Annotated in this window: 52 protein-coding genes (1 of these 52 running past the window's edge); 27 read left to right on the forward strand and 25 right to left on the reverse strand. The window is 67.9% G+C overall.

From position 1 onward, the window contains the following. Positions 1–112 precede the first annotated feature (112 nt). Positions 113–1,444, reverse strand: coding sequence for a glycoside hydrolase family 27 protein (locus ACFVWG_RS18665; RefSeq protein WP_391544548.1), 1,332 nt, complete (start codon positions 1,442–1,444; stop codon positions 113–115). Positions 1,445–2,589: 1,145 nt separating this feature from the next. On the opposite strand from ACFVWG_RS18665, the gene ACFVWG_RS18670 reads away from it, so the two are divergent. Next, positions 2,590–2,763: a CsbD family protein gene (locus ACFVWG_RS18670; RefSeq protein WP_391544549.1), complete on the forward strand. Its 174-nt coding sequence runs from the start codon at positions 2,590–2,592 to the stop codon at positions 2,761–2,763. Between the two features lie 3 nt (positions 2,764–2,766). On the opposite strand, the gene ACFVWG_RS18675 is transcribed toward ACFVWG_RS18670, so the two are convergent. Further along, positions 2,767–3,867, reverse strand: coding sequence for a hypothetical protein (locus tag ACFVWG_RS18675; protein WP_391544550.1), 1,101 nt, complete (start codon positions 3,865–3,867; stop codon positions 2,767–2,769). A 32-nt stretch (positions 3,868–3,899) separates the two neighbouring features. Next, positions 3,900–4,466 (reverse strand): TetR/AcrR family transcriptional regulator, encoded by a 567-nt coding sequence (locus tag ACFVWG_RS18680; RefSeq protein WP_391544551.1) that lies wholly within the window; start codon positions 4,464–4,466, stop codon positions 3,900–3,902. Between the two features lie 44 nt (positions 4,467–4,510). Between ACFVWG_RS18680 and ACFVWG_RS18685 the strand changes: the two genes are divergently transcribed. The 5 genes from ACFVWG_RS18685 (at position 4,511) to ACFVWG_RS18705 (ending at position 8,442) form a co-directional block, all read left to right on the forward strand. Then, the gene (locus tag ACFVWG_RS18685; RefSeq protein WP_391544552.1) at positions 4,511–5,293 is read left to right on the forward strand and encodes a deoxyribonuclease IV; all 783 of its coding nucleotides are present in this window, start codon (positions 4,511–4,513) and stop codon (positions 5,291–5,293) included. Positions 5,294–5,382: 89 nt separating this feature from the next. Further along, positions 5,383–5,862, forward strand: a complete 480-nt coding sequence (locus ACFVWG_RS18690; RefSeq protein WP_391544553.1) for a MarR family winged helix-turn-helix transcriptional regulator — start codon at positions 5,383–5,385, stop codon at positions 5,860–5,862. A 29-nt stretch (positions 5,863–5,891) separates the two neighbouring features. After that, complete coding sequence (locus tag ACFVWG_RS18695; RefSeq protein WP_391544554.1) at positions 5,892–7,364, forward strand: carboxylesterase/lipase family protein; 1,473 nt, start codon at positions 5,892–5,894, stop codon at positions 7,362–7,364. Position 7,365: 1 nt separating this feature from the next. Further along, entirely contained in the window at positions 7,366–7,965 is a 600-nt protein-coding gene (locus tag ACFVWG_RS18700) for a DUF1684 domain-containing protein (RefSeq protein ID WP_391544555.1), read from the forward strand. Between the two features lie 87 nt (positions 7,966–8,052). Further along, positions 8,053–8,442 (forward strand): STAS domain-containing protein, encoded by a 390-nt coding sequence (locus ACFVWG_RS18705; protein ID WP_391544556.1) that lies wholly within the window; start codon positions 8,053–8,055, stop codon positions 8,440–8,442. A 40-nt stretch (positions 8,443–8,482) separates the two neighbouring features. Here ACFVWG_RS18705 and ACFVWG_RS18710 read toward each other — a convergent pair whose 3' ends face one another. Beyond that, positions 8,483–10,744, reverse strand: coding sequence for a DEAD/DEAH box helicase (locus tag ACFVWG_RS18710; protein WP_391544557.1), 2,262 nt, complete (start codon positions 10,742–10,744; stop codon positions 8,483–8,485). Between the two features lie 426 nt (positions 10,745–11,170). On the opposite strand from ACFVWG_RS18710, the gene ACFVWG_RS18715 reads away from it, so the two are divergent. From ACFVWG_RS18715 to ACFVWG_RS18725, 3 genes are read left to right on the forward strand one after another with little or no spacing between them, the layout of a single operon-like run. Beyond that, the gene (locus tag ACFVWG_RS18715) at positions 11,171–11,887 is read left to right on the forward strand and encodes a lysophospholipid acyltransferase family protein (RefSeq protein WP_391544558.1); all 717 of its coding nucleotides are present in this window, start codon (positions 11,171–11,173) and stop codon (positions 11,885–11,887) included. Continuing rightward, a complete protein-coding gene (locus ACFVWG_RS18720) occupies positions 11,877–12,821 on the forward strand; it encodes a TIGR03621 family F420-dependent LLM class oxidoreductase (protein WP_391544559.1) in 945 nt (314 codons plus the stop codon). Before ACFVWG_RS18715 ends, ACFVWG_RS18720 begins: the two co-directional genes overlap by 11 nt. Before the next feature lie 22 nt (positions 12,822–12,843). Beyond that, the gene (locus ACFVWG_RS18725) at positions 12,844–14,505 is read left to right on the forward strand and encodes an FAD-binding oxidoreductase (protein ID WP_391544560.1); all 1,662 of its coding nucleotides are present in this window, start codon (positions 12,844–12,846) and stop codon (positions 14,503–14,505) included. Here the strand turns inward: ACFVWG_RS18725 and ACFVWG_RS18730 are convergent, their stop codons facing one another. From ACFVWG_RS18730 to ACFVWG_RS18745, 4 genes are all read right to left on the reverse strand, one after another. After that, positions 14,506–16,182, reverse strand: a complete 1,677-nt coding sequence (locus ACFVWG_RS18730) for a glycoside hydrolase family 9 protein (RefSeq protein ID WP_391544561.1) — start codon at positions 16,180–16,182, stop codon at positions 14,506–14,508. A 1,042-nt stretch (positions 16,183–17,224) separates the two neighbouring features. After that, a complete protein-coding gene (locus ACFVWG_RS18735) occupies positions 17,225–18,058 on the reverse strand; it encodes a hypothetical protein (protein WP_391544562.1) in 834 nt (277 codons plus the stop codon). 120 nt (positions 18,059–18,178) lie between these two features. After that, the gene (locus tag ACFVWG_RS18740; RefSeq protein ID WP_391544563.1) at positions 18,179–19,666 is read right to left on the reverse strand and encodes an FAD-dependent oxidoreductase; all 1,488 of its coding nucleotides are present in this window, start codon (positions 19,664–19,666) and stop codon (positions 18,179–18,181) included. 7 nt (positions 19,667–19,673) lie between these two features. Beyond that, entirely contained in the window at positions 19,674–20,570 is an 897-nt protein-coding gene (locus ACFVWG_RS18745; RefSeq protein ID WP_391544564.1) for a diiron oxygenase, read from the reverse strand. A 100-nt stretch (positions 20,571–20,670) separates the two neighbouring features. On the opposite strand from ACFVWG_RS18745, the gene ACFVWG_RS18750 reads away from it, so the two are divergent. Continuing rightward, positions 20,671–21,357 carry a transglycosylase SLT domain-containing protein gene (locus tag ACFVWG_RS18750; RefSeq protein WP_391544565.1) on the forward strand — a complete coding sequence of 229 codons (687 nt, stop codon included), beginning with the start codon at positions 20,671–20,673 and terminating at the stop codon, positions 21,355–21,357. Here the strand turns inward: ACFVWG_RS18750 and ACFVWG_RS18755 are convergent. Beyond that, on the reverse strand, positions 21,350–22,324 hold the full coding sequence (locus ACFVWG_RS18755) for a cation diffusion facilitator family transporter (RefSeq protein ID WP_391544566.1): 975 nt from the start codon (positions 22,322–22,324) through the stop codon (positions 21,350–21,352). The two genes, ACFVWG_RS18750 and ACFVWG_RS18755, sit on opposite strands and share 8 nt — an antisense overlap. 95 nt (positions 22,325–22,419) lie before the next feature. Here ACFVWG_RS18755 and ACFVWG_RS18760 point away from each other — a divergent pair, with 95 nt between their 5' ends. Beyond that, positions 22,420–23,583: a heavy-metal-associated domain-containing protein gene (locus ACFVWG_RS18760; protein ID WP_391544567.1), complete on the forward strand. Its 1,164-nt coding sequence runs from the start codon at positions 22,420–22,422 to the stop codon at positions 23,581–23,583. Here the strand turns inward: ACFVWG_RS18760 and lexA are convergent. Then, positions 23,580–24,233 (reverse strand): transcriptional repressor LexA, encoded by a 654-nt coding sequence (gene lexA / locus ACFVWG_RS18765; protein WP_391544568.1) that lies wholly within the window; start codon positions 24,231–24,233, stop codon positions 23,580–23,582. The two genes, ACFVWG_RS18760 and lexA, sit on opposite strands and share 4 nt — an antisense overlap. Before the next feature lie 268 nt (positions 24,234–24,501). On the opposite strand from lexA, the gene ACFVWG_RS18770 reads away from it, so the two are divergent. The 5 genes from ACFVWG_RS18770 (at position 24,502) to ACFVWG_RS18790 (ending at position 31,207) form a co-directional block, all read left to right on the forward strand. Beyond that, positions 24,502–27,279, forward strand: coding sequence for a BTAD domain-containing putative transcriptional regulator (locus ACFVWG_RS18770; protein ID WP_391544569.1), 2,778 nt, complete (start codon positions 24,502–24,504; stop codon positions 27,277–27,279). A gap of 180 nt (positions 27,280–27,459) precedes the next feature. Beyond that, the gene (locus ACFVWG_RS18775) at positions 27,460–28,617 is read left to right on the forward strand and encodes a DUF1906 domain-containing protein (protein ID WP_391544570.1); all 1,158 of its coding nucleotides are present in this window, start codon (positions 27,460–27,462) and stop codon (positions 28,615–28,617) included. Next, positions 28,608–29,483, forward strand: coding sequence for a hypothetical protein (locus ACFVWG_RS18780; RefSeq protein ID WP_391544571.1), 876 nt, complete (start codon positions 28,608–28,610; stop codon positions 29,481–29,483). Before ACFVWG_RS18775 ends, ACFVWG_RS18780 begins: the two co-directional genes overlap by 10 nt. Before the next feature lie 87 nt (positions 29,484–29,570). After that, positions 29,571–30,398 (forward strand): alpha/beta fold hydrolase, encoded by an 828-nt coding sequence (locus ACFVWG_RS18785; RefSeq protein WP_391544572.1) that lies wholly within the window; start codon positions 29,571–29,573, stop codon positions 30,396–30,398. Further along, on the forward strand, positions 30,398–31,207 hold the full coding sequence (locus ACFVWG_RS18790; RefSeq protein ID WP_391544573.1) for an LLM class flavin-dependent oxidoreductase: 810 nt from the start codon (positions 30,398–30,400) through the stop codon (positions 31,205–31,207). The genes ACFVWG_RS18785 and ACFVWG_RS18790 overlap by 1 nt, the downstream gene beginning before the upstream one ends. 54 nt (positions 31,208–31,261) lie before the next feature. Here the strand turns inward: ACFVWG_RS18790 and ACFVWG_RS18795 are convergent, their stop codons facing one another. Further along, positions 31,262–32,134 carry a helix-turn-helix domain-containing protein gene (locus tag ACFVWG_RS18795; RefSeq protein ID WP_391544574.1) on the reverse strand — a complete coding sequence of 291 codons (873 nt, stop codon included), beginning with the start codon at positions 32,132–32,134 and terminating at the stop codon, positions 31,262–31,264. 92 nt (positions 32,135–32,226) lie between these two features. Here ACFVWG_RS18795 and ACFVWG_RS18800 point away from each other — a divergent pair, with 92 nt between their 5' ends. Further along, positions 32,227–32,889 carry a Type 1 glutamine amidotransferase-like domain-containing protein gene (locus ACFVWG_RS18800; RefSeq protein ID WP_391544787.1) on the forward strand — a complete coding sequence of 221 codons (663 nt, stop codon included), beginning with the start codon at positions 32,227–32,229 and terminating at the stop codon, positions 32,887–32,889. Here ACFVWG_RS18800 and ACFVWG_RS18805 read toward each other — a convergent pair. The 7 genes from ACFVWG_RS18805 to ACFVWG_RS18835 form a co-directional block, all read right to left on the reverse strand. Further along, a complete protein-coding gene (locus ACFVWG_RS18805) occupies positions 32,886–33,656 on the reverse strand; it encodes a phosphotransferase family protein (protein WP_391544788.1) in 771 nt (256 codons plus the stop codon). The genes ACFVWG_RS18800 and ACFVWG_RS18805 overlap by 4 nt on opposite strands. Positions 33,657–33,688: 32 nt before the next feature. Beyond that, entirely contained in the window at positions 33,689–34,354 is a 666-nt protein-coding gene (locus ACFVWG_RS18810) for an alpha/beta fold hydrolase (RefSeq protein ID WP_391544575.1), read from the reverse strand. A gap of 409 nt (positions 34,355–34,763) precedes the next feature. After that, positions 34,764–35,633, reverse strand: a complete 870-nt coding sequence (locus ACFVWG_RS18815) for a phosphotransferase (protein WP_391544576.1) — start codon at positions 35,631–35,633, stop codon at positions 34,764–34,766. A gap of 9 nt (positions 35,634–35,642) precedes the next feature. Further along, on the reverse strand, positions 35,643–37,094 hold the full coding sequence (locus ACFVWG_RS18820) for a phosphatase PAP2 family protein (RefSeq protein ID WP_391544577.1): 1,452 nt from the start codon (positions 37,092–37,094) through the stop codon (positions 35,643–35,645). A 36-nt stretch (positions 37,095–37,130) separates the two neighbouring features. Next, entirely contained in the window at positions 37,131–37,808 is a 678-nt protein-coding gene (locus tag ACFVWG_RS18825; protein WP_391544578.1) for a class I SAM-dependent methyltransferase, read from the reverse strand. Next, positions 37,801–39,360, reverse strand: a complete 1,560-nt coding sequence (locus ACFVWG_RS18830; protein ID WP_391544579.1) for an ATP-dependent DNA ligase — start codon at positions 39,358–39,360, stop codon at positions 37,801–37,803. The genes ACFVWG_RS18825 and ACFVWG_RS18830 overlap by 8 nt, the downstream gene beginning before the upstream one ends. Positions 39,361–39,391: 31 nt before the next feature. After that, positions 39,392–40,357 carry a Dyp-type peroxidase gene (locus tag ACFVWG_RS18835; RefSeq protein WP_391544580.1) on the reverse strand — a complete coding sequence of 322 codons (966 nt, stop codon included), beginning with the start codon at positions 40,355–40,357 and terminating at the stop codon, positions 39,392–39,394. A gap of 100 nt (positions 40,358–40,457) precedes the next feature. On the opposite strand from ACFVWG_RS18835, the gene ACFVWG_RS18840 reads away from it, so the two are divergent. Beyond that, positions 40,458–41,774, forward strand: a complete 1,317-nt coding sequence (locus ACFVWG_RS18840; protein WP_391544581.1) for a CPBP family intramembrane glutamic endopeptidase — start codon at positions 40,458–40,460, stop codon at positions 41,772–41,774. A 13-nt stretch (positions 41,775–41,787) separates the two neighbouring features. After that, positions 41,788–42,492 carry an HAD family hydrolase gene (locus ACFVWG_RS18845; RefSeq protein ID WP_391544582.1) on the forward strand — a complete coding sequence of 235 codons (705 nt, stop codon included), beginning with the start codon at positions 41,788–41,790 and terminating at the stop codon, positions 42,490–42,492. 81 nt (positions 42,493–42,573) lie between these two features. On the opposite strand, the gene ACFVWG_RS18850 is transcribed toward ACFVWG_RS18845, so the two are convergent. From ACFVWG_RS18850 to ACFVWG_RS18865, 4 genes are all read right to left on the reverse strand, one after another. Further along, a complete protein-coding gene (locus ACFVWG_RS18850; protein WP_391544583.1) occupies positions 42,574–43,533 on the reverse strand; it encodes an RNA polymerase sigma factor RpoD/SigA in 960 nt (319 codons plus the stop codon). A 305-nt stretch (positions 43,534–43,838) separates the two neighbouring features. Next, positions 43,839–45,929, reverse strand: a complete 2,091-nt coding sequence (locus ACFVWG_RS18855; RefSeq protein WP_391544584.1) for a S9 family peptidase — start codon at positions 45,927–45,929, stop codon at positions 43,839–43,841. 41 nt (positions 45,930–45,970) lie between these two features. Next, positions 45,971–46,774: an exodeoxyribonuclease III gene (xth, locus tag ACFVWG_RS18860; RefSeq protein ID WP_391544585.1), complete on the reverse strand. Its 804-nt coding sequence runs from the start codon at positions 46,772–46,774 to the stop codon at positions 45,971–45,973. 471 nt (positions 46,775–47,245) lie between these two features. Beyond that, positions 47,246–47,836, reverse strand: a complete 591-nt coding sequence (locus ACFVWG_RS18865; RefSeq protein ID WP_391544586.1) for a TetR/AcrR family transcriptional regulator — start codon at positions 47,834–47,836, stop codon at positions 47,246–47,248. A gap of 80 nt (positions 47,837–47,916) precedes the next feature. Here ACFVWG_RS18865 and ACFVWG_RS18870 point away from each other — a divergent pair, with 80 nt between their 5' ends. The 5 genes from ACFVWG_RS18870 to ACFVWG_RS18890 are packed head-to-tail and all read left to right on the forward strand — an operon-like array spanning position 47,917 to position 51,912. Continuing rightward, positions 47,917–48,810, forward strand: coding sequence for an SDR family oxidoreductase (locus ACFVWG_RS18870; protein WP_391544587.1), 894 nt, complete (start codon positions 47,917–47,919; stop codon positions 48,808–48,810). Then, a complete protein-coding gene (locus ACFVWG_RS18875; RefSeq protein ID WP_391544588.1) occupies positions 48,807–49,943 on the forward strand; it encodes a saccharopine dehydrogenase family protein in 1,137 nt (378 codons plus the stop codon). Before ACFVWG_RS18870 ends, ACFVWG_RS18875 begins: the two co-directional genes overlap by 4 nt. Next, the gene (locus tag ACFVWG_RS18880; RefSeq protein ID WP_391544589.1) at positions 49,915–50,784 is read left to right on the forward strand and encodes an alpha/beta fold hydrolase; all 870 of its coding nucleotides are present in this window, start codon (positions 49,915–49,917) and stop codon (positions 50,782–50,784) included. Before ACFVWG_RS18875 ends, ACFVWG_RS18880 begins: the two co-directional genes overlap by 29 nt. A gap of 4 nt (positions 50,785–50,788) precedes the next feature. After that, positions 50,789–51,184 (forward strand): YccF domain-containing protein, encoded by a 396-nt coding sequence (locus ACFVWG_RS18885; protein WP_391544590.1) that lies wholly within the window; start codon positions 50,789–50,791, stop codon positions 51,182–51,184. Further along, positions 51,181–51,912: an MBL fold metallo-hydrolase gene (locus tag ACFVWG_RS18890; RefSeq protein WP_391544591.1), complete on the forward strand. Its 732-nt coding sequence runs from the start codon at positions 51,181–51,183 to the stop codon at positions 51,910–51,912. The genes ACFVWG_RS18885 and ACFVWG_RS18890 overlap by 4 nt, the downstream gene beginning before the upstream one ends. A gap of 18 nt (positions 51,913–51,930) precedes the next feature. On the opposite strand, the gene ACFVWG_RS18895 is transcribed toward ACFVWG_RS18890, so the two are convergent. Then, complete coding sequence (locus ACFVWG_RS18895) at positions 51,931–52,449, reverse strand: hemerythrin domain-containing protein (RefSeq protein ID WP_391544592.1); 519 nt, start codon at positions 52,447–52,449, stop codon at positions 51,931–51,933. Between the two features lie 51 nt (positions 52,450–52,500). Here ACFVWG_RS18895 and ddaH point away from each other — a divergent pair, with 51 nt between their 5' ends. Further along, positions 52,501–53,262 carry a dimethylargininase gene (gene ddaH, locus ACFVWG_RS18900; RefSeq protein ID WP_391544593.1) on the forward strand — a complete coding sequence of 254 codons (762 nt, stop codon included), beginning with the start codon at positions 52,501–52,503 and terminating at the stop codon, positions 53,260–53,262. Here ddaH and ACFVWG_RS18905 read toward each other — a convergent pair. Together ACFVWG_RS18905 and ACFVWG_RS18910 are read right to left on the reverse strand one after the other, a co-directional pair. After that, positions 53,231–54,184, reverse strand: coding sequence for a tetratricopeptide repeat protein (locus tag ACFVWG_RS18905; protein WP_391544594.1), 954 nt, complete (start codon positions 54,182–54,184; stop codon positions 53,231–53,233). The genes ddaH and ACFVWG_RS18905 overlap by 32 nt on opposite strands. Next, the gene (locus ACFVWG_RS18910; RefSeq protein WP_391544595.1) at positions 54,177–55,556 is read right to left on the reverse strand and encodes a DNA polymerase IV; all 1,380 of its coding nucleotides are present in this window, start codon (positions 55,554–55,556) and stop codon (positions 54,177–54,179) included. Before ACFVWG_RS18910 ends, ACFVWG_RS18905 begins: the two co-directional genes overlap by 8 nt. 37 nt (positions 55,557–55,593) lie before the next feature. On the opposite strand from ACFVWG_RS18910, the gene ACFVWG_RS18915 reads away from it, so the two are divergent. Both ACFVWG_RS18915 and ACFVWG_RS18920 read left to right on the forward strand, forming a co-directional pair. Next, positions 55,594–56,334 (forward strand): MBL fold metallo-hydrolase, encoded by a 741-nt coding sequence (locus ACFVWG_RS18915; RefSeq protein ID WP_391544596.1) that lies wholly within the window; start codon positions 55,594–55,596, stop codon positions 56,332–56,334. 80 nt (positions 56,335–56,414) lie between these two features. After that, positions 56,415–57,671, forward strand: partial view of a glutamate--cysteine ligase gene (locus ACFVWG_RS18920; protein WP_391544597.1) — the 5' portion only. It continues 222 nt past the right edge of the window; the window shows 1,257 of its 1,479 coding nt (coding positions 1–1,257); its start codon is at positions 56,415–56,417; its stop codon lies beyond the right edge, outside the window.

Raw genomic sequence — 57,671 nt, forward strand, 5'->3', positions numbered from 1 at the left:
AGGGGAAACGCCCCCAGGTTTTCCCCCCCACAGAACGGAAAAAAACCCCCCGCTGGGGGTAGGAGGGGTCCCACCTTGAGGGGGGCGGGGACAGTCCCCCCCCCCAGGGAGGTCAGGAGAGGGTGATCAGGCGCGAGCCGTGGGCCGGGACGGAGACGGCGGTCCACGACTTGTTCGAACGACCAAGGTTGCTCTGGGCAACGAGATCACGGACGTGCTTGCTGCCGTGGATGCCGAGCTGGTCCCAGGTGACGGGGATGTCGGCAGTCTCGGAGCCGAGGTTGTAGACGGCGACTGCGAGCTTGCCGCCGGGCAGGCGCTTCTTCCAGATCTGCAGCGTGCCGCCGGTGACGCGGGTCGGGATGACACCGGCCTGGTCGACCGCGATCACCTCGCGGTTGGTGAGGATCGCGACCGCCTTGCGGTCGATGTTCGCCAGGTCGCCGCCGATGTACAGCGGGGAGGAGGCCATCGACCAGAACGTCATCACGGACTGGCGTTCGGTCTCGTTGATGCCGTCCTGGATGCCGACACCGGAGTTGTTGTTGATCGGCATCGAGTCGAGATCCGGCCAGTAGTTCGGTCGCACCACATCGAGCCAGTTCGGCAGGTCTTCCCAGCGGTTGTCGACCGAGCTCTCCCAGGTCGACACGGTGTTGCAGTAGCACTCGACGTCGGTGTCGACGCGGACGCTGTTCGCCCACGGCTGCAGGCCCTCACCCGCCTCACGCGGGATCGGCCAGGCGCTCGCGGTCAGCCACATCTTGCGGCCGCTCTGGTCGATGGCCTTGGACCACGCCTCGATGTCCGGGATGTTCTCCTTCAGAACGCCGTCGACCTTCAGGAAGTCGACACCCCAGGACGCGAACCGCTTCGCCATCGAGTTGAAGTACGCCTGCGCGCACGGCTTGGTGAAGTCGATCTTCCAGTCGCCGCCCCACATGTTCGTCTTCACCAGCGGGTAGACGGTGATGTCCTGCGTGGTGCAGTTCGTGCCCAGGATCGGCGCGTTCTTGTCGTAGATCGCGGTCTGCAACCCGGCGCCGCCGTACAGGCCGATCTTGAGGCCCTTGCTGTGCACGTAGCGGGCGAGGCTGGCGATCCCGTTCGGGAAGCGCTCCGGGTCGGCCTCGGGGATGCCGTTGGCGTCGGTCCGGAACTCCCAGTTCCAGTTCGCGTTCCAGCCCGCGTCCAGGTTGATGTTGGTGTACCCGGCGTGCCGCAGATTCTTCGCCATCGAGTCGGCGGCCGACTTCACATGCGCCTCGGTCAGCCACTTCGTGCCGTAGTCGGGGTTGTTGGACGACTGCACACTCCAGCTGCTCCAGCCCATGAACGGCTTGATGCTGAAGTCACTCTTCGCCTGCGCAGGAGTGATGGCTGCGGCCAGCAGGACCGGTACGGCGGTCGCCAGCGCGACTGCGCGGCGGAGAAAACGGGACACGGGGGACGCCTTTCGTCACAGGGACTGCGGGAGCATCCCCGGTACCGTACGAGTGTTACTTCACCACGTCAAGAATGTAAGGACCTGATTTCCTGCCTGATTTCTGGCTCTCCTGCTCGATGTGTGGGTGACGCCGCCGTTGCCGGGGCTGCGGCCGCTGCGGCGCCTGAGATGGATTTGCCGGTTGCGTACACACCGACTGTTGGTACGCCTACCCGCCGCCCTTTTCGGTGCCTGCGTCACGATGCAGCGCGCCCGTTCTGTCCGCGTACTAACAGTCGGTCTGTACAGCCCGATCACCGAAGCGCCCCATCTTCGCCGCACCCAAAGCCCGTCACCCCGAGCAACTGCGACCCCGCCCGGCGTCGTTCCCGGACCGCAACCACAACCCGTCAGCCCCAAGCAACGGAGAACGCGGTCGCCGACCGGACCATCCCCCTCAGTCACCGCATCGCCCAGCCACCCCGTCTTTGATCGGCCGACGCCAACCTCAGCCACAGTGCGACGTGGCCGGCCGAGTCGCTCACCTGGCCCGCCGCGCGACCTCGACCGCCTCCGGCGGTCGACTGAGAGGCTTCGCGCGCGCCCAGCAGATGGTTGAGGGGGATGGTGCGGTCGGCTATCGAGGTACACGTTGCCTGAGGCTGACGGGCTGTGGCTGAGGTACGTGATGCCCGGAGCTTGCGCTATGGGCGAGTTTTCGGGTCCAGGCGACGAAAAATCACCCATAACGCGGCCGACCCCACCAGGCGACGCACCTTGAGCACCCGTCAACCGCGTGACGCCCGCCGGGGGTGGCCGGGTCGTGCTCAAGGTCGGGTGGTGGGGCACTTTGGGTATCGGTCGACCATGTGGTGCCGCCTTTGTGGAGTCTGGTGGGCGTTGGGTGGCCCTGAGCATCCACAAAGGTGCTAAGCGCACCCGTCGAGGTGGTTGGGCCGTGCTCAAGGTGGGTGGACGCGACACTTTGTGCACCGCTCGACCGCTTGGGGCCGGTCGGAGTGGTCGGGGCGTGCTCAAGGTCGGGTGGCGGGGGCACTCCATGAGGGGAGAACCAGCAACTTGAGCGGAGATCCCTCTTTTTTGCATGGATCGTTTCGGGGCGGGCACCGGGGCGGCCTAGCGGAAACGCGGAAGGAGTGATCATGGGCGTCGGAGACAAGATCAAGAACGCTGCGGATGCGGCCAAGGGCAAGATCAAGGAAGCCACTGGGGACGCGACCGATGATCGCGACCTGCAGGCCGAGGGCCAGGCGGACCAGACGACGGCCGACCTGAAGCAGGCCGGCGAGAAGGCCAAGGACGCCTTCAAGCACTGAGTGCTACCGCGGCGCCGGTCCCGACGGGGGCCGGCGCTGCGTCATGCCGCCGGGAGCTTGCCGGTGGCGAGGCGCCAGAGGGTGATCGGCCAGCCGTAGAGAAAGAGCGCCGCCAGTACGACGTAACACGCGACCGTGAACCAGGAGAGTGCACCGATCTCGGTGTGCTTGCTGATGTTGGTCATGCCGGTGACGATCGTGCCCCACGAGAACGGGGATTCCCCACCAGGCCAGCGAGAACTCGAGGCCCTTACCGAACGCCCAGGCGAGCATCGCCAGGCAGATCGCACCCCACAGCAGCGTGAAGCCCATCAGTGGGACACCACCAACAACCGAGAGCGCTTGCAGACCTTCCCCGTACGGCGTTGGTAGCCCCGACTGCACGGCTTGATCGCCAAGGTTGCCGAGGGCATTGACCCCCTGACCGAACGGCGCGATCACGATGAACAGCGCGGGCGTCGCTTGCAGCGGCAGCGGCCCGTTCGCGAACAAGCGCTGCAAGACCAGCGGCAGTACGACGATCGTCATCAGCAGGTCGAGACCGAACATCGCGTACAGCGCGATGACCAGCAACGCCTTGCCCTGACCAGGATCCAGATGTTCGAGCAGCGGCTTGGCGAAGGCGGCGGCGACCATTGTGCCGGTGGGTGGCAGCAGCCAGGCGGGTCCGGCCGCGGCGATCACGAGGTCGTGCTTGATGATCATCAGCAACGTCAGCCCGACCGCGCAGACGATGCCGACGATGGTTCCGATCGTCCACAGTACGGCGCTCAGTCCGATCGCGAAGCCGTCGGGCAGGAACGTGTGGCCGACGGTCCAGGAGATCAACCCGACGGCAAGGAACGCCAGCGAGACGCAGGCGTAGAACGGCGCAACCGCCGGATCGAGCAGCCCGGCCCGCGCCTGATCGGTGTGCCTGAACCAATGGATGCCGCGGGCAACCACCAGGACGAGCAGCGACAGGAACGCCAGCACCGCGAACACCTGCCAGACGTGCACGGCTCCCGGGAACTGGTGGGGGAGTCCGATCCCAGCGCCCGGGATGATCGCCGTACCCATGACGACGGCGTACCAGTTCGGACCGACGTACCGGAAGCGAGTCACACAACCACCTTAGGCAGTTGTGTACCCGGGGGTCAAATATCTAGCGCAGTGTCCAGGATGTGGCCGAGCTGGGCCGGATCGGTGCCGGCTTTGGCCAGTACGGCGGTCCCGATCGCGGCCGCCATAAGGGCTCCCGCGGCGGCGGTCGGAGTCCGCGAGGTAGCGATCTCCCCGGATTTCTGGCCGCGCGAGATCGCGGACCGGAAGATCTCCTGCATCCGCTGGAACAGTTCGGTGGCGATTTCGGCGACGGATTCGTCGGCCATCCCGACCTCGGCGACCGCATTGACGGTCAGGCAGCCGAGCTGATGCTCGCCGACCCCAGCCAGCGTCGCCAAAGCGTCGCGAAGTCGGGGCTTCAGTGGCCCCGGACCCTCCAGGCTCGCCGCGAGTTCGGTCATGCGCTGCTGGCTGTAGTGGCGCAGGGCGAGCGTGAAGAGGTGGTGCTTGCTCTTGAAGGTGTTGTAGAGGCTGCCCTTGCCGATCCCGAGCTCGTCGACGAGGTTCTGCGGTGTGGTCGCGGCGAATCCCTGCCGCCAGAAGATCCCGACGGCCTGATCGACGACGACGTCCGCATCGAAGGTCATTGGTCTGCCCATGCGGAGCAGTATATTCTGTACCTCGAAGTCGAGAAAGGGGACCGGTGGCGCTGATCGGTACACATGTCGCGATCGGCGGCGGATTGGTGAAGGTCGGCCTGGCCGAGGCGACCGAGGTCGGTGCCGAGATCATCCAGCTCTTCGGCGGCAACCCGCGCAGCTGGGCGCCGCGCGCGGCTGACCCCGCAGCCGACGAGGCGTTCCGGGCGGCCTGCAACATCCCGGTGGTTGTGCACGCGCCGCACCTGATCAACCTGTGCTCACCCTCGGAGCAGGTCCTGAAGCAGTCCATCGAAGCGCTTGAGCTGACGATGGAACGAGCCGCCGCGATCGGTGCCGGCACAGTCGTGGTCCACGCCGGTTCGATGGTCGACGGAACTCGCCGTACGGCGGTATTGAATGGTCTGCACGAGGTGATCGCGCCAGTCCTCGACCGCACCGACGTACAGCTGCTGATCGAGCCCACCGCGGGTGGCGGAGAGGCGGCTGCCTCGACGATCGAGAGCACCGGCGACTACCTGCAGGCGGTGAACGACGAGCGCGTCGGCGTCTGCCTCGACACGTGCCACCTGCACGCCGCGGGGGAGGACCTCGCCAAGCTCACGACCGATCTGCCGGTCGCACTCCTGCACGTCAACGACAGCCGGGACCTCGTCGGCTCCCGCCGTGACCGGCACGAGTCGCTCGGCCGCGGCGAGATCGGTGTCGAGACACTCAAGATCTTTCTCGAGCAGTTTCCAGGAGTACCGATGCTGGTCGAGACCCCCACCCACGTTGAGGATGTCGCGATCCTGAAGGAGATCAGACGAAGGCGGAGTGGCCGGTGATGGACTTGCCGACTCAGCGTGTTCATCTCGCGAGTGCCTCCGTCCGGTAATCTATCGTCAACTGGTTAACAGTTTGGCTGAGGAGATGGATGGGCCGGGACATGGTGCAGGGGTTGTGGGCGGAGGCTCGACCCGATCTGGACACGTCGGCGATGGAAGTGATCGGGCCGCTGAAGCGCATCCAGCGACTGCTCGAAGAGGCGGTAGAGCCGCTGTATGTGGATGCTCCGCTGACCAGCGCCGAGCTCGACATCTGCATCCGGCTCCGGCATGACGAGAGCCCGACGATCGCGCGCCAGCTGGCCGATCAGATGCGGCATTCGCGGGCCGCGATCAGCAAGACGCTGAACCGGCTGGAGGCTCGCGGTTTTGTCCGGCGGGAGCCGAGCCCGAACGACAAGCGGGCGGCGTTGATCCGGCTCACCCCGGAAGGCGAAGCCGTGACGGATCGGTTGTTCCCGCGGCAACTGGCGCGCGAGTTCGAGCTGCTTGAAGGACTGGGTGATGACCGCGACCGCGTGGTCGAGGCGCTGAATCTGCTCGCGGATGTGCTGTCTCGCGAGCGGTGAGCAGCTGAGTGGCGTGGTAAGCATGAGGCGTGGACGCGATCGTGAGGACTTCGGGCGGACAGGTCAAGGGCCGGACGGACGGCGAGGTGACGGCGTTCCTCGGGATTCCGTACGCGGCAGCGCCGGTGGGGCAGAAGGTCTTTCAGGCCCCCGAGCCGGCCAGCTGGGACGGCGTACGGGATGCAACCGAGCTGGGCGCGACTGTGCCGCAGCCCGGTTACGAGCCGCCGTACGACGCCCTGTTGTCGAACCCGGCAATCCCCGGACCCGACTTCCTCAACGTGAATGTGTGGACGCCTGGCGGTAGCGGGCTGCCGGTGCTGGTGTGGTTCCACGGTGGTGCCTTCCGCAACGGTTCCAACGCCGTCCGCGAGTACGACGGTACGGCGTTCGCCCGCGACGGCGTGGTCCTCGTCGGCGTCAACTACCGGCTGGGGATCCAGGGCTTCGGCGTGATCCCGGGTTCGCCGAGCAACCGCGGACTGCTCGACCAGGTCGCGGCGCTGCGCTGGGTGCAGGAGAACATCGCGGCCTTCGGTGGCGACCCCGCCCGCGTGACGATTGCTGGTGAGTCCGCCGGCGGGATGAGCGTTGCGACGCTGATGTCGATCCCGGCCGCGAAGGGACTCTTCCGGCGAGCGATCGTGCAGAGCGGCTCGGCCGGTGTGGCCGCGCTCGCCTCTGATGCCGGGGCTGTCGCCGCCGAGGTCGCCAAGCGGCTCGGTGTCGAGTGCTCGGCGGCGGGATTTGCATCCGTCAGCGTCGAGGACCTGCTGGCCGCGCAGCGCGTCGTCGCGATCGAGATGCGGCTGAAGCCGGATCCGGCGCGCTGGGGCGTGAGCACGATCGCGGTCGGCGGCGGGATCATGCCGGTCATGCCGGTGATCGACAACGAGCTGATCTTCGACGTACCGATCAAGGCCATCGCGGCCGGCGCGGCCGAGGGTGTCGACGTACTGGCTGGGTCGACGAGTGACGAGTTCAGCTTCTTCACGGTCCCGTCCGGCCTCGCCGCTGCGGTGACCGCCGAGATGCTGCCGGTCGCGTTGGCCGGGATGGGCGTTCCCGCGGAGGTCACGGCCGCGTACCTCGCTGGGCGTCCGGAGCAGTCGCCGGGTGAGGTGCTGTCCTCGGTGGTGACCGACTCGATCTTCACGATTCCGACGATCAAGTTGGCGGCTGCCCAGCGGCCGCACGGGACGCCGTACCTGTATGAGTTCGCCTGGAAGTCGCCGCTCGAAGGGCTCGGCGCCTGCCACTCGCTCGAACTCGCCTTCATGTTCGACACGCTCAGCACCGCGACCTCACCCCTGTACGGCGATGCTGCGCCCCAGGAGCTCGCGGACACCATGCACGCCGTGTGGGTGACGTTCGCGACGACGGGTGATCCCGGCTGGCCGTCGTACGAGGAATCGACGCGTGCGGTGATGACCTTCGACCACCCGACCTCGGCGCTGAAGTCAGCTCCACGCGCGGCCGAGCTGTCGGTCTGGGGAGTCTGACATGTCTTTGGAGACAGCCGATTGGCGCCGCCGGGTGTTCGCGCTCTACGAGTCGGTGCGTGCGCAGGATGATCCGGCTCAGGCACACAAGGTCTGGCAGACCGGCCGGGACGAGTTGCTGAAGACGCACCCGGCCTCGCCGGTCGAGGAGCCCTCGACGTACGGCGGTCCCGAGATCGGTGCCTACCGCCCCGAACTGCGCTTTGATGTTGCTATTGACAACGATGTTGAGCCGGTCCGGTGGGAGGTGCCTTCGGCAACCGATGGCGTGATCCCGTTCAGCCGGATCGGTGTCGTCCATCTGCCCGACGTCGGCGATCTCGACGTGTGGTGGCTCGAGTCGTACGGCGGCGGCCTGTTCGTCCCGGTCAAGGACGCACTCGCCGGCAAGCTCACGTACGGCGGCGGGCGCTACCTGATCGACACCGTCAAAGGCGCCGACCTCGGCGGCGACTTCCGCGCCGGCCGCCTGGTGATCGACCTCAACTTCGCCTACAACCCGTCCTGCGCCTACAGCGCGCGCTGGACGTGCCCGCTCGCCCCGAAGACCAACACCGTCGCGGTCGAACTCCCGGTCGGCGAGCTCACACCTCAGCCCTAGAAGGCGGTACGCGCACCTTGGTGAACTGCAGACTAGGGAATAGGAGTGGGTACTACGGATACAACGCTGGGTGTGAGGAGTGGTGCCGTGAGTCAGCCACAGGTTGTCCGGACCGTGAGTCAGCCGGTCGATATGAGTGGGTCGTTTGTTTGCGCGTGGTCCGCCGTGGGCGGCTGCGTGGTGGTGAAGGTTGCGGGGATGGTGGACGCGACCACAGCGACGGCGTTCGCCGAGGAATTGCGGCGGGTCATCACGACGAAGTCCTCGACAGTTGTGGTCGACGTGCGTCGGGTGCGGGAGCTGGATGACGCCGGTGTCGGCGTACTGGCGTCAGCTGAGGCTTTGGCCCGTGAGCACGACGGCTGGTTGCGAGTCGCCGGAGGGCAGCCGTGGGTGGGCGAGATGCTCGCGCCGCGCGGGATTCCGACGTACGGGGAGTTGAAGCAGGCGCTGCCGTCGTACCGGCCCGCGCCCTAAAACGCCGGCACGCTCATAGCGTGCCGGCGTTCTCTGTCCCTCAGGACAGCGCGTCGGTGAGCAGCGAGACGAGGGCCTCGAGCTGGACGTCGGCGGACGAGCCGGTCTCCTCGTCGGAGCCGTCCAAGGCGATGGCGGCCAGGCCGGCCTTGGAGTCGATCAGGTCCGCGATGCGGGTGTCGATGGTCTGCGCGGCGATGATCCGCCACGCGGTGACCGGCATCTCCTGACCGATCCGGTGCACCCGGTCGATCGCCTGGGTCTGCTCGGCGTTCGTCCAGGACAGCTCGGCCAGTACGACGTTCGACGCGACCTGGAGGTTGAGGCCGACGCCGGCCGCGAGCAGTGAGCAGACCGCGATCGAGACCTCAGGGTCGTTGGTGAAGGCGTCGATGTTCTTCTGCCGCTTGGTCGAGGTCTGGTCACCGCGGATCGAGGCGAACTTGATCCCGCGCTCGGCGAACAGCTCCTCGGCGGTGTCCATCGCCTCGATGTGGCGGGCGAAGAAGACGACCTTGCCGACGCTCTGCGCGAGCTGGGCGGCGTAGTCGGCGGCCAGGCCGGCCTTCGCGAGACCGATCCGGCGAACCAGCGAGAACACGTTCTCGCCGGTCTTCTTGTTGTCCATCTCCTGGCGTTCCCAGCCGGCGACGCGGCGGACCAGCTCGTGGTCGATGCCTTCGACGGTGACGCCGGAAGCCCGGGTCTCGAGCGCGGTGTGGTACCTGGCGACCAAGCGCTCGGCCAGCTCCCGCTCGGCCGCGTGGATGGAACGGCCGACGGCGCCGTCGAGCTCGACGGGCAGATCGGCGATCCGGCGGGCCGGGATGTCGGCGGCCACGTCGACCTTGCGGCGACGGACGATGCCCATGTTGATCACGGCCGACCGGGCGGCCGCGTAGAAGCCGGGGTCGGCGGGGACCAGCTCGGTCTCCTCGAGCGACTCCATCAGGTCCGCGCGCGGACCCTTCTCGTCGATCCAGCCGAGGAACTGCCAGATCGCGGTGAAGTCCTCGATCGAGTTGATCAGCGGCGTTCCGGTCAGGGCCATCAGCAGCGGCCGGGTGCTGCGGTTGCGGATCCGCTCCGACAGCTCCAGCACGTTCCGGGAGCGCTGGGACTTCTTGTTCTTGATGAAGTGCGCCTCGTCGACGACCATGCCGCGGAAACCGAGGTCACCGAGCCAGCCGACGTGCCGGTCGAGCACCTCGTAGTTGACCACGACAATGTCGGCGAAGCCGTCGATCGAGTCGCCGTCACCGTGGATGACGGTCGCCTTCTTCTGCGGCGTCCACAGCTCGGCCTCGCGGGCCCAGTTGGTCTTGACGACGTTCGGTACGACGACGAGCAGCGGGTACGCGTCGGCAGCCTTGGCCGCGAGCAGGGCCTGAGCGGTCTTGCCGAGGCCGGGCTCGTCGGCCAGCAGGAAGCTGCGGTGGCCGGCGGCCACGGAGGCGATCAGGCGAGACTGATGCGGCATCAGCTCCTGACCGGCCGCGATGCGCAGGTTGGTCGGCTCCGGCAGGGGCATGCTCGCCGAAGGCGCGGCGTACTCGAAGGAGCGGAGCAGGGGAGTGATGAGCTCCCAGCCGGCGAGGCGGCGGGCGCGGACCGGCCGGGAGACCGGGGCCGCGCTGAAGTCCGGCGCGAGGAACGGGTTCGCGAGCTGCCGGGCAACGACAGTCTGCGGTACGACGCGACGCGCGGCGGGCTCGGGAGCGGTCTCCGGCTCCGGGGCGGGCGGCTCCTCGGGAGCCTCCATCCCGGCCGCGGTCAGCATCTCGCGGCGCAGGGCCGCGGCGGACTCGGAGATCACTGTGTCTTCGGCCAGCAGTTGGAGCAGCGCGGGCTCGCGAGCCGCGGTCTTGGCCAGAATTGTGGCCACTCCGTCGAGCCGGCGCAGCTGCTCGGCCCGGTACGCGTCGGTGGCTGAGGCGTCGGTGTTGACCCGGGCACGCTCTTCACGGACGAGCAGCGCGACGATCTGGAACTTCGTCCGGGTGGACGGCTTGATCGCGGCCCGCTCGACGGCACCCTCGACCTCGCGAACGGCCTTCGCCAGGACCGGGATCAGGCCCTCGGCGTCCTTGGCCGGGCGGCGCTTGCGGTTGGCGGCGGTAGCACCGCCACCGGACCCGCCGCTCGAGGCCCCACTACCCGAGGTGCCGCGGCTGCCGGAGCTCTGCTTCCGGGCGTCACCGGACGACCGGCGGGTGTCGCCGGCGTCGCGCCGGGTGTCGCCGGATTGCCGGCGGCCGGAGCCGCTGGCGGCCCCGGACTGGCGCTGACCTCGTCGGGCCAAGGGTCCTCCTCTGTCGTGCCACGGACCACTGTCCACGGCGAACGCGGCACCGCGCGTCACTACAGCCGAGAGCGACACGTCGCACAGCGGCCCGGTGCGGGCCACCCCCGGGAGCGCGGGATCGGCGCTCCGGCCAGCGATCGAGATCGTGGATTCCGGCGGAACTGACGGCGCTGCGCCGATCACTGCAGGCCGATCCCCGTGCGGTTCGGCCACAGTCCGGCCGGCGACGGGTAACGATCGGCCCAGAAAGGCGATGCCGATGTTCGGTGTTGCCAGAATACTACGCTCAGCACCCGGTCAGGTCACCCACCCACCGACGATAGGGTGTTGACGTCATGGTCGCCCCTGCTCACCCTGCCCGGCTCGGGGTCCCCGTCGGTGACACTGGCATCTGCGACCTGGTCGCAGGTAAGGTCAACGCCGATGAGCGCTGAGCCCGCCCCGGAGACCGTCCCCGCCGCCAACCGTCAGCCCGCCTGGCTCGAGTCGCGGCTGGGGGTGTGGCTTCGGATCGTCATCCAGCGCGGTCTGCTGAAGCCTCTGGTTCGCTCTTTGATCCGGGTCAAGGTGGTTGGCCATCCGGAGGTGACCGGGCCGATGGTCGTGGTCGCGAACCACTCCAGCCACCTCGATGCGCCGTTGATGGTGACGTTCCTCCCGTTGGCGTTGACCCGGCGGCTGGCTGTTGGCGCGGCTGCCGACTACTTCTTCGACAGCAAGAAGCGGGCGATCATCACCGGGCTGGTGTTCAACGCCTTCCCGATCGACCGTAACAAGAACGACGGGGGCAAGAACCGGCCGATGCGCGGTACGTCGGGCCGGTTGCTCGACGACGGGTTCAGCCTGCTGGTGTTCCCGGAGGGGACGCGTTCTCGCGACGGTCTGATGGGTTCCTTCCAGCCCGGCGCCGCCGCGCTCTGCGTGAGCAAGGGGATGCCCTGTCTCCCGATCGGCATCACCGGCGCATACGATGCGATGCCGCGGGGACGGAACTGGCCGCGCCCGGGACGGCTCCCGGTCCGGTTCGCGATCGGCGCCCCGCTGACTCCCCGACCGGGGGAGTCGGTCGCCGCCTTCGCCGCCCGGATGCAGGCCGCAGTGACCGCCCTTCACGACCAAGGAGTTCGCGATGCCGGCTGACAAGCCGTTCCGTTTCACGGTGCAGTGTTCCTCGCCGTCCGAGGTGACCGCGGCGTCGTGGGCCGCGCTGGCCCGGAAGGTCGAGGACCTCGGCTACTACAGCCTGACCGTGTCCGACCACCTGGACGAGCAGATCGCCCCGATCGCCGCCCTGATGGCTGCCGCGAACGCGACCACGACGCTCCGGATCGGGTCGATGCTGTTCTGCAACGACTACCGGCACCCGGTCGTGCTCGCTAAGGAGGCCGCGACGCTGGACGCGCTCTCCGGTGGCCGCTTCGACCTCGGGCTGGGCGCGGGCTGGCTGCACACCGACTACGAGCGGGCTGGGATCCAGCTGGACCCGCCAGGGGTACGGATCGACCGGCTGGAGGAGGCGCTCGCCGTACTGAAGGGGCTGTTCGCGGACGAGCCGTGCCACTTCGAGGGCAAGCACTACCAGGTGCGGGGTCTCCAGGGGACGCCGAAGCCGTTGCAGCGCCCCCACCCGCCGATCGTGATCGGCGGCGGTGGCAAGCGGGTGCTGTCGCTGGCCGGCCGCGAGGCTGACGTCGTCGCGATCAACATGAACATGCAGAAGGGCCTGATCGACTCCTCGGTCGGCCCGAACGCGACCATCGCGGCCACCGACCAGAAGATCGCCTGGATCCGCGAGGCCGCGGGGGAGCGCTTCCCCGACCTGGTCCTGCAGTCCCGGATCCACCTAGCGCTGCCCGGTTCCGACCGGGCCGAGATGGCGAACAACCTCGCCGCCGGCTTCGGGCTCAGCCCCGAGGAGGCGCTCGGTACGCCGCACGCCCTGTTCGGCTCGGTCGACGAGATCATCGACGACCTGCTGGTACGGCGGGAGCGGTTCGGCATCTCGTCGATCGGCATCGCCGTCGACGCGCTGGACTCGATGGCCCCCGTTGTCGCCAAGCTCGCCGGCTCCTGACCCGTTTCTGAGAGGACTGACCATGACTGTGGAACACATGAAGTGGTGGGGCTGGGGCGTCGACGGTGTCGCGTTCTCCCATGACGACAAGCCGTCGCTGGCACCGTTCGTGCAGAAGGTCATCGACGTCGACCTGAACGCACCCGCCGAGCCGCCGCTGGCCTTCGAGGAGCTCGACGTCCCGGCGTCGCAGCTCGGTGAAGATCTGCAGAAAGCGCTCTCTGGCGTTCTCGGCGCCGAGTACGTCGTGACCACGGACCTCGATCGCGTGGTGCATGCCTTCGGCAAGAGTCTGCGCGACCTGGTCCGGATCCGGGCGAGCGATCTGCGCCGCATCCCCGATGTGGTCGTCTACCCGGCCGACGAGGCTCAGGTCGTGGCCGTGCTCGACGCGGTGGTCGCGGCCGACGCCGTACTGATCCCGTTCGGTGGCGGCAGCAACATCGCCGGCAGCCTGGAGGCACCGGCCGACGAGACCCGTCAGGTCGTGTCGCTCGACATGGGCCGGCTGAACAAGGTGCTCGCGATCGACGAGGAGTCCGGGCTGGCCCGGATCGAGGCCGGTGCTCTTGGCCCGGATCTCGAGAAGCAGCTCGGCGAGCGTGGCTGGACGATGGGCCACTTCCCGGACAGCTTCACGCACAGCTCGCTCGGTGGCTGGATCGCGACCCGCTCGTCGGGCATGCAGTCCGACAAGTTCGGCGACATCGCGGACATCACTCGCGCGCTGCGCGTCGTACAGCCCGGTGGGACGCTCGCGACCCGCGCCGTACCGGTCACGTCGACCGGGCCGAGCGTGCGGGAGATGATCCTGGGCAGCGAGGGCCGGCTCGGCATCATCACCGAGGCGACGGTTCAGGTGCACCGCAAGCCGGAGAAGCGCGTCGTACTCGGCTACTTCTTCCCGGACTGGAAGCGTGGCGTGGCCGCGATGCAGGCGATCTCGGCCAGCGACGCGACGCCGTCGATCACCCGGATCTCGGACTCGCGAGAGACCGCTTTCTCGTTCGCGACCCGCAAGACCAGCAAGGGTGTCTCGAAGCTGATGAGCTCGGCGCTGATCGCCGTACTCAAGAAGCGGGGCTGGGACCTGGAGCAGATGTGCTTGTCGTTCATCGGGTACGAAGGCAGCGCTGAGCACGTCGCGCGGCAGCGCAAGCTGGTCAAGAAGATCGTGTCCGCGCACGGCGGCATCGTCGTCGGCGCCGGGCCGGGAGCGCTCTACGACCAGAAGAAGTTCGATACGCCGTACATCCGGGACTTCCTGCTCGACCGCGGCGCGCTCGCGGACGTGTCGGAGACCGCGGCTTCGTGGTCACACCTGATGCCGCTCTATGACACGACGGTCGAGCAGGTCAACAAGGCCTTCGCGCAGCTGGGGGTGAAGGGGTGGGTGATGTGCCACCTCTCGCACTCGTACCACACCGGCGCCTGCCTGTACTTCACCTTCGCGTTCAAGCCGTCCGAGGGTGACCCGATCGCGCAGTACGACGCCGTGAAGTCGGCCGCGCAGCAGGCGTTCATCGATGCCGGCGGCACCTTGTCGCACCACCACGCGGTCGGTACGGAGCACTCGCGCTGGCTCGGCGACGACATCTCCGAGCCCGGTGTGCAGATGGTGCAGGGAATCTTCGGCGTCGTCGACCCGGGCCGCAACCTCAACCCGGGCAAGATCACCAGCTGATCAGCGCGCTGAGGCCGTCGCCAGCAGGAACCACGCGGTGTGTGGGATCCACTGCTCGGCCCAGCGCCACTCGTCGCCGTCGGGAGCGTCGGGCGGGAGGAACGCAATGTCCTGCTCGTCGCTCCAGCCGGCGGTGATCCCGTTGACGATGCCGCCGGGGAAGTTCGGGAAGTCGGAGGCGTAGTCGGGGTTGTTCCGCCCGCGGCCCTGCAGCATGCAGGTGTCGAACGGGTTCCGGCCGGTGACCCACGCGAGCTGGTCGTCGGCGAAGGTGGTGAATCGCTCGCGGGTCTCTGGGTCTTCGGTGACTCGTGCGCAGGCGCTGGCCGCGGTCGAGAGGGATGCGATCGCGGCGTTCTCGCCCTGCCACCAGTAGCCGGTCTCGTTGGCGTGCGGGAAGAAGAACGACTCGCGCGGCTCCTCGTCGAGTGGCTGGACGAGCGTGCGCGGATAGCCGAACGGATTCGGTACGGCGTCGGTCCGCTCGATGATGTCGAGCATCGCCCGGAGAGCGGTCTCTCGTGCTGCTTCATCGTTCAGTACGTCGGCGAATCGCAGCAGGGCGATCATCGGCAGACCTGGTTCGGCTGCATGGAAGAACGGTCGTCCTTGCTCGTCGGCGCGGAACCAACCGGGTCCGGTTGCTGGCCGGACGTACCTCGCCTGGAGTGAGGCCGCCCTTCTGCGGGCAGCTGCTTCGACATCGACGCCGGCGGCAACCAATTCCGTTGCCGCGAGCAAGGCTGTGTAGTCGTCCAGCACGGACTCGGTGCCGTCGAACAGGTACTCCAGGTTGTGCTCTTCCAGGTGCGCGAAACCCTCTTGAGCTGCCTGCAAGTATTCCGCTCGGGTGAACTCGCCGTCATCGTCGACCGTCGACGCCCGCGCCAACGCTGCGATCGCGAGCCCACCACCTTGGCGATAGCCCGCCTGGTACCGGTCGGTGCGCACGCTGTTCTGGAGCGGCGCGGTGATCACGCGCTCTTCGAGCTGCTTCGTGAGCGCGTCGAAGATGCCGGTGTAGAAGTACCCCTCCGGTGACCGGAACCGCATCAGGAAGTCCGCACCCCACAACGCCTCATCGCGCAATCGCGCACTCAGCATCCGTGCCAAGTCAGGGTGAAGCTCATCGCGAGCAGCCAGCATTGCCCAAGCACACAAGGGAATCTGCTGCGGACTCATCGTCGACGTGTACGTCAGGTGGGACAAGAACTTGCTCGTGTCCCCACTCGCATCCAGCCACCCACCGCGCGCGTCAACCGTCGTACCCGACTCGTCTCCCCAGAGCTTCGCCGCCCGGTCCTTCCGATCGATCTCACCACTCGACCGCATCGCCTTGAAATACGCCAGTACGTCGGACATCGTCTGCCGCTGCACGCGTTGGTTCGCGATCACGAACGGAGCGGACTCGACCTCACCACCTTCGAACCGCACCCGCACCACATACGTGCCCTCAGCAATATCCTGGGGGAGTGGGATCCGCACATACGGTCCACCGCTCCAGCCAGGCACTCGCTCGACCGCATGCGGCTCGAGGGCGACCGACGTACCGGATCCGTTGAGCGTGGCGCCCAGCACCGCAGACGGTACGACGGCAATCACCGCCTTGCTCGCCGCGACGCCGTACCCAAGGTGCGAGACCAGCACCCGCGGACTCGCCCCATCCAACGCCAGCACGACACCACTCCCTCACAGTTGGCCAGCAACTAGCTAAGCAGCAGGCGGATGGCGACCGCGAGCCGGACACCGTAGGCGTGTCGGTCGGATACCTGGGGCTTGACGCCGATCGACGTACTGATCAAGGTCTGGGCGAGGCCGGCAACTACCGGGTGTTGCGCCCGGCCGCTGGGTGATGGTTCGGCATTTGAGGGGATATCGGCTCAGGTTGTCCCTTCTCCCCTCTTCGGCTCTTGTGACGTATGTGTGGGTGGTGCGGCGTACCGGTCTCTGCGCCGTGTGGTGGGTCAGTTGACCGGCGTGCCGGCTGGGTGCTGTTCGACCGTTGGCAGTAGGTGAAGTTGCTGGGGGTGTGGACAAGGCATCGCTTGTTCAAGGCCCCCGCGGGGTGTGCGCACCCCGGGTAGCGGACCTGTGCCACCGTCTAACCTCTCGTGCGGCGACTCGTGCGGGTGATGCTGAGCGTGAACTGTCCGAGCCGGGCAGAGTTAGACGGTGCCGGCGGTCCGCCCCGCCACCCGACCCCACCTCACCTCACGCCCTCCCCGCCGCATCCCTCTGCCCCGGTGAGCACGGTGGGTTCAGTCGCCGTGCAGAGTTGGACGGTGCTGGCGGTCCGCCCCTGCCACCCCACGCCCTCCCGCCGCATCCTTCTGCCCCCTGGAGCACGGTGGGTTCAGTCGCGGTGCAGAGACAGCCGTCCGACGTCGAGTGGAAGGAGATTGCCGCCAGAAATCGATGTCCAGCCGCACGGTGCGTTCAGTCGTCGACATCCTCGCCACATTTGCCGATCACATCGCCCGAGAGCCTGCGATCCGACGCAATCCGCCGGTCCGACAACGCGCGAACCACCCACACCTACGTCACAAGAGCCGAAATTTCGAGCGGAGGGGAGAAGGGACAACTTGAAGGGACCTCCCCTCAAATTGCTCCCGGTGGACTGCGGCCCCTTCGACACGGGCTGAGCACCCGCACGGCGTGAAGCGATGGGCCCTCGATCCCCTGCAAGCCGGGCGTCTGTGGGAACTGTCCCACCGCCTGGTCAGCTGATGGCGTCGGCTTGAGCGTTGCGGTCGGCGGACGACCAGGCGTCGTCGGTGAAGACGCCGGCCGCGTCACGCGGTCCGAAGAAGACCGCCTTGGCGCGCTGGTCACCGGCGAGCCAGTAGCGGAACCACGCCGTACCGACGCCGATCAGGTGTGTGCGAGTCTCGCCGGGGAAGAAATGGTCGGAACCCTTGAGCTCGGCGAAGACGGCCGGGTAGGTCTTGGCCGTCGAGTAGCGCGCCGGCACGTAGGGCGACGGGACGATGTAGTCGAGCTGGCCGGCAATGAAGAGGCTCGGACCGCGCAGCGCGGGGACCGACCCTTGGGGTCCGGGCTGGACCGGGAGCGTCACCTTCACCATCGGGTCGGCGCCGGCGGCGATCGTTCCACCTCCGCCTTGGGAGTGTCCGGCGGCGCCGATGTTCGCGGTGTCGATCCGGTCGTGGAAGATGCTTCCGGTCCGTGTGTTCTCGGCGATCAGGTACTTGCCGCCAGCAAGGATCTCGCGCCCGCTACCGGACTGGCCGGTGTTCGCGGCGGCCACCACGAAGCCCCAGGACGCGAGGTGGCGGAGGAACTCGTCGTACTGGTCGACGGTCGCCCCCGTCCCGTTGCCCCAAAGCACGACCGGATGTTTGGCCGTGTCGGTCGTGAGATCGCTGGGGTAGTAGAGCGTGTGGTCGGGATCGCCGGGCGCCTTGGTCACCTGGTGGGGGCCCGGCTGCTCGTAGTACCGGTCGGCCACTGTCGTCGCCGAGGCTGGTTGGACCGCCAGCGTGAGAAGCGTGGCGGCGAGAAGTGCTTTCAGTGCGAGGGCAACTCTGGGCATGCTGGAGCACCTTCCGAAGTGTCGGGGCGGACACGACGATTCTCCAGCTTGCTTCGGGGCGAGCGCTTTGGGCTGCGAGGCAAACTTTGGGCCCGCGTTTTGTGACCCCTCACAGGCGACTCAGCGTGTGTGCTGCGCGGCCAGGCGGAGGAACTTGCGGCGGGAGCCCGGGGGCTTGGGGAGTACGCCGGCGGCTGCGTCGGCGAGGAGGGCGTCGATGGTTTGCTTGGCGCAGGTGCGGTTGGTGCCGATGCCGCCGGAGGGGCCGCGTTTGATCCAGCCGACGACATACGTGCCAGGGCTGACTCGGCCGGACTCATTGGGTACGACGCCAGCCGCGTCGTCGAACGGCAGACCCGGGATCGCCGTACCGCGGTAGCCGACAGAGCGGATGAACAGTTCGGTGTCGAGTTCGAGCCCGTCGGCCGTGCGCACAGACTGCACTCGGTCGTCGCCGGTGAGCTCGACCGCAGACGTGTAGAAGCGGAGGACGATGCGCCGGCCGGGCTTGGGTTCGGCCTCCCAGTCGATCGCCTCGAACGCCACGTCCCGCAGCGCCGCTGCCTTGGCGTTGCCAACAGCAACCTCTACGTCGGCTCGGGTTCGAGGGTCGTGGTCGTCGACGACCAGGTCTACGCCGGCTAGGTGTTGGAGTTCGAGGAGTTCGGAGAGGCTGTACGCCGCCTCGGCGGGACCGCGGCGGGCGAAGAGAACGACCTCGCGGTTCTCGTGGGTTTCCAGTGCGGAGAGCGCTCTCGGGGCGATCTCGGTGTTTCTCAGCGTGCTGGGATCGCTGGTGAGAATGCGCGCTACGTCCAGCGCCACGTTGCCGGTGCCGGCGATGACGACTCGGCCGGGCGGGAGGGCGACAGCGTCGGCGGTGAGCTCGGGATGGCCGTTGTACCAGCCGACGAAGCGACGGGCGGGGATGCTGCCGGAGAGATCCTCACCAGGGATCCCGAGAGCGCGGTCGTTGGCGCTGCCGACGGCGTAGATGACTGCGTTGTGGTGGCGCAGCAAGTCCTCGTGGGTCAGGTCGCGACCGATCTCCACGCCGAGGACTGTGCGAGTACGCGGGTGGTCGTGGAAGCGGGTGAACCGGTCGGCGACCTTGCGGGTGGCGAGGTGGTCGGGGGCGACGCCGTACCGGAGGAGGCCGCCGGGGGAGGAAAGGCGGTCGATCAGGGTGACCTCGGCGTCGGTGTGCAGGAGGAGGTCTTCGGCGGCGTACGTGCCGGCCGGGCCGGTGCCGACGATTGCTACGCGCAACGGTATCCGGGCCGAAGGCAACGGGCGCGGCGGTTCGGGCTGGTCCCAGAGGTGGAAGTTCGGCGCCGGATCCGTCGCCGGCGGGATGTCCTCGAAGTACGCAGCGTTGATCGCGGCGTACTGCTGCAGCGGGCCGGTCAGCGTCTCGATCGGGTGGATCGCATCTGCCGGGCACGCGTCGGAGCAGGCCCCGCACGAGATGCAGGTGTTCGGATCGACGTACAGCATCTCGGTGCTGCCGAACGCGCGCTCTTGGGGTGTGGGGTGGATGCAGTTGACCGGGCAGACCGATACGCAGCTCGCATCGCTGCAGCAGGACTGCGTGATCGCGTAGGGCATCGGGATCTCAGATCAGGTGCGCGCGACGGTAGATGGCGACCGCGGGCCGCGTGAGCAGACCGACCGAGGACAGGAACTCCATCAGCCCGGCACAGCTCGACCGCAGCATCGACTTGTAGTGCTCGTTCGCCCGAGCTTCACGCAGAGAGCGCTCTACGTCGAGTCCCGCCGCGGCGTACACCGAGCCGTTCACCATGCTTTTGATGATGAAGTAGGCCGCGGCCGCGACGATCACACTGCTCTTCAGCCGCCGGACCGAACCCGCCTGCGCAAGCTGCTCGCGGACCTCTTCACGCGCGAACTTCATGTGCCGGGATTCCTCGACCACGTGGATGTTGCTGATCGTGCGCACGAACGGGACGATCCGCTCGTCGCGCATCCAGTCCCGCTGCATCACGTCGGTGACTTCCTCGGCGACGAGGATCGCGGCGTACGCGGTCTCGGCCGAGGCAAGGGTCTTGAAGGCACGACCCAGCTCGATCACGTGCCGGCGCGGGCGGTAGGCCGGAGCCTCGAGCTTCGCGGCGCCGCGGGCGAACATGATGGAGTGCCGGCATTCGTCGGCGATCTCGGTCAGCGCCCACTGGAAGTCCGGATCGGTCGGGTCCTTGGCGTAGAAGTCGCGCAGCATCATCTGCTGCAGGATCATCTCGAACCAGATCCCGGTGCTCGCGACCGACGCGGCCTCCTGCCGGGTGAGCGCTCTCTGGCGATCTTCACCCATCTCGTGCCAGTACGCCGTCCCGTACAGCGTGCTCCACTCGGGCGTGAGCCCGTGCAGGCTGCGGTCGAGCGGCGTGTCCCAGTCGACCTCGACGGCGGGGTCGTACGACGACGTCTCCGCCGAGCGCAGGAGTTGGGCGGTCACGCCGTGCGGCGCAGTTCCGGAGTCCGTCGCAGTCATGGTCGTCTCCGTTCCGTTCGGATATGCCATCTCTGATGTTACATCGCCAATGGCAGATGTCTAGAGGGGTCGGTACGGCGGGAGCGGATACGGTGGGTGAGTGGGTAAGCGCTGGTGGGTCGTGATCGCTGGGGTGCTCGTCGTCGGCGTCTGGAGTGCCCGGCACAACGACGAACCGAAGGCGGCTCCGGAAGCGGCCGTGTCGACCAAGGCCAAGCCCACCCCCAAGCCCACACCCACTCCGGCAGCGCCCACCAAGCCGTCGCCCACCAAGCAGCCGGAGAAGTCGGTGGGGAACTGGTACGACGACTACGATCCGGCCCACTTCGCCGTACAGGTCCGGAAGTCGGCCAAGCAGGCCGGCGTCAACCCGCAGTTGCTGATGGCGATCCTCTACAACGAGGACTACAAGCCACACACTCCTGAGTTCGAGCGCTCCTGGCAGCGGATGAAGCCGGACGCCTCCTTCGGCATCGCGAACATGCACCGCGCTGCCTTCAACGAGACCAAGCGCGGCCGCTTCGCCAACCGCCAGTGGGAAGAGCTCCCCGACCACCCCGACCTCGCGATCCAGGCAGCCGCCTGGCACCTCCACGACCTGGCCAACCGCCTGCCGGCCAACCGCTCCTCCAAGCTCACCAAGGACGAACTCCTAGCCCTCGGCTACAACGCCGGCGCCGGGAACATGCGCGCCTTCGCCCGCGGCGCCCACCTCGGCTCCCAAGTCCAGTCCTACCTGGACCGCCTGCACACCAACTGGTCCAAGTCCGGTACGGCGGTCAGCTAGTCGTCGGCAGCAGCTGGGTGGTGTCGCCGGGGCGGGTGAGGGTGAGGAGGGCGCGCTCGATCTCGGGCCGGGCGTTGAGGGCGTCCTCGATGATGTTGATGCGCGTCGCGACATCGGATTCGGGGGCGTTGCCGGTGAGGTCGACGGCGGCGACCAGGAAGATCTTGTCGGCGCCGACCCACTCCATGTGCAGGAAGCTGACGGTTTCGATCTCCTCGTGTTCGAGGAGCGCGTTCAGGGCTCGGTTGTGAGCGACAGGGCTGACAGTTTCGCCGGTGAGGAAGTCCATGTTGCGGCTGATCAGGAAGAGCGCGACGAAGCCGAGCAGGAGGCCGACGACGATGGAGCCGATGGCGTCCCAGGCAGCGTTGCCGGTGAGTTGGTGCAGGGCGATGCCGAGTGCGGCGACGACGATGCCGATCAGAGCGACGAGGTCTTCGACGAAGACGGCTCGCAGGATCGGGTTGGACGTGGTCTTGACGTAGTGCAGCGGTCGCACGTGGCGCAGTGAGGCGGCCGAGCGGGTCTGGCGCAGGGCCTGCATGAAGGAGATGCTTTCGAGGACGAACGAGATGCCCAGTACGGCGTACGCCCAGGTGTACGACGCCTCGGCCGGCTCGCCTTCGCGGAGCGCCTGGATGCCGTGCCACACCGACACCGCGGCGCCGACGGCGAAGAGGCCGAAGGCGGCGAACATCGACCAGATGTAGCCGACCCGGCCGTAGCCGAGCGGATGGCTGGCGTCGGCGGGCTTGGCGGCGCGGCGTTCGCCGATCAGGAGGAAGACCTCGTTGCCGGCGTCGGCCCAGGAGTGGGCGGCCTCGGCGACCATCGACGCGGAGGCGGTGATCACCGCCACGATGGTCTTCGCGAGGGCGATCAGGATGTTCGCGGTCAGGGCGACGACCACGGTGAGAAGGCTCTCGCCGCCGTTCGCCTCGGACTTGTCTGCCTGCGTGCTGCTCACGGGGTCGACAGTAGACCGGACACGCCGCGCGACCGCGCCCGACTCGGCGACAGTTCCTAGACTCGGGAGTGCCGTTGGAGTCCCGGGAGGCGCCGATGACCGCTGAACCACGTCTCTCGGACGATCGCTCCGAGGTGGCACGCATCTTGTTCGAGCTCGCCGTACCGGGGTTACTGCAGGACGTGGCGGGGCCGGTCGAGGATCAGCGGATCGAGTACCGCGAGGAAGCGGTTGCTCGCGTTCTCGGTGGGCGGCTCAGCGCCGCGCAACTCGAGTACGTGACCAAGGCGATGTCCCCGTGCCCGCCGTACCTGGTCACCTCGGCGACGCACCGGATCACCTGGCGCGACAGTCGCGGCATCGTGAACGTCGCCCACACCGGCCCGCTCGGCGCGGTCGTCCCGGTCGTGGCGCGTGAGGCGACGCTCGAGCTGTGGGCGCGGCTCGACGCCGACGCCGACCTGGAGCGCCGTACGGCGGAACTCCCGGAGAGCGCGATCAAGTTGCTAGCGGCAATCACCACCGACCGCACCCCGGTGGAGATCTTCCGTACCGGCATCGACGCAGCCGCGAGAACCCTTGTCCAGCATGCATTCCTCGCCGGACAGACGCCGTACGGCGATGCTGCGCAGCTCGCGCGCGGGATCGGAGAGAGCGGTATCTTCGACGCTGTCGCGACCACCTGGTACTGGGGTCTGCAGGCCTCGACCTACCGCCGCGGGATGATCCCGGCCTCGCTCGTCACCTTCGCCGGCCGGGTGCGGTACTCGGTCGACACCGTGGTCGCCCTCCGCGCGATGAAAGACGCGCAGCTGGCACACGCCCAGGACGAGACCCTCGACCCGCTCCCGAGCACCGCGCAGTACAGCCAGCTCGCTCCCGGTCAACGACCGCGGTGCCTCGCTCGCAGTCCACAGGTGTACGACGAGGGCCGGACCAGCGTGCTCGCTCTCGTCGCCGACAGCTTCGTCGAGACCTTCGTCCACCTGCTCGACCACATCGAGGTCGCACCAGCGATCGTCGAGCACCCGCAGCCGGTCCCGGATACGTCGGCGGAGATCTTCGAAGTACCGGACATGACCTGCAGCCACTGCACGCGAACGATCACCAAGGTGCTCGGCGAACTCGGCGTGGAGCCGCCCGAGTTCGACCTGATCACCAAGAAGGTCGTCGCGGTGTTCCCGTCCGTGGAGATCCGGGAACGCGGGTTCGAGGCGATCCGGGCTCGCGGCTACACCGTCGTACCGGGATCGGACTAAACAGTGCGCAGGACCGAGACCACGACGCCGAGGATGGTCGCGTTGTCGCCGTCGATGACCTCGAAGGCGTCGTTGCGCGGCTCCAGGAAGACATGTCCGTTGCGGCGCTTGTAGACCTTGACGGTCGCTTCCTCGTCGATCATCGCGGCGACGATCTGGCCGGAGTGCGCCTCGTGCTGCTGGCGGATCACGACGATGTCGCCGTCGCAGATGGCCGCGTCGATCATCGACTCGCCGCGGACGCGCAGACCGAAGACGTTGCCGCGGCCGGTGAGCTCGCGCGGGAGCTGCATGACGTCGTCCAGGTGCTCGATCGCGGAGATCGGCGTACCGGCGGCGATGTCACCGACGACCGGGACCGAGACATTCGAGCCGTTGTCCTCGCGGCCCGCCGACTCGGGCAGGAACTTCCGGACGTCCATCGGGCGCGAGACCGACGAGCTGCGGTTCAGGAAGCCCTTGTCCTCGAGGCTCGCCAGATGCTTGGAGACCGAGGACGACGACCGCAGGCCGACCGCTTCACCGATCTGCCGGCTGCTCGGCGAGTACCCGTGCCGCTGCACCCAGTCGCGGATCACCACGAGGATGCGTTGCTGACGTTCGGGGAGTGCGTTCGCGTCGAGGTCGCCGAAAGGATCGTGATCAGTCACCGCGGAATCCTAGCGGAGTGTCGCGGCTAAATCTCGGCACTGGCGGCGCCCAGGCGGGCACCTCGCGGCGTTGGAGGGAAAGCCACGATGGAAAAGCATCGAGGCTTCCCCTCCGCCTTGCGATGCACCCACCTGGACACCGCCAGCACTCGAGCTTTAACCACGACACCCCGCTAGGCCGAACCGCCGGACCGATCGCCGACCGACCCACCCCTTTGCCCGAAAGCTTCTTGCGGTGAGGGGTGGCCTGACTGCCATCATGTAACGCATGACGGGATCGGGGGATCACCGGCTGGATCTGCACGTACTGGGACCGGTGGGTTTCACAGTGGGGGACGAGTCGCTCGAGGTCGGGCGCCGGATGGAGCGGACGCTGGCGGTCCGGCTCGCGTTGGCGCGCGGGCGGGTGGTGCCCGATGAGGCGATCGCCCGCGATCTCTGGGGCGACGAGGAGCTCGAACCCGAGCGGGTTGCCGAGCGCCTGCGCGTGCTGACGCATCGGCTGCGGAGAGCCTTGGGCGAGCACAGTTCCGCCGTACGGCGAGAAGGCGGCGGGTACGCGTTGGACGCGGGGATCCCAGACGCCGATGCACTCGACGAGGCGATGACACACTCGGCCGCATTACGTCGTACCGGCGAACCGAAGCGGGCGTTGGCGGTGATCACGGAGGCGTTGGCGAGGTGGCGCGGACCGGCGCTGGCCGATCTGCGCGACGTGCCGTTCGCTGCCATGGAGGCGGCCAAGTTCGACGAGCTGCAGCGTGAACTTCGTGTCCAGCGGGTCGAGCTCGAGCTGGACCTCGGCATCGACGTCACGGCCGATATCGAGCGCCTCGTGATGGACTACCCGCTCGATGAACGGCTCACCGGGCTCGCCGTGATCGCGCTGTACCGCGCCGGTCGTCAGGCCGACGCCCTCGAACGCATCCAGCGGCTGCGATCGAGACTCGCCGACGAACTGGGCGTCGACCCGTCGGTGGCGACCACTGAACTGGAGCTGCAGATCCTCCGCCAGGATCCGACGTTGCAGGCTCACGAAGCACCCCGGCCGAGCCGATTGCCCGACCTGAACTGGCTGACCCCACGCGACAACTTCGTCGGGCGCGACGCGGATGTCCACGCTCTCGTCGACGAACTCGACCGGCCGGGGCTGGTCTCGATCGTCGGCGGTCCGGGCGCGGGGAAGACCTTGCTCGCCCGCGAGGTGGCGATCGCCGTACGGCGGGGAAACCGTCCGATCGCGTGGTGCGATCTGGCGCCGTTGTCGACGGGGTCAGCGGTCGCGCCTGCGCTGGCGGCCGCGCTCGGTGTAGACCCCGGTGTTGGGGATCCGCTGCCCGAGTGTGCTGACCGACTGACCGGTGCGTTGCTGGTTCTCGACAACGCGGAGCATCTCGTCGACAGCGTCGCCGAGCTGGTCAGATCCCTGCAGTGGAAGGCGGAACGGCTCTCGATCCTGGTCACCTCACAGCGGCCGTTGCGGCTGCGCGCCGAGCACACACACCAACTGGACGCGCTCGAGCCGGAGGCCGCGGCGGAGCTGTTCCGCCTGCGCTGCCGATCCGAGGAACTGCTGCCGGGCGATCTGCGAGTGGCTGAGATCTGCGCCGCCGTCGACCACTTGCCGCTCGGTATCGAGCTCGCCGCCGGTCTGGTCCGAACCCTCACCCTCGATCAGCTGGCCGCCCGGATTCATCAGCGGACCCGACTGCTGGTCGCGGGCAACCGGGACTCCGGCGCCCGGCACTCGAGCCTGCGCGCGGCGATCGATTGGAGCCATACGCTGCTCGACCCGCCGGCTCGTACGGTGCTGAACCGGCTGGCGGTCTTCGCCGGTGGGTGCACCCTGGACGCGGCCGAACAAGTTGCTGGTGGCAACGGTATCGAGGTCGCGGACATCCCCGTGCTCCTCGCCGACCTGCACGAACGCTCGCTGCTCACGGTCTCCGTCGGCGAAGGCGGCCGGCGGTACCAGCTGCTCGAGTCGATCCGTGACTACGCCCTGGACCGGCTCGGCCACGACGAAGACGCCGTACGGCGGGTGCATGCGCGCTGGTGCGCTGACCTGGCCGGGCGCACCGAGCGGTACGGCGGTGCCGACCACGCTGATCTGGATCGTGAACTCCGGCTGGAGGAAGCGAACCTCTGGGCGGCAATCGAGTTCGCCCTCGATGACGATCCGCCGCTCGTTCTGCAGATCGTCACGCCGACCTGGTGGTACTGGTGGAGCCACGGCTCGATCGACACCGCTCGCGACTGGCTGCGGCGCGCGCTCGCGGCCGCGGATCCCGAGCCGACCCTCGAACGGGCCTCGTCGATTCGCGTCGCCGCCTCGTTGACCCGCAACAGCGGACAGCTCCGGGAAGGGCGCGTCCTCGGTGAGCAGGCGCTGCAGATGTTCCGCGAGCTGGGAGACGAACGCGGGTACGGCGCCTCACTCGTCGGGCTGGCGATCACCAGCGTCGCGGTTCGCGACTACGAGCAGGCGCTCAAGGAAGCCTCCGAGGCCGCTGGGATTTTCCGGGCCCTGGACAATCAGCGGCTCCTCGGTACGGCGGAGAACGTGGTCGCCTCCGCCCTGCGTGGACTCGGCCGCACCGAGGAAGCCGGTGAACTGTTCGAGACGGTCTGCGAGCTGTGGCGGTCGCAGGAGGACCTGCGCGGGCTGGCCGCGACCCTGTGCAACCTGGCGCTCGTTCGCCATCAACTGCAGGACTACGCCGGAGCTCGCGCGGACGCCCTGCAGGCCTTGCGGATCTACCAGGACATCAACCTCGCCGAAGGCATTATCGACGCGATCGACCTGATCGGCGGGGTGGAGCTGGCCGAAGGTAACCCGGCGGCTGCCCTACGACTACTGACAGTGGGTCGCCTGGAGCGGATCCGGATCGGAGCACCGCAGATCATCCCGGATGAGCTCGATGCTCGTGAAGGTGCCGAGGCGGAGGCTCGGCGGCAGCTCGGGACGGCGGCGACCGCGGTCGCCGCCGACGCCCGCGTCGTACCGCTGAGCGTGATCGCCCGCGAGCTGGCGATTGCCACTTAGTGCAATCGCGGCCCACCGAGGCTTGGTGAGCGATAGTCTCCGAGCATCGAGTCGAGTGCCGGATGCTCTTCGACAGCGGCGTGCAGACGTGGCTTGACTTGGGGGAAGAACGTCTTGGGCCTGGGGGGCTCCGCACTAGCCTCCGCCCGCTGCCTTGTCAGTGAGATGTGAGGAGCTGTTGTGAGGTTGTTCAGACCCGGGGTGGTCGCACTCGCCCTCGGACTGGTCGCCGGTATCGCCGCCGCCGGCCCGGCCGCCGCAGGGGAGACCCACACGGTCTCGTACCGCGGTTACCAGGTGACCGTCCCGTCGGACTGGCCGGTGGTCGACCTGGCCGCCGATCCGACCGCTTGCGTCCGTTTCGACCGCCCGGCTGTCTACCTGGGCCGCAGTACGGCGCAGGCGAACTGCCCGGCGGACCCCGTCGGCCGCAGCCAGGGGCTCGTCCTCGAACCGCTGGTCACAGCGACCCCGTCCAGCCCGGGTCTGCTCCGCCGGGTCGTCCAGGACGCCGGCGTACTGGCGACGGCCTATTACGAACCAGGCGCGGAGCCTGCTGCGGCTGAGGTTCTCGCGACCGGTCGTGTCGTGTCGAAGTCGCGGGTCGCGCAGGTCGCTCAGCCGGCCGCGGTCACGCCGTCGGTAGTTGCCACCGGCAACCTGACTGGTGAGGCGTTCGACACCTGTACGGCGCCACCGCAGGCGACGATGGATGCCTGGCAGCCGTCGTACAAGGCGATCGGTGTCTACATCAGCGGCGCTGTCCGGAAGTGTGATCAGCCGAACCTGACGCCGGACTGGGTGACCACGAACGCGGGCAAGGGCTGGCAGTTCCTGCTGATCGACGTCGGCCTGCAGGCGCCGTGCTCGACCTTCAGCGCCGAGAAGAAGATGTCGGCCGTTGCGGCGACGGCGCTGGGCCAGGGCAAGGCCGCCGCGGCCGCGGCAGTGACGTCCGCGCAGGCGCTCGGGTTCGCCCAGCGGAGCGCGATCTACAGCGACATCGAGCACTACACCTCGACGGCCGCCTGCAAGGCCGCAGTGCTGTCGTATGTGAGCGGCTGGACGCAGGAACTGCACGCTCGTGGCTACCAGGGCGGCGTCTACGGCTCTGCCAGCTCCGTCGGTGCCGATTTCGCCAGCGCCTTCACGAGTACGGCGTATACCCGGCCGGACAATCTGTGGTTCGCCCACTGGGGCTCGACGCCGATCGGCACCAGCCGGTTCGTGCCGGCCACCACCTGGACCAATCACGAGCGCATCCACCAGTACGCCGGTGATGTCTCCGAGACGCACGGCGACGTGACACTACAGATCGACCGAACCACGTGGACCTGACCGCACCGCCGCCACCGGTGACGAACTTCTCGGTCACTGGTGGATCGTCCACTGCGACCTTGCGCTGGACGAAGCCGGCGGGCGTCACGCTCGGCCAGATCATGATCCGCACGGCTGTCGGCTCCACGCCGCCGCCGTTGGTCACCTCGGGCACGTCGGTCTACAGCGGGACCGCGAGTCTGTACACGATGACGCGGCTGGCGAACTCGGCCAGCTACGCGTTCCGTACGTGGGTGAAGGACAGCACGGGCAAGGTCAGCCCGGGCGCCGACGTACTCTTGGTCGGCACGAAGGCGACCGTGACGGCGAGCGGAGCTTGGATCACGTACGGCGGCTCGGTCACGGTGTCGACGACGGTGACCAAGCTGGACGGTAGTCCGTTGGCCGGGGCTCCGATCGTCCTCTACGCGAAGGCGAAGAACGCGACGGCGTATGCGGCGGTAGCGACCGTGACGTCGAATGCGAACGGGGTCGCGACGTCGGTGCAGAAGCCGGGTGCCTCCACGCAGTACCAGTGGGGCTACAACGGCGCCGTTGGTCTGCTCGGGACGAAGAGCGCGGTTGCGCTGGTCGAGGTCCGGCCGGGCATCTCGTCGTACCTGACTCCGGCTGCGATCAAGCTGGGGGCGTCGAGCAACTTCTACGGCTACCTCACGCCGGCGCACCAGGGCACCAAGGCCTACCTGCAGCGGAAGTCGGGGACGAGTTGGGCCGCGGCCGGCACTGGCGTGCTGACTGCCAACGGCAAGTACTCGTTCGTCGTCAAGCCGGCGGCTAAGGGCACGTACACGTACCGCGTGGTCTGGCTGGCGGATGCGGATCACCAGGGCACGCAGACGCCCTCGAAGGTTCTGACCGTCAGTTGATCGTCCGCCATTTGATCGCGAAGGGCGATTGCTTCGATCGGAAGCAATCGCTTTTCGCGACCTCCTGAGAGCCGTAGCGTCTCACTCATGACGACAGAAGAGCTGTTCCAGGTCAACGGAGTGACGCTGTGCGCCGAGACGTTCGGCGACCCGGCTCACCCGGCCGTGCTGCTGATCCACGGCGCCTCGGCGTCGATGCTCTGGTGGGAGACCGCCTTCTGCACGACGCTCGCCGAGCACGGCCGCTACGTGATCCGCTACGACCAGCGCGACACCGGCCGCTCGACCACCTATCCGGTGGGAGAACCGCCGTACGCGATGAGCGACCTGGCTGCTGACGCGGTGGGTCTGCTCGACGCACTCGGCATCGAACGTGCACACGTGGTGGCGCAGTCGATGAACGGCGGCACTGGTCTGATCATCGGCGTCGACTACGCATCGCGCATTGCGTCGCTGACCTTCGTCTCGACGACTACCGGGGACGACGACCTGCCGCCGCCCTCCGGCGACCTTCCGCAGTTGAGTACGCCGGACTTCGCCGACACGGACGCGGTCGTGGAGTACGTGGTTCGCTCGATGGAGGCGGAATCAGCAGGAGTCTTTGACGAGAAGGCGGCAGAGGCGTTGGTCCGGGCGGACGTGGCCCGGGCGACCAACTTCGAGGCGTCGCTCACGAACCCCTTTGCGATGACCTTCGACGGGCCGAAGGGTGGCGGGTTCGGTGACCTGACCATGCCGGTGCTCGTCGTGCACGGGGACAAGGACCCGTACTTCTCGCTACCGCATGCGGAGGCGATCCGGGACGCCGTACCGGCTGGGGAGCTGGTGGTGATCCGGGGTGCCGGGCATGGAATCCCGGAACCGTTGTGGGACGAGTTCGTGACCACGCTGGCCTCGCATACGGCGGTGCGCTGATGAGGGCCGCGGTGTGGTTGCCGTTGTTTGACGAACTGGCGGATCCGATCGTGGTCGCCCGACTGGCGGCAGCAGCCGAGGGGGCCGGCTGGGATGGGTTCTTCGTCTGGGATCACCTCTTCTGGCGTGAGCCGGTCAAGGCAGTCGCCGACCCCTGGATCACGCTCGCCGCGATGGCGTGCGCGACCGAGCGGCTGCGGATCGGCCCGATGGTAACTCCCGTGGCGCGGCGCCGGCCGGTGCAACTGCTGAAGGAAGCCGCGACGCTGGATGTGTTGAGCCGCGGACGGTTGACGTTGGGCGTGGGGCTGGGCAGCGATCGGTTCGCGGGCGAGTATTCGCGGACTGGTGAGACTGTGGAGGATCGGGTCCGCGCTGAGCAGTTGGACGAGTCGCTAGGGATTCTTCGGGCCGGCTGGAGCGGTGAGCCGGTCGTGCATGAGGGGAAGCACTATCGCGTCGACGACGTGCGGTTCCTGCCGCGGCCGGCGCAGGGGCAGGTGCCGATCTGGGCGGCCGGGTTCCCGGGGACGCGCAAACCGATCCTTCGAGCAGCCCAGTACGACGGGTTCTTCCCGGTGAACCTGCAGACGGCCGACGAACTGGCAGTGGCGACGGATCGGCTGCGGGCGATCTTCGGCCAGGACGCGCTGCCGGAAGGATTCGATGTGGTGGTGGCGCTGGAGCCAGAGATGGACCCGCGGCCGTTTGAAGAGGCTGGCGCGACCTGGGGATTGACCGACGTCGATCCCGCGTCGCTGTCACTGGCCGACGTGCAGGCGATCATCGCGGCCGGGCCCCAGTGGTGAGAGCGGCGGTGAGTGTGCAGTGGTAGCTGCCCAGTGGTAGGCGATTGGCGCGCTTTAGTGGTTGAGGCGATCGAGCAGCGCGGTGAGCTGGGCGTCGGTCTGCTGCGGTGGGGGACCGAACGCGGCCAGGTGATCGAGGATCTGGGTGTAGGTCTCGACGTCGTCGCGTTTGTCGAGGTAGAGCGCGCTCGTCAGGTGCTCCAGGTAGACGACATCCGGAAGGTCTCGCTGCGGGAACCGCAGCAGGCTGAAGGCGCCGCCGGTCGCGGCGTGCCCGGGCTCGGCGAGCGGCATGATCTGCAAGGTGATGTTCGGCTGGTGCACCGCCTCGCGCAACGAGGTCAGTTGCTCCCGCAAGACCTCAGTGCCGCCGATCGGCCGCCGCAACGCCGCCTCCTCGACCACTGCCCACAACTTGAGCGGCGGATCGCGATCGAGCACCCGCTGCCGTCGCGTCCGCAGCGTGACGATCCGCTCGATCTCGTCCTTGTCCCGAGGAGCCCCGGCCGTCAGCCCGGCTACTGCACGCGCATACTCCGCTGTTTGCAGCAGCCCGGGCACGAACTGGATCTCGTAGGTCCGGATCAACTCAGCGGCCGCCTCCAGTCCGAGGTACGCGTCGAACCAGTCCGGCGTGACATCGCCGTACCGATGCCACCAGCCGCGACTGTTCGCCTCCCGCGCCAACTCGAGCAGGCGATCCCGCTCGCGCGCCTCAGTCACGCCGTACAGACTCAGCAGGTCCTCGACGTCCCGCTCCTTGAAGCCGACCCGCCCAAGCTCCAGCCTGCTGATCTTCGACTCCGACGCCCGAATCGCCCACCCCGCGTCGGTCCGGCTCACTCCCGCCCGCTCACGCAACCGCCGCAGATGACTGCCCAGCAGCATCCGCAAAGCCGTCGGCCCCACTACACCTTGCCCCGCCATACGGCTACTCTACATCATTATCGAACACATGTTCCCATCGACTTCTGCCATGATGGCTCTGCTGTGACCGACGAAGTTCAGGAGATGTTGTGATGCTGCTACTCACGTCCGGAGGCATCACCAACGCGAGCATTCGCGACGCGCTGGAAGATCTGCTGGGCAAGCCGATCTCCGAGTCCAACGCGCTCCTCGTCCCCACGGGGCACTGGGGCCACCCGATGCTGGGGCCCGCCACCGTGCGACGCACCGTCGCCGGCGAGCCTCCGTTCCTCCTGACGAGCCTCGGCTGGGCATCCGTGGGCGTCCTCGAGCTCACCGCCCTGCCCAGCATCGGCGAGGAACGCTGGGTTCCCTGGGTCCGAGAGGCCGACGTGCTCCTGGTCGACGGCGGCGACGCGACGTTCCTTTACCACTGGATGCAGGAGTCCGGCCTCTCGAAGGTCATCCCGTCGCTGACTGACACCGTTTGGGTCGGGCTCAGCGCCGGCAGCATGGTGTTGACCCCGCGCATCGGTGACAGCTTCGTCAACTGGCCCGCCGCACCGGACGACCGCGGCGTCGGGGTCGTCGACTTCTCCATCTACCCGCACCTAGACCACGAACTCATGCCCAACAACACCATGGCCGACGCGGAAAGCTGGGCCGCCGACCTAGCCGCCCCGGCCTACGCGATCGACGACGACACCGCCATCAAGGTGGTCGACGACACCGTCGAGATCATCTCCGAAGGCCACTGGAAAGCCTTCCCTGCTTAGCCCTCGCGGGGTTCGTTCATTCGGGCTCGGAGGACGTCGAACTCGCAGCCGGGGGAGTCGGGGTCGAAGCCGTGCTCGATGAGCCAGCGAGAGGCGCTGAGGCTGCGGAGAGACCACCAGGCGCGGACCACGTCGTGATCGATGCCGGGACCGTAGCCGACGGCGACCTCGGCCAGGCGATCCTCGTGTCCCAGGGTGAGGATGGCCAGGTCGAACATGGGGTCACCCTGGCTGGCCTCGGACCAGTCGATGATGCCGGTGACCTCGTCGTGGTCGTCGACGAAGACGTGGGTGATCTGCAGGTCTCCGTGGGTGAAGGCGGGGGACCAGGGGCGGAGCGCGGCCTGGGCGATCTCGCGGTTGTGGGTGACCAGGTCGGCGGGGAGAGCGCCGCTCGAGATGAGCCACTCGCATTCGATATCGAGGCGGGTGGTGATCTCGTCGAGAGTCCGCCGGCCGGTCCAGGGCGGAAGTGGGGCGTCGTGCAGTCTGCGGATGGCAGCGCCCGCTGCGGCCCACGCCGCTGGCGAGTGGGGTGACGGCACGCCGAGCACGCCGAGCGCCGTACCGGGGACTTTTGCGAGCGCGAGGGCGGGCGGTTGTCGCCAGAGGATCGTCGGGGTCGGGACCGGCGCGAGCGCCATCGCCTCGACCTCGATGTCGAGGTTGCGCTGTTCGGAGTCGATCTTCACGAAGACCTCGCCGACGCGCAGCGTCACGCGTTCGCTATGGGCAACAACAACCTGAACCTCATCCACGTCGGCCATTGTCGCGGTGACAGCGACCGGCGTCACGGCAATTACGCCAAGGTCTTCAGGACGGCTGCGAGACTCAGCGGATCATGGCGGGCGATGTTGTGCCCAACGGCGATCTCGTGAACCTTCCAGTCGGGGTCGTTGCGCAGCCGCTCGGTCAGCTCCAGGAACGGGCTGCCCGGCCACACGCCGCCGCTGATATAGGTGCGCTGGTACGACGGGTTCGTGGTGCCGCGAAGCCTGACCGACTGGACGAAGCTCGGGAGGGGATGCGGCCGAGCGCGGGGGTCGAGCCCTTCGGGAACGGTCACCCAGCGGCCGTCGGTACGGGAGCCGGCGATAAACATCTCGCGGAAGGGGTCGCTGGTCAGGGACCAGCAGGAGTCGCCGTCCTCGGGGACGTAGGAGTCGATCACGACGAGATGCTCGAGGCGGTCGCCGAGCCGATCGGCGACCCCGGCGATCACCATCCCGGCGTAGCTGTGTCCGCACAACGCGATCGGCGTGTCGTCACTACTCTCGATGAGCTCGGCGACCTGATCGATGTGGTCATCGAGATTGGGCACGCGCTGGGGGTCGGCAGGACCGTCCGCCTCCAACCCGGCGAGTGTCACCGCCTCGACCTCATGGCCCGCGCTGCGAAGCTCCTTAGCGACCTCATCGAAGACCCAGCCACCCTGCCAACCGCCTGGAACCATCACGAATCTCACCGCGCCATCCTAGGCACGACCCCGGTCAACGCGCCCCGCAGCAAACTTTGCGTGGATCCACTCCCGTCGAAAAGCATCACAAATCCGGCCTGCCGCCATAACGTCCGAAGAGACGCCGGCCGGCGTCTCTTCGGACGTTGGGGGTTGTTGAACCGCGCCCCCCGATGCGGCCGAACCCCGGCCTGCCGCACGCTTTGCGTGGATCTGCTGCCACATAACGGCAGCCATCCTCCGCAAACCCGACGCAACCAACCCGCCGTCCCCAGCTCGCCGTAACGTCCGAAAAACCGGAGGCGGGCTCTCCGGTCGTTCGGACGTCACGGCGGGATGGTGGTTAACGTCCGAAAAACTGGAGGCGGGCTCTCCGGTCGTTCGGACGTTGTGGTGTGGGGGGTGGGGAGGGGCGGCGCTAGTCGAGGCGAGATTCGGCGAGCGTGAGCCAGTGTTCGACGTCGGCCGGCGTGAAGTGGCGGATCGCCCAATCGGTCATCCGCAGACTCATGTGCGCCCAGAGTGGGCGGAGGACATCCGGCGGCACCTCGTCAAGGATCGCGTCGAGCTGCGCGACAACGGCCGGGTCCTGCTGCTCGCTGTGCAGGCCGAAGCGCAAGGTGACGAGGTCGAGGCGATGGTCGCCACGGCCGGCGCCGTCCCAGTCGATGATGCCGGTGAGCCGGCCGTCGAGTGCGAGCAGGTTGCCGGGATGGAAGTCGACGTGGACGGCGTCATCCCCGGCGACCGGCCCGGGATGGGCGGTTCCGACGGCCGTGATCCAGTCGTCGAGGCGCGCCGTACGGGAGTTGTGTGACCTCAAGGGGCCGTGGAGGCAGAAGCCTGGGCCGTCAACGGTGAGGTAGAGGTCGAGGCTTGGGATCTCGAGCTCATCGATGAGCAGGCCGCGAAGGCTCTGGTTGAGGTCGAGTGCTTGGCCGAGGAGGTTCTGGTCGAGGGTTGCGATCGGTGCACCGGGCAACAGTTCCTGCACCGTCGCGACGGCGGATTCGAGCTGCACCGCCAGCTCGGTGCGCGGGACGGGGAGCCCGGCTCGCCGGGCCGCCTCGGATACGGCCAGCGGGCCGGCCTGGTAGTCCTTCACGTCAACTCCAGGCCGCCACTTCAGCACCGAGCGACGGCCGTCGTCCCAGCGCACGTAGGCGGCACCGACCTCGCCGCCGGAGCACAGCCCTTCGACTTCGAGCCGTACGCCGGTCCGATCCGCGACCTCCTGGACGACCGCGCCGACGTCGAGCCGCGCGACTCGGCTCCAGGTCGACGTCATGCTCCGACGCTATCCGATGGCGGACTTGAGGCTGGTCGGGGTGACGGCATCGGTGAGCAGTTGCTTGCCGTTCACGAAGACCGCGGGGGAGTGCTCGAGCGGGAACTTGTAGGAGGCATCGGTGACGCTGTTGAGCCAGGCGGCGTACGAGTTCGAGGTCAGCTCTGCGGCGAACTTGCCCTCGGGCACGCCGAGCTTGTCGCCGAGCTCGATGAGTTGGTGGTCGGTCCACGCCTTGGCGAAGTCGTCGTAGTACGCACGGAGGAAGCCGCGGCCCTTGCCGTTCGCGGCGGCCACCGCGAACAGGTGCGATACCTGTGGCCGTACCCCGTTCGAGTTGAGCGGCCAGTAGGTCACGGTCGCGGTGCCGTCCTGCAGCAGCGCGTCCAGTGTTTGGCCGTTCGCTTGCTCGAACTCCGCGGCGCCCAGGTCGTCGAAGTTCAGCCAGATGTCGATGGCCGCCTTCGCACCTGGCTTGCCGAACGTGATTCCCTTGCCCGCAGCTCCGGGGCCGGTGATCAGCGCGGGCTCCGGACCGGCCTCAACGTGAACCGGTGAGTGCTCGCGCCAGTAGCCGACGCCTCCGCCAGCGACGATCGCCAACACCAGCGTCACCACCACGACGCCAGCGGCTGGGACCCACGGCGCCCGTCCTCGCACGAGCGGAGCTGCTGGCCAGTTGACGGTGAACCAGAGCAAGGCCGCGCAGGCGATACCGAGCAGTGCGAAGGGGATCCCCTCGAGGGCGTAGCCGTACCGTCCTGAGCCCAGGATCGCGCCGACGGCCGCGATCGCGACGACAGGCACCAGGCCGAGCGGCCGTGGCCCTGCCTCCGGTTGGCTTGCGCTCGGCATCAGCCGGACGGCGACGGCGTACCAGAGGCAGGCGAGGAGGGTCGCGCCGAGCGCGTCACTGGCACGATGCCAGCCGAGGTTCTGGACGGCGGCCGCGATGAAGGCGAGCCAGAGGATGCCGACGGCAGCGACGTACCGGCGGGTCCGTGGACCGGAGACGAGGATCGCACCGCCGACGATGCCCGCCGTGATGGCGACGTGGCCGCTGGGGAAGCTGGTTTCGATCAGCCCTTGCGACGGGTCGGCGAAGTTGGGGCGCGGCAGGATGAAGCGGTTGAGGGCGAAGGTGGTCGCCGCGGTGGCGACGGGCACGAACACGCTCGCGGCGGCGAGCCACCAGCGTCGACGTACGAGCGCGGCCAGGGCGATCAGGACGACACCCACGACGAAGGTGAGCTCCTCGCCGCGGATCGGTGGCGGGCCGATCGAGTACTGGATCTCGCCGAGCCACGTGTCGCTGCTGTATCCCCGGAGCAGGGAGTCTTCGAAGGTCTGGCCGAACGGAGTACAGACCGCGAGCAGGTACAGCGCCACGAAGGCGAACACCAGCCCGATCGGCAACCGCATCCGCACGGCGAACTTCCTGGGCGGCAGGTCAGAGTTCACGACCGGAGCGTAGATCGCCCGTGTTACAGAACCGACTCAGTCGCGGAGGAACTCCGCTCGCCAGCGGGTGGCCGTGGGATCGCTGGGGCTGGGGGATTCATCGACCTCGATGAGCCGGAGGTCCGGGGCGGCGGCGAAGGACTCGATGGTTGCCCTGGTCAACGGCCAGGGCGGACCCTCGACCTCAGCATCAGGTTGACCTTCACGGCGGGCTGAGGCAATGACGACGAGCGTCCCGCCGGGGCCGACGAGCTCACCGACCCTCTGTACGGCGGTCGGCTGGAGGCTGATCGGTAAGGCCTGCACGGTGTAGATCTCGACGACGAGGTCGAACGCGTGGTGCCAGTCCGCCGGTTGGTTGAGGAGATCGGCGACGACGTACTGGGCCTGGGAGTCTGGATGGTTGCGCTGTGCGGTGTCGACGGCGGTGGGGGAGATGTCGAAGGCCGTGGTCTGGTAGCCGTGGTCGGCGACGAGCTCGGCGTCCCATCCGGTGCCCGCGCCGATGACGACCGCGGTCTTCCCGTTGCCGTTCGGCTCGGAGGCCTCGAACCATTCCGTCAGCAGCGGGTTGGCGGTGCCGCGGTCCCAGGGGACGACGGCCCGGCCTTCGGAGGCGGCGGAGTACAGGTCCTCGAACCAGCCGGTCGGGTCCTCACGGTCCAGGCCCGCGCGGGCGATCCGTCGTGTCTGCACATCCGGGTCTTCACTCATCCGGCTCACCTTCTCCGTCGGTTGCGTCGAAGCCCTCGTGGATCGCGCGCACTGTCTGCACCGTATCGACCTGATCGGGTGTCTTGTCCTCGCGGTAACGCAACACGCGGGCGAACCGCAGCGCCATCCCGGCCGGATAGCGTGGCGAGTTCTGCACGCCGTCGAACGCGATCTCCACCACGACCTCGGGCCGGAGGTACACGGTGTAGGAGTCCTGTCGCTCGGCCAGCTCCTGGAACCGCTCGGTCTGCCAGCGCAGCAACTCGTCGGTCAAACCCTTGAACGTCTTGCCGAGCATGACGAACTCGCCGGTCGTCTCGTCGCGTGCACCAAGGTGCAGGTTCGACAGCCAGCCGGTACGGCGGCCGTGGCCCCACTCGGCGGCAAGCACCAGCAGGTCGAGGGTGTGGGTCTGCTTTACCTTCACCCAGCCCGAGCCGCGCCGACCAGCTTCATACGGGACGGTCAGTGATTTCACCATCACGCCTTCGTGACCCCGCCGTACTGCTTCGGCGAAGAACTGCTGCCCTTCGTCGGCGTCCTTCGTCACCAGGCGCGGGATGCGACGCTCGGCGGGGATCAGCTTGCTCAGCCAGGCGTGCCGCTCGGCACCGTCGAGTCCGAGCAGGTCCTGCCCGTCCTGGTGCAGGATGTCGAAGAAGTACGGCGTGAGTGGCACCGACTCGGGTCCAGTCGCGGACCGAGTCGCCGTACGGGAGCCGGTCACCTGGAACGCCTCCGGTCGGCCGTCTGGTCGCAACGCGATCAGCTCGCCGTCGAGGACTACCTGCTGAGCATCGAGCGCTCGAGTCGCTGTCACCACCTCTGGCACGCGAGCCGTGATGTCGTCCAGTGTCCGCGTGTAGACGACGACGTCATCGCCGTGGCGGTGCACCTGGATCCGGATCCCGTCCAGCTTCCACTCGAGAGCGGCCGGCGTACCGGTCTTGGCAAAGGCCTCGGCCACTGTCGTCGCGGACTGCGCCAGCATCGGCTGCACGCCCTGACCGACCTGCAGCCCGAACTGCGCGAGCCCCGCCGCACCCTCGGTCAGTGCGGCGACCGCGACCGGAGCCGCCGATCCGCGCAACATGGTCGCGGCGCGGATCTTGTCGAGCGGGATCCCAGTTGCCCGCGCGACCGCGTCGGCCATCACGCCGTCCAGCGCGCCTTGCCTGAGCTCGCCACCCACGAGAAGCCGCAGAAACGTCTGCTCAGCCTCAGTCGCCAGACCGAAGAGCGCGTCGACCGCCTCCCGCCGCCGCGCCTGCGAGCCCGCGCCGGAGATCTCCGCGAGCTCAGCGAACGCCCGATCGACCGCCTCCACCGTGAGCGACGGCTCGGCCGCCGGAGCCGGCGCATCCATCAACGTCCGCCACCCGACCCCGGTACGACGTTGGCGCAGCTCGCCGGACAGGTACGTCACCACGATCGCGGTCTCGTCCGGCTCAGTGGCGCGGGACAGCAGCGCGGCGATGAACTCGGCCTTCTTCAGCCGCGACCGGGTCCCGGCCAGCGCCGCTGACGTCTCGACCACCTCGGTGAGCAACATGAACCCAGTCTTACCCACCCCACCGACAGTTTCAGGGCAGCGGCGGCAGATCGTCGAGGAAGGCGGTGGCGGGGGTGAAGAAGTTGGTGCCGGTGACGGCGGTGGAGAAGTCGAGGATGCGGTCGTGGTTGCCCTCGGGTTCGCCGATGAACATGCGGCGGAGCATCAGTTCGGTGGTGGCGGGGGACTTGGCGTAGCCGATGAAGTAGGTGCCGAACTCCTCGGTGCCGATCCGGCCGAACGGCATGTTGTCCCGGAGGATCTGCAACTCGTTGCCGTCGGCATCTTCGATGACGTTCAGGACGATATGCGCGTTGGACGGCTTGGCGTCGTCGTCCATTTCGATGTCGTCGAGTTTGGTCCGCCCGATGGCGAGTTCCTGCTGCTCGGTGGTGAGGGAGTTCCACGCCTTCATGTCGTGCATGTACTTCTGCACGATCACATAGCTGCCGCCGGCGAAGGCCGGGTCCTCGGCACCGATCAGTACGGCGTCCTCTGCCTCGCTGCCGGCCGGGTTCTCGGTACCGTCGACGAAGCCGAGCAGATCGCGCATCTCGAAGTACTTGAAGCCGTGGACCTCGTCGACGACCGTGGCGGCATCGCCCAGAATGTTCATGATCTGGCGAGCGAGCTCGAAGCACTGGTCGAGGTGACCGGCGCGGATGTGGAACAGCAGGTCGCCCGGCGTCGAGACCGCGTGATGGGTCGCGCCCTTGAGCTCGATGAACGGGTGCAGTTCCTTCGGCCGCGGACCGCTGAACAGCCGGTCCCACACGTCCGAGCCGATGCTCGTAACACACGACAAGCCGCCGGACGGGACCCGGAAGCCGACCGACCGCGTCAGCCCGCTGACTCGCTCGAGGAGGTCGCGCGCAGTCTCCTCGCCACCGTCCTCGATCCGTACGACGAGGAAGATGGCCGAGCCGGTCAGCGGTGTCAGCACCGACTGCGGCAACGCCCGCGTCGCTGCTGCCGGTCCCGGGGTTGGATCAGTCACCACAGCGCTCTCCTCCGACCTGAACCTGACCTGCCACAGGCCCATCCTTACAGCCGGGAACCGGACTACTGCGCTTGGGCCGATCTTCTAGAGTCCTTGCATGCACCCGCACTCAGGCGAGCCGCGCCCCGAGGACACGCCCCAGGCCCCGCCCGGGCAGTATCCACCGCCTCAGAGCTACCCGCCGCCGCAGGCATATCCACCTCCCCAGGGATATCCGCCGGTGCAGGGCTACCCACCTCCGCCGGGATACCCGCAGCAGCCCGCCTACCCGCCGCCGCCCCCGCCGTACCCGCCTGTCCAGGGCTACCCGGGATATCAGCAGCCACCCGGCTATCCGCCGTACCAGCAGCCTCCGGGTTACCCGGCGGGGCACCAGCAGCAGGTTTGGCCAGGGCCGCAGTGGCAGCCGGTGCCCAAGGGTCCGCGGATCGTGGCGGCTCCACCCGGTACGCCGTTCCACCGCCTCGCGCGGACACCGAAACATGCCGCGTGGCGTCCCGTGGTGGGGACCATGACGCTGGGCATCGCTGTCTTCTTCGCCTCGCTCCTCGTCTTCGGTATCTGGTATGGCATCCACATGCTCCTGGGTGGAGCGGAGCCGTCACTGAGCAGCGACGGCACCCAAATCTTCGGCAACCCCACCGAAGACCTCGCCCTGAACCTCGTCCTGCTGGGCGTGCTGACCCCGCTCGTTCCGCTGACTGCCTGGCTCGTCCAGCGTCGTCCGGCCTGGAGCGTGGCGTCTGTCCTGAACCGCATCCGCTGGCGCTGGCTGGCCTGGTGCTGCCTGCCGGCCATCGGGTACGTCGTTGTGAGCTTCGGCCTCGGACTGCTGGTCGACCAGGTCGTCCCGGGAGACGACGGTACGGCGGACAATGGTTCCTGGATCGGATTCGCCAAGTTCGTCGTACCGCTGTTGCTCGTCGTCTTCCTGGTCCCGTTCCAGGCGACTGCTGAGGAGTTCATCTTCCGCGGTTGGCTCATCCAGGCGATCGGTTCCTTCGGCCCCGACCGTGCAGAGGGCCGGGCCCGCTGGGTGCGAGTGCTGTTCCGCTCGCCCTGGCCGGGCATCGTGATCGGCGGAGCCGCGTTCGTCTCAGCCCACGGGTATACCGGCTGGGCCATGCTGGACATCTTTCTGTTCGCGGTCCTGGCCGGCTGGCTGACCGTGCGAACCGGGGGACTGGAGGCCGCGATCGCGCTGCACGTGCTGAACAACTTCTTCGCGTTCCTGCTACCGGCTGCTTTCGGTGGGCTGGACGACTGGGCCGACCAAGGCGGCGCGCCGTGGACGATCCTGCTGTCCGACATTCCGAGCCTCGCGTTCGTGCTGTTTACCGTGACCTGGTTGGCGAAACGGCAGCGGATCGCCAGGGTCAGCGAAAACCAGGAGCGAACTGTCGGAGCTGTCTGACAGGGTTGCCGGCGTGACGAAGACTGAGGCTGTTCTGTTCGACTGGGGTGGCACGCTGGCGACCTGGCACGACGTCGACCTGCGCGCGTTGTGGCGGTCGGTGGCGGTGCTGATCGACGAGGAGCGTGCCGATGAGGTGGCGAAGCGTCTGGTGGACGCCGAGCACTCGATCTGGATGCGCTCGCGCGATCATCACCTGAGCAGCACGCTCGAAGAGGTGTGTCTGCTCGCTCAGGTGGAGATGACCGAGGCCGCTCACGCGGAGTACGAGCGCGGCTGGCATCCGCACACGATCCTCGAGCCGGACGCACTGGAGACGCTGCGTGGGTTGCGGGAGCGCGGCCTCAAGATCGGCGTGCTGTCGAACACGATCTGGTCGCGGCGCCGGCACGAGGAGATCTTCGCCCGTGACGGCGTCCTGGAGCTGCTGGACGGCGCGGTGTACACGAGCGAGATCCCGTACACGAAACCGCACCAGGAGGCGTTCCTGGCGGCCATGAAGGCGGTCGGGGTCACTGACCCCGCGGCCTGCCTGTTCGTCGGCGACCGGCTCTTCGACGACGTCTGGGGCGCGCAGAACGTCGGCATGCGGGCGGCGCACATCCCGCACAGCGCGATCCCGGCCAGCCAGATCGGCCACACCGAGGGCACCCCGGACGCGACCGTGCACCGCCTGGCCGAGCTGCTGCCACTGCTCGACAGCTGGAACCAGGGCTAGGAACTAGACAGGGACAACTAGAAAGACCCCCGGGCCAGGAGGGTGGCTCGGGGGTCCTTCGGAGGGGTTTCGGGGTAGTGCTTACGCGGCCAGCGTCGGGTCGGCCATCAGGCGCAACCGGCCCAGCGCCTCGCGCTCGATCTGGCGGACGCGCTCGGCAGAGATGCCGTGCACGGCGCCGATGTCGGCGAGCTTGGCCTGCCGGCCGTCGTGCAGCCCGTAGCGGCGCCGGATCACATCGGCCGACCGCGGGTCGAGCTGATCGACCAGGCTGAACAGTCCGGACCGGTCGGAGGCGTCGGCCACCAGCTGGTCGGGCCCGGGCGCGGTCTCGGCCGCGATCAGGTCGCCCAGCGAGGTCTCACCCTCGTCGTCGATCGGGTTGTCCAGGCTGATGTGGTCCCGGCCGATGCGGATGAGTTCCGTCACCCGCTCCTCGTCCAGGTCCAGCTCCGCCGCGATCTCTTCGACCTCCGGCTCACGCCCGAGCTTGCGCTCCAGCGTCCGCCGGGCCGACCCGATCTGGTTCAGCTGCTCCACCACGTGCACCGGCAGCCGGACCACTCGGGCCTGCTGCGCGATACCGCGGGTGATGGCCTGCCGCACCCACCAGGTCGCGTACGTCGAGAACTTGAATCCCTTCCGGTAGTCGAACTTCTCCACCGCGCGGATCAGTCCCGTGTTGCCTTCCTGGACCAGGTCCAGCAGCGGCATCTGGGAACGTCCGTACCGGCGAGCGATCGACACCACCAGCCGGAGGTTCGCGGTCACGAACCGCTGCTGGGCGCGCTGGCCTTCCTCCGCCAGCCACTCCAGCTCCTCCGCCGTGGCATATTTGGGCGCTCCGCCCTTCTTTCGTCCAACCCGCCCCTCGGCCAGCAGTTGCTCCGCGAGGAGACCTGCCTCGACCGTCTCAGCGAGCTCGACCTCTTCTTCAGCCGTCAGCAACGGCGTACGCGCGATCTCTTCAAGGTAGAGACCAACACTGTCCTTGCCGTCGATACCGTCGTCCGTGCTGCGAACGCGAGTCATGCGAGCCACCGAAACTCCCTTCGTCGTTACATGGAGAGCAACGCTCGAGTGAGGTTCAAGATTCCATGGCAGTGTGTAAACTCCCTGAACTTTCCCTGAGAGTTCCCGGCGCAGCTCACGCCGTATTCCGGTACCCATCCGCACCGCTGTCAGCGTGATCGGGTGGTCCTGCAGGGTTTTCCTCCGAACTCATCAGGTCTTGTCCAGCGGCTCGCCGCCGAAGAGCCTGAGAATCGGTGCAGAAAACCCCCGATCCAGCGCTCTTAATGTGTTGCACAACACACTGGATCGGGGAGATATTCCGGCACCTGCGCTCAGTTTCCGGCCAGTCCGAGGGTGTCCAGCTCCCAGGCGAGGCTGAACGCGACCTCGCGCCAGGCGTCGTACCGGCCGCTGCGCCCGCCGTGGCCGGCCTCCATCTCGGTCTTCAGCAGTACGTCGACGTTGCCCGACGCCGTGGACCGGAGTTTGGCCACCCACTTCGCCGGCTCGACGAAGAACACCCGGGTGTCGTTCAGCGAAGTGATCGCGAGGATGCGCGGGTACTGCTGCGCCGTGACGTTCTCGTACGGCGAGTAGGACTTCATGTAGGCGTACACATCCGCGTCCTCGAGCGGATTTCCCCATTCCTCCCACTCGATCACCGTCAGTGGCAAGGAGGGATCGAGAATGGTGGTCAGCGCATCCACGAACGGCACCTCGGCGACGATTCCGCCGAACGCCTGCGGGGCCAGGTTGGCCACCGCGCCCATCAGCAGGCCGCCGGCGCTGCCGCCCTGGGCGACGATCCGCTCGGGCCGCGTCCAGCCGGCCTCGACCAGGTGCTCGGCCGCCGCGATGAAGTCGGTGAAGGTATTGCGCTTGGTCAGTGTCTTGCCGTTGTCGTACCAGTGCCGGCCCAGCTCGCCACCACCACGGACGTGTGCGATCGCGAAGACGACACCGCGGTCGAGCATCGACAGTCGCGGGATCGAGAACCACGGGTCCATCGAGCTCTCGTACGACCCGTAGCCGTAGAGCACGACGGGCGCGTTGCCGTCCTTGGCGACGTCCTTGCGCGCGACCATCGACACCGGCACCTTCGTGCCGTCCGGCGCGGTCGCCCATTCGCGGTACTGCGTGTACGCGCTGAGGTCGACACCACCCAGCACGGGCTGCTGCTTGAGCAGTCGCCGCTCACCAGTCGCGATGTCCACGTCGTACGTCGTACCGGGTGTCACGAGGGAGGTGTAGCCGAAGCGGTACCGGGTGTCGTTCCACTCGTCGTTGCGGCCGGGGGAGACCGTGTAGATCGGCTCGTCGAACTCGAGCGCCTCGGGAGAACCGAAGCCGTCCTCGGTACGACGCATGATCGCGAGCTCGGTGAGGGCGTCGCGGCGGCGATACAGGATGACGTGATCGGCGAACGCGTCGGCGCCCAGCAGCCGGCTCGACTCGTCGCCCTCGATGATGGTCGTCCATTCACCGGGCGCGTCCAGCGAGGCGGTGGCCAGCGAGAAGTTCGCCGCATCGGCGTTGTGCGTGATCAGCAGCCGGTCGCCCGCGTGCTCGACGTCGTACTCGACGCCCTCGCGACGCGGAGCGACAACCTTCAGCTCGCCGGTCGGGTCGTTGGCGTCGAGCAGGTAGACCTCGCTCGTGAGCTTGCTGCCGAGCGCGACCATGATCGCCTGCTCGTTGCGGGTCAGGTCGACCCCGACCCAGAACCGCTCGTCCGGCTCCTCGAGCACCAGTACGTCGTCCGTCGTACCGAGCGTGTGCCGCCAGATCTGGAAGGGGCGCCAGGCGTCGTCGACCTTGGTGTAGAAGATCGTCGAGCCGTCCGCGGACCACGCCGAGCCGTAGTGCACCTCCGGCAGCTCGTCGGGCAGCAGCTCGCCGGTGCTCAGGTCCTTGATCCGCAGCGTGAACCGCTCGTCACCCTTGAGGTCGACGGAGTACGCCAGCAGGCGGCCGTCGGGGGAGATGTCGACGGTGCCGAGCGAGAAGAACTCCGAATCGCCTGCGACGACGTTGCCGTCGAGCAGCACCTCTTCACCGGCGATCTCGGCGTCCAGCGCCGGCGGCTCGTCGCCGTTGACCTTGACCCGGCAGTGGATCCCGTACTGACTGCCTTCGACCGTGCGCGCGTAGTACCAGTACTCGCCGCGCCGGGCCGGCACACTCAGGTCGGTCTGCAGCGTGCGGTCCGAGATCTCGGTGAAGATTGCCTCACGCAACGATTCGAGGTGGGCCGTGCGGGCCTCGGTGTACTCGTTCTCGGCCCGGAGGTACCCGAGTACCTCGTCGTCGGTCTTGTCCCGCAGCCACTCGTAGTCGTCGACGAACGTGTCGCCGTGGTGGACACGTTCGATCGGCTTGCGGGCGGCGACGGGAGGCTGTGGCGCTGTGTTCAACTCGGACATGCGGGCGAGACTACCCGCCCCGGTGGGCGGTGCGCTGCGGGTCAGACGCCGTACGTCGCGACGACCGGGGCGTGGTCGCTCCAGCGCTCGGCGTACGTCGGTGCGCGGTGGATCTCGCAGCCGGTGGCCAGCTCAGCCAGGCCGGGGGAGGCGATCTGGTAGTCGATGCGCCAGCCGGCGTCGTTGTCGAACGCCTTGCCGCGCCAGGACCACCAGGAGTACGGACCGGGTCCGTCGCCGCCGAAGCGGCGGCCGAGGTCGACCCAGCCGGCCTCGAACAAACGATCCATCCAAGCGCGTTCTTCCGGGAGGAACCCGCTCTTCTTGCGGTTCGCCTTCCAGGCCTTGAGGTCCTCTTCGCGGTGCGCGATGTTCAGGTCGCCGCACATCAGCACGTGCCGGCCGTCGGCGCGCAGCTCGGTCAGCCGGGCAGTGATCGCGTCCAGGAACGCGTACTTCTCCTCCTGCCGCGGAGGCGTCTCGAACTCGCCGGTGAAGACATACGTGCTCACTGCGGTCAGCGTCGACCCGTCATCCAGTACGACGTCCGCCTCGACCCAGCGCCCGGTGTCGGCGAACCGCTCCGGCCCGACGTCGATCCGCACATCCTTGATCGGCCGCCGACTCGCGACAGCCACCCCGGCCCGCCCCTTGTGACCGTCGATCGCCGGTTCCGCATGCGCGAGGTTCCAGTCGCTGCCGAGATGATCCCGCAGGACCTCATCGGTCGCCCGAACTTCCTGCATCAGCAACAGATCCGGATCGGTCTGCTCCAGCCAAGGCGCCATCCCGCGGCGATAAGCGGCCCTGATCCCGTTCACATTCACCGTAGCGACCGTCAGCACGCCCGAACCCTAACCCGAACCCACCTCCACCCATCCCCGCCACACCCCGCGGTCCATCACCCCGCTCCGGCCGCAACTGGTGGCGTGAGACAGGAAGTGGTGGCCGGAGACATGTGGCCAGGGGTCTCCGGCCACGGCAAGCTGTCTCCGCCCGCATCGGCGGGCCTCCGCGCCGCATCTGTTGGCTCCGGCCGCAACTGGTGGCGTGAGACAGGAAGTGGTGGCCGGGGACATGTGGCCAGGGGTCTCCGGCCACGGCAAGCTGTCTCCGCCCGCATCGGCGGGCCTCCGCGCCGCATCTGTTGGCTCCGGGCGCAACTGGTGGCGTGAGACAGGAAGTGGTGGCCGGGGACATGTGGCCAGGGGTCTCCGGCCACGACGAGCTGTCTCCGCCCGCATCGGCGGGCCTCCGCGCCGCATCTGTTGGCTCCGGCCGCAACTGGTGGCGTGAGACAGGAAGTGGTGGCGGGGTTAGGGGTGGGTGGTGGAGAGGATTGCTTCGAGGGAGTGTTCGCAGAGGTGTTCGAGGTTGGCGGGGGTGATGGTCGGGTCCTCGATCCACGTGAGGAGGGTCTGTTCGACGTAGCCCTGCCAGCCGATGAGGGCGAGCTCGACGACTGGGGTGATCTCCAGGCCGCTCTCGCGGACGGCGCCGATCACCCAGGTGCTGAAGACGCCGCGGAGGTCTTTGTGGAGTTTGCGGACCTCGGGGTCGCCGGCGGCTGACATCAGCAGGGTGGCGCGGTAGAGCTGTGGGGCTTCGAGGACTGCGCGGACGAAGGCGCGGATCCCGGCGCGGAGCTGTTCGGCGGGCGGCAGCGATTGGTCGGGGGCTGTGCGAAGGAGGATCTCGGCGGCGGCTTCCTCGATCACGGCGTACTGGAACTTCTTCTTCGAGCCGAAGTAGTGGAACAGCAGGGCGGGGGAGACCTTCGCCTCGGCGGCGACCAGCTCGACCGTGAGCTCGCGGTGCGGGTCGGCGAGCAGGACCCGGCGGGCGGCTTCGAGGATCTGGGCCCGCCGTTCGTCGGGGCGCAGCCGGGCGGATGAGGTCTGGGTCATAGCGGCCAGTCTATTGAGTATTGGGTCAATAAGCACTTACTGTTGAGTATCCACTCAACAGCTCGAGCCGGAGGAATCAGATGCGACCGCTGCCCGGACAGGTTGTCCTCATCACCGGAGCGTCCCGCGGGATCGGGGCCGCGGTGGCCCGGAGCCTGGCGAAGGACGGTGCCAAGCTCGCACTGATCGGTCTGGAGCCGGACGAGCTGAAGCAGGTCGCCGAGGACTGCGGTCCGGACGCGGGCTGGTGGGAGGCCGACGTCACGGACACAGAATCTCTCCGTACGGCGATCGAATCCGTGCACGCGCGCTACGGCCGCATCGACGTGGTGATGGCGAACGCGGGCATCGCAGCGCCCGGCTTCACCCGGAGCATGGACCCGGCGGTCTGGGAGCGCGTGCTCGACGTCGACCTGTACGGCGTTTGGCGCACGGTCCACCTGACCCTGCCGTACCTGTTGGAGAGCAAGGGCTACCTGCTGCTGGTGTCGTCGCTCGCGGCGGTCGTGCACATTCCGGGGCTGGCGTCGTACAACGTGGCGAAGGCCGGCGTGGAGGCGATGGGCGACACGCTGCGGCCCGAGCTGAAGCACCTCGGTGTGCGAGTGGGCGTGGCGCACATGACGTTCGTGGACACCGACATGGTGCGTGGCGTGGACGATCACCCGGTGTTCGGCAAGGTGCGGACGGGGATCCCGTTGGCGAGCAAGGTGTACCCGCTGGAGTTCGCGGTGCAGAAGTTCACCGACGGCATCAAGCGGCGCAAGCGGACTGTGCATGTGCCGGAGTGGATCGGCGTACTGAAGGTGTTCCGCTGGCTGATCCCGCACGTGATCGAGGCCGGCTCGCGGTTCAGCGTGCCGAAGGCTGACCGGGCAGCGCTGGCCGACATCCAGGCGCGCGGTGCGTCGGTATCGTCACGCGCTTCGGGTGCCGGCGGTCTCGCGGACACCGAGAAGGCCACCGGTCGATGAGTCGCCAGTACGACGTTGTCCTGCTCGGCGCGAGCGGGTTCACGGGAGCGCTCACCGCGGAGTACCTGGAGAAGAACGCGCCCGCCGAGCTGAAGTGGGCCGTAGCCGGGCGGAACCGCGCCAAGCTGGAGCCGTTCGGTCGCGATGTGCTGATCGCGGATGTGACCGACGCGGCGTCGTTGAAGGCGCTCGCGGAATCGACCAGGCTCGTGGTCACGACCGTCGGGCCTTACATCCAGTACGGCGAACTGCTGGTGGCCGCGTGTGCCGAAGCGGGAACGGACTATCTGGATCTGACCGGTGAGCCGGAGTTCGTGGACCGGATGTACGTGAAATACCACGAACGCGCTCTCCAGACCGGCGCTCGGATCATCCACGCGTGTGGGTTCGACTCGATCCCTTACGACCTCGGTGTGCAGTACACGGTTGAGCAGCTGCCGGAGCGCGTGCCGATCGCCGTCGACGGACTCTTGCGTGCAGGCGGGAAGCCGTCGGGCGGCACGTTCCACACAGCGATCACGGCGTTCTCGCGGCCGAAGCAGAACCTGGATGCGCACACCGCCCGGAAGAAGGCCGAGGTGCGGCCGGTCGGGAGACGCGCGAGAGCGGTTGCTGGGCGGATCCACCGGCAGCAGGGTTTCTGGGCGGTGCCGCTGCCGACGGTCGATCCGCAGATCGTCGGGTACTCGGGCCGGCTGCTGGACCGCTACGGTCCGGACTTCCGCTACTCGCACTACGCCGCCGTCAAACACCTGCCGATGGTTGCCGGAGGCATCGGTGGGGTCGCGTTGCTGGCGACGGCCGCGCAGATCCCGCCGGCCCGGAAGGCTTTGCTCAGCCGCTTGCAGCCCGGTGACGGGCCGAGTCCCGAGGTGCGGGCGAAGTCGTGGTTCAAGGTGCGCTTCGTCGGCCGCGGTGGCGGCAAGCAGGTGATCACCGAGGTCGCCGGTGGCGACCCCGGGTACGACGAGACCGCCAAGATGCTCGGGGAGAGCGCTCTCTGTCTCTCTCTGGACGATCTCCCGGAAACGGCCGGCCAGACCACCACCGCTGCGGCGATGGGTCCGGCACTGCGCGAGCGCCTGGTGAAAGCAGGGATGACCTTTGCCACCCTCAGCACAAGCGATTACTAGTACCGACGGAACGCGGATAGCGCTCTACGACTACGCAGCTGGCTCCGACCTGCCGGTGCTCGTGGCAGTGCACGGCTATCCCGACAACGCCCGCCTGTGGGAGCCCGTCGCCGCGGAGCTGGCGGGCCAGTTCCGTGTTGTCACGTACGACGTGCGCGGCGCGGGGGAGTCGGGCCAGCCGCGCGAGAAATCGGCGTACCACCTGGACCGGTTGGAGGACGACTTCCTCGCCGTACTGGATGCGGTGTCGCCCGATCGGCCGGTGCACCTGCTCGCGCACGACTGGGGTTCCATCCAGTCCTGGCACTTCGTCACGAGTGAGCGCTCTCTCGGCCGGATCTCGTCGTTCGTGTCGATCTCGGGACCGTCGCTCGATCACGCGGGCTTCTTCTTCCGCGAACGCCGGCCGGTCCGCGAATCCCTCGGCCAGCTCCTGCATTCCTGGTACATCTTCTACTTCCACCTGCCCTGGCTGCCGGAGAACGGCTGGCGGCGCGGCTGGGCGCATCGGATCTTCAGTCGCCTGGAGCAGTCGGCCGATGGGCTGCCCTCAGAAACGGGAGAGCGCTCCCTGGGCGACTACGTGAACGGCCTGAACCTCTACCGGGCAAACGTGATCCCGCGCCTGCTACACCCGGCAGAACGGCAGACCGACGTACCAGTTCTGGCTGTCTCGCCGGATGGCGACGCGTTCGTGACGACGCCGCTGCAGACCGACGTCGAACGCTGGGCCCCGAACCTCACGGTCCGGGTGGTCAGGGGCGGCCACTGGATGCCCCGGAATGATCCCGGACTTGTCGCGCGGTTGGTCCTCGAACACACCCGCGAGCTGGCACGCTGAAGGTATGAGGACGCTTCTCAACCTGATCTGGCTGGTACTCGCCGGCTTCTGGCTGTCGGTCGGCTACGCGATCGCCGGCATCATCTGCTGCGTGCTGATCGTGACGATCCCCTTCGGCATCGCCTCGTTCCGCATCGCCGGCTACACCCTGTGGCCCTTCGGCCGCACCATCGTCGACAAGCGCACCGCCGGCGCCGGCGCCCTGCTCGGCAACCTGATCTGGATCATCGTCGCCGGGTGGTGGCTGGCCCTCGGTCACCTGGTCACGGGAATCGCTCTCTGCGTCTCGATCATCGGCATCCCGCTCGGCATCGCGAACTTCAAACTGATCCCGATCTCGCTGCTCCCGCTCGGCAAAGACATCGTCCCCACCGACCGCCCCTTCGCCACCGCCCGGTGAGGTCGCTGACGGTCCTCGGCTCCTGTGGCGCCTGGCCCGAGCCGGGTCGTGCGTGTGCTGGGTTCCTGATCGAGTACGACGGTTTCCGCGTCGTACTCGATCTCGGCTACGCCGCCCTGCCGCAGCTTCTCGCACACCGCCCGCACGCCGAGGTCGACGCAGTCGTGGTCACTCATCAGCATCCGGACCACTGCGTCGACGTGAGCGCACTGGCGCGCGTTCGGCACTACGAAGCCCCGGATGCACCGCCGATCCCACTGCACTGTCCGCCCGGAGTGGTCGACGTACTGCGGGCGCTGGAGCCGAACCCAGACCCGGCAACGGTCTTCGCGGTGCACGACCTCGCGACCACGACGCGGCTAGGACCCTTCACCGTCGAGACAGTCGCTCTGCCGCACTACGTGACGAATCTCGGCATCCGCCTCACCGCACCGGGCGTCTCACTCGCCTACACCGGTGACAGCGGTCCGTCCGACGACCACGCCAAACTCGCGGACGGCACCGACCTGTTCATCGCCGACGCGACCCTGCAAGGCCCGTCACCCCAGACCGCCCCGCGCTACGTGATGACCGCGACCGAAGCCGGCCGGGCGGCCCGAGGTTCGCAGCGACTGCTGCTCACGCACTTCTGGCCTGGCTCCGACCGGTCGATCTCCGTCGCGGAGGCGCAGGCCGAGTTCGACGGTGAAGTGATCGCCGCCACCGAAGGCCTGACGCTCGCGCTGTGATGGTTGCTGTGGGCAACCTCAGCTGGCGGGTGCCTGCTTGACGAGTTTGCGGACGTTGGCGATGTCGCCGCAACCTGAGTTGATCAGGCGGGCGCGCTCGTCGGCGAAGGTGGTGCCGAGGGTGTGGCGGGTCTCGTCGGAGACGTCGGTGCGGGCCGGGTTGAGGACGTCGCGCTCTTCCTCGTCGAGGTGGTGGGTGAGCGCTTCGGAGAGCTCGTGGAGCTTCTTGCTGAAGTCGTCGCTCGCGGTGTCCTCGACCTCCATCAGGTCGAGCAGCGCCTCGTTGCCCTCGTCGTGCTCGTGCTCGGAGTGCTCGACCTCGTCGGCGTCGATGGCGTCCTTGCGGCGCAGCGCCGGGTAGACCTTGGACTCCTCGGCCTCTGCGTGCGCGATCAGCACCGTGGCCAGATCGGCGAGGACGGCGGCGCGGTGGCTCTGCACGTCACGCAGTTCGCGCAGCGCTTCTTCGAACCAGCGGTGATCGGCCAGAATGACCTCGACCACGTCTCCGCCGGTTGCCGGCAGGATCTTCGGCATCAGTACCTCCACAATCAGTTGGGCGCCCGGTACCCCGGTTACCCTGCCGCTATGCCTGCCGCACTGGTCCGCCGCCCGAGTCCCCGCCTGGCCGAGGGCCTGGTCACGCACATCGAACGAACGCCGGTCGACCCGGACCTCGCCGTACAGCAGTGGCGGCAGTACGTCGCTGCCCTGCGGCAACACGGGTGGACACCAGTCGAGGTGCCGCCGATCGACGACTGCCCGGACGGCGTCTTCGTCGAGGACACGATGGTCGTGTACGGCGACCTGGCGGTGATCGCGCGGTCCGGAGCCGGCTCACGGCGTCCGGAGGCCGCGGCGGCCGAGGAGGCGGTGCGTGAGCAGGGCTACCGCATCACGCACGTCACCGAACCCGGTACCTTCGACGGCGGCGACATCCTCAAGGTCGGCAGCACCGTGTACGTCGGCCTGGGCGGGCGCACGAATGCCGAAGGGATCCGGCAGCTCCAGACCGCACTGAGCCCGCTGGGTGCCGACGTCCGCGCGGTGCCGGTGGAGAAGGTGCTGCACCTCAAGTCGGCCGTGACCGCGCTGCCCGACGGCACGGTCATCGGCTACGAGCCACTCGTTGACGACTCCACCGCCTTCGATGCGTTCCGCGCCGTACCCGAGGAGGCCGGTGCGCACGTCGTACTGCTGGGGGAGGAGCGGCTACTGATGGCTGCGTCCGCGCCGAAGTCCGCGGCCATGTTCGCGGAGCTCGGCTATACGCCGGTCGTCGTCGACATCAGTGAGTTCGAGAAGCTCGAAGGGTGTGTCACCTGTCTGTCGGTGCGCCTTCGACGGTGAGCAGCTTCTGCGCGGCCTCGACGGCCGCCAGATCGCGCTTACGCCCACGCGCGGAGCCGACCGCGCACGCCTCGCCGAGCGCATCTCGATAGACCGCGGTGTCCGGGTGGTCAACGCCGAGTGCGGCCGTCGCAGCAATCACCGACGCACTCAAAGCCTCGAGGGCCGGCGCAATCTCACCGCCCGCAAGCAACGCACGCCCGAGCGCCGCCCGGTCCCGGATGAGCTGCGGGTCGTGCGCGGCCAGGTCGCTCGTGTCGACCGCGACGATGTCGGTCAGCAGACTCGCCTCCGACCGAGGGCCGCCGACCATCAGCCGAGCGCCGGTCGCGCCCTCGGTGGCGGAGCGAGTCAGCTCGTGGTGCGCACCGAACACCCGGTTCAGCTGCGGCGTCACCAACTCGAACCACGCGATCGCCCGCCCGTAGTTGGCAGTCGCGAGCATGCCTTGCGCGACGCGCAGCCGCACCCGCAGCGTGGCCGGATCGTCGATCGGCAGCACGCTCTCCCGCAGCGCGAGCGCCGCCTGGTAGAACGGCAGCGCCTGACCCGGCTCCTTGGCCTCCCAGAAAGACTCGGCCTGCCGGTACGACGGATCGCGCTCGAGCTCGGGATGATCGGCGATCGCCGACGCGGGCTCACCCGGTGCGGCGGCGACCCGGCCGAGGATCACCTTGCGCGCGACATACGTCCGGCGACCGGTCGGGATGATCCGGAACCGGCCCGCCTTCGCGAACGGGATCCACGCGAAGGTCGTGTAGAGCGTGCGGACCGAAGAGCCGCAGTTCTCACAGACGTCGCTGTGACCGTAGAACCGGTTGACGATGCAGGGCACGCCAGCAGGATCGTTGACCCGCCAAGCCACCGATGACGCCGTACAGCTGCCGCAGAACGGGTAAACCCCCCGCCGTTCTTCATTCATTTGGCCCATTGTGTCCATTTTCGGCGTCGGCGTCTCCCTCTGCCGCGGCGGGTGCCGGTTTTGTCAGCAGCGGATCGTCGATCGCGAAGGTCCGGACCGGACCGGGAGGCGTCTCCGCGGTCTCGAACCGCACGGTGACGCGGCCGCGTCCCGAGCCCCAGACCCAGCCCAGACCGTGCTCGGGATGTTGCACGTCCTGACCGGTGTAGTAGCCGCCCTGATCGCGCGACCGGCGGTCGGGAATCTCGATCACGTCGACGACCTCGGCCTCAGCTGCTTCCGCCGCCTCGGCCGCCTCGCTGTCGGTGAAGAGGTCGTCCTGGATCCAGTCGGCGAGCGATGAGACCCCGACTCCAAGCAATCGGATGCCGCCGGCCAGGTCGGTGTCGTCGAGCAGCCGCCGGGTCACGCGGGCAATCACCCGCGGATCGTCGGTCGGACCGGCCAGCGTCGACGAGCGTGTGTGCGTGGTGAAGTCGTGCATCCGCGACTTGAGCGTCACGGTTCGCCCGGACAGCTGCGCCTTCTGCAGCCGCTCGGCGACGCGGTGGGCCATCCGGTCGGCGATCGCGGTCAGCAGCGCGCGATCGATGATGTCGGTCTCGAACGTGTCCTCGACACTGACCGACTTCGTCTCGCGGTCGCTCACCACCGGCCGGTCGTCGGCCGCGATGGCGAGCCGATACAGGCTGGTGCCGTGCGCCGAACCGACCTGCCGGACGATCTCGTCCTCGTCGAGCTGCTGCAGGTCGCCGACGGTCCGGACGCCGGCCATGCTGAGCCGCTGCGCGGTCGCTGGGCCGACACCAGGAATCACCGTGACCTGCATCGGCGCCAGGAACGCAGCCTCGGTTCCTGCCGGTACGACGACCACGCCGTCGGGCTTGTCCAGATCGCTGGCGATCTTCGCGATCAGCTTCGACGTGCCGGCACCGACGGAGGCGGTCAGCCCGCCACTCGCCGTACGGATCGAGTCTTTGAGGTCTTCGGCGATCGCGCGCACATCGTCGTCCGTGAGCCCGGTGAGCCCGGCCGCGGCCAGATCGATGAACGCCTCGTCGAGCGACAGCGGCTCGACCAGTGGCGACAAGGCACGCATTTCGGCCATCACCGCCTGGCTGGTCTGCCGGTACTGGTCGAAGCGCGGCCAGAGGTACGCCGCGTGCGGGCAGCGCGACCGCGCTTCCGCGGTCGACATCGCGGAGCGAACGCCGTACTTGCGGGCCTCGTACGACGCGGTGGAGACGACTCCGCGGAGCCCGATGCCACCGACGACCACCGGCTTGCCGCGCAGCGAGGGTTTGTCGCGCTGCTCGACGGCCGCGAAGAACGCGTCCAGATCGACATGCAGCACCGACGGTTCCCCTCGCACTCGACCAGTCTCCCCGGTAGCACCGACAATTTCTGTCATGACCAGTTTTCCAGCACGGTGGGACGACGTATCCGATCATCAGGTCCATTGGTACGACGAGCGCACAGCGATCATCCGCCAGGCGCTGCACACGAACTTCGAGGGCCCGTTCCTCTATCTGCTCCTCGGCTCCGAGCGCGCCCTGCTCCTCGACACCGGAACGGGTCACGTACCGCTCCGGCCGCTGATCGACAGCCTTCTGAGCGGCCAGGAGCTGATCGTCGCGCACACGCACGCACACCTCGACCATGTCGGCGGTGACGAGGAGTTCGATCACGTGGTCGGCCGGACGCCGGAGGAGGTCGCGGCGTACTTCGGGATCACGTCCTGGCCGGACGGCGTCGTCCAGTTCGATCTCGGCGGCCGGGTGCTCGACATCGTGCCGATCCCTGGGCACCACGCCTCACACATCGCCGTGTACGACGCGGAGACCCGGCTGCTGTTCAGCGGCGACTCGTTGTATCCGGGCCGGCTGTACGTCTTCGACTGGGATGCGTTCCGCGCGAGCGTGTCGCGGCTGGCGGCGTTCGTTGCCGCGGGCAATCCGGTCGAGTGGGTGCTCGGAGCGCATATCGAGCTGACCACGCGGCCGGGGGAGGACTACGAGATGGGGGCGGACGTGCACCCCGATGAGCACGAGCTGCAGCTCGCTCCCGCCGTACTGACTGAATTGGCGTCCGTGCTGGGTCCGGAACCGGCCCGGATCGTGCGTGATCACTTCATCGTCTACCCGGTCTGACGTCCACCACGCGAGTGGAACCACCATGAACGGGCACCTTCAGGCACACTGAGGCGAGAGGCGAGGCAGGGGAGGCGCACATGGGTGAGGAAGTCGACCGGGTCGAGTTCACCCGGGCGGACCGGACGGCGTTCCGCGACCAGGTGCATCGCAACCTGGATGCATTCGCGCGGATGCTGCGCGAGGACAGATTCGCACCGGACCGGCCGATGACCGGGATCGAGATCGAGCTGAACCTGGTCGACGAGCACTGCGACCCGGCGTTCAAGAACTCCGAGGTGCTGAGCGCGATCGAGGACGACGCGTTCCAGACCGAGCTCGGTCAGTTCAACATCGAGATCAACGTGCCGCCCGGGCAGATCGACGGCATCGGGCTGGACACGATGGAAGCCAATATCCGCGACAGTCTGAACGCGGCCGAGGAGAAGGCGTCCCGGACCGGGTCGTCGATGGTGGTGGTCGGCATCCTGCCGACGCTGCTCACCGAGCACATCCACCGCGAGGCGCTCAGCACGAACCCGCGGTACGCATTGTTGAACGACCAGATCTTCGCCGCCCGCGGCGAGGACGTGCAGATCTCGATCGACGGCATCGAGCGGCTGCAGGTGACCGCCGACAGCATCGTGCCGGAGGCGGCCTGTACGTCGACACAGTTCCATCTGCAGGTCACTCCGGAGGCGTTCCCGCGGTACTGGAACGCTGCCCAGGCGATCTCCGGCGTGCAGCTCGCGATCGGCGCCAACTCACCGTTCCTGTTCGGCAAGGAGTTGTTGCGCGAGACCCGCATCGCGTTGTTCGAGCAGGCCGCCGACACGCGCACCCATGAGCTGAAGACGCAGGGCGTGCGGCCGCGGGTGTGGTTCGGTGAGCGATGGATCACTTCGATCTTCGACCTGTTCGAGGAGAACTCGCGCTACTACCCGGCCTTGTTGCCGGTCACGTCGGACGAGGATCCGATCGCCGTACTGGATCGTGGTGACACACCGGCCCTTTCGGAACTTCGCCTGCACAACGGAACTATTTATCGATGGAACCGTCCTGTGTACGACGTTGTCCGGGAGAAGCCGCATCTGCGCGTGGAGAATCGCGTGCTGCCCGCCGGTCCGACTGTGGTCGACACGATCGCCAACGGAGCCTTCTATTTCGGCCTGGTCCGCGCACTCGCCGACGACGAACGGCCGATCTGGTCGCAGATGTCCTTCAGCGCTGCTGAGGAAAACTTTCACGAGGCAGCCAAGAACGGTATCGAGGCCGAGGTCTTCTGGCCCGGAGTCGGTACGGCGCGCGCCACCGAACTGGTGCTCAGACGCCTGCTCCCACTCGCTTCCTCGGGCCTC

This window comes from Kribbella sp. NPDC058245 (assembly GCF_042882005.1).
Lineage (GTDB): Bacteria > Actinomycetota > Actinomycetes > Propionibacteriales > Kribbellaceae > Kribbella.

Coding starts and splice junctions, on each gene's coding strand:
- ACFVWG_RS18875 (WP_391544588.1), top strand. CDS start 48,807: ATGAGTCGCCAGTACGACGTTGTCCTGCTCGGCGCGAGCGGGTTCACG.
- ACFVWG_RS18680 (WP_391544551.1), bottom strand. CDS start 4,466: ATGGGCAGACCAATGACCTTCGATGCGGACGTCGTCGTCGATCAGGCC.
- ACFVWG_RS18895 (WP_391544592.1), bottom strand. CDS start 52,449: ATGCCGAAGATCCTGCCGGCAACCGGCGGAGACGTGGTCGAGGTCATT.
- ACFVWG_RS18840 (WP_391544581.1), top strand. CDS start 40,458: ATGCACCCGCACTCAGGCGAGCCGCGCCCCGAGGACACGCCCCAGGCC.
- ACFVWG_RS18885 (WP_391544590.1), top strand. CDS start 50,789: ATGAGGACGCTTCTCAACCTGATCTGGCTGGTACTCGCCGGCTTCTGG.
- ACFVWG_RS18735 (WP_391544562.1), bottom strand. CDS start 18,058: ATGCCCAGAGTTGCCCTCGCACTGAAAGCACTTCTCGCCGCCACGCTT.
- ACFVWG_RS18745 (WP_391544564.1), bottom strand. CDS start 20,570: ATGACTGCGACGGACTCCGGAACTGCGCCGCACGGCGTGACCGCCCAA.
- ACFVWG_RS18715 (WP_391544558.1), top strand. CDS start 11,171: ATGAGCGCTGAGCCCGCCCCGGAGACCGTCCCCGCCGCCAACCGTCAG.
- ACFVWG_RS18855 (WP_391544584.1), bottom strand. CDS start 45,929: ATGTCCGAGTTGAACACAGCGCCACAGCCTCCCGTCGCCGCCCGCAAG.
- ACFVWG_RS18790 (WP_391544573.1), top strand. CDS start 30,398: ATGAGGGCCGCGGTGTGGTTGCCGTTGTTTGACGAACTGGCGGATCCG.
- ACFVWG_RS18830 (WP_391544579.1), bottom strand. CDS start 39,360: ATGTTGCTCACCGAGGTGGTCGAGACGTCAGCGGCGCTGGCCGGGACC.
- ACFVWG_RS18725 (WP_391544560.1), top strand. CDS start 12,844: ATGACTGTGGAACACATGAAGTGGTGGGGCTGGGGCGTCGACGGTGTC.
- ACFVWG_RS18770 (WP_391544569.1), top strand. CDS start 24,502: ATGACGGGATCGGGGGATCACCGGCTGGATCTGCACGTACTGGGACCG.
- ACFVWG_RS18800 (WP_391544787.1), top strand. CDS start 32,227: ATGCTGCTACTCACGTCCGGAGGCATCACCAACGCGAGCATTCGCGAC.
- ACFVWG_RS18905 (WP_391544594.1), bottom strand. CDS start 54,184: ATGAATGAAGAACGGCGGGGGGTTTACCCGTTCTGCGGCAGCTGTACG.
- ACFVWG_RS18865 (WP_391544586.1), bottom strand. CDS start 47,836: ATGACCCAGACCTCATCCGCCCGGCTGCGCCCCGACGAACGGCGGGCC.
- ACFVWG_RS18795 (WP_391544574.1), bottom strand. CDS start 32,134: ATGGCGGGGCAAGGTGTAGTGGGGCCGACGGCTTTGCGGATGCTGCTG.
- ACFVWG_RS18700 (WP_391544555.1), top strand. CDS start 7,366: ATGTCTTTGGAGACAGCCGATTGGCGCCGCCGGGTGTTCGCGCTCTAC.
- ACFVWG_RS18785 (WP_391544572.1), top strand. CDS start 29,571: ATGACGACAGAAGAGCTGTTCCAGGTCAACGGAGTGACGCTGTGCGCC.
- ACFVWG_RS18870 (WP_391544587.1), top strand. CDS start 47,917: ATGCGACCGCTGCCCGGACAGGTTGTCCTCATCACCGGAGCGTCCCGC.
- ddaH (WP_391544593.1), top strand. CDS start 52,501: ATGCCTGCCGCACTGGTCCGCCGCCCGAGTCCCCGCCTGGCCGAGGGC.
- ACFVWG_RS18915 (WP_391544596.1), top strand. CDS start 55,594: ATGACCAGTTTTCCAGCACGGTGGGACGACGTATCCGATCATCAGGTC.
- ACFVWG_RS18720 (WP_391544559.1), top strand. CDS start 11,877: ATGCCGGCTGACAAGCCGTTCCGTTTCACGGTGCAGTGTTCCTCGCCG.
- ACFVWG_RS18815 (WP_391544576.1), bottom strand. CDS start 35,633: ATGACGTCGACCTGGAGCCGAGTCGCGCGGCTCGACGTCGGCGCGGTC.
- ACFVWG_RS18805 (WP_391544788.1), bottom strand. CDS start 33,656: ATGGCCGACGTGGATGAGGTTCAGGTTGTTGTTGCCCATAGCGAACGC.
- ACFVWG_RS18740 (WP_391544563.1), bottom strand. CDS start 19,666: ATGCCCTACGCGATCACGCAGTCCTGCTGCAGCGATGCGAGCTGCGTA.
- ACFVWG_RS18760 (WP_391544567.1), top strand. CDS start 22,420: ATGACCGCTGAACCACGTCTCTCGGACGATCGCTCCGAGGTGGCACGC.
- ACFVWG_RS18690 (WP_391544553.1), top strand. CDS start 5,383: ATGGGCCGGGACATGGTGCAGGGGTTGTGGGCGGAGGCTCGACCCGAT.
- ACFVWG_RS18825 (WP_391544578.1), bottom strand. CDS start 37,808: ATGAGTGAAGACCCGGATGTGCAGACACGACGGATCGCCCGCGCGGGC.
- ACFVWG_RS18670 (WP_391544549.1), top strand. CDS start 2,590: ATGGGCGTCGGAGACAAGATCAAGAACGCTGCGGATGCGGCCAAGGGC.